Annotated in this window: 56 protein-coding genes and 1 riboswitch (1 of these 57 only partly in view); of the genes, 31 read left to right on the forward strand and 25 right to left on the reverse strand. The window is 57.4% G+C overall.

Going from position 1 to position 56,526, the window contains the following annotated elements; translation table 11 throughout:
• Positions 1–237 precede the first annotated feature (237 nt).
• From H6G07_RS09960 to H6G07_RS09985, 6 genes are read left to right on the forward strand one after another with little or no spacing between them, the layout of a single operon-like run.
• Entirely contained in the window at positions 238–1,089 is an 852-nt protein-coding gene (locus H6G07_RS09960) for an STAS domain-containing protein (protein ID WP_073608418.1), read from the forward strand.
• Between the two features lie 16 nt (positions 1,090–1,105).
• Positions 1,106–1,522 carry an STAS domain-containing protein gene (locus H6G07_RS09965; RefSeq protein ID WP_073608417.1) on the forward strand — a complete coding sequence of 139 codons (417 nt, stop codon included), beginning with the start codon at positions 1,106–1,108 and terminating at the stop codon, positions 1,520–1,522.
• Between the two features lie 4 nt (positions 1,523–1,526).
• Positions 1,527–1,907 (forward strand): anti-sigma regulatory factor, encoded by a 381-nt coding sequence (locus tag H6G07_RS09970; RefSeq protein WP_277882064.1) that lies wholly within the window; start codon positions 1,527–1,529, stop codon positions 1,905–1,907.
• A 26-nt stretch (positions 1,908–1,933) separates the two neighbouring features.
• Complete coding sequence (locus tag H6G07_RS09975) at positions 1,934–2,929, forward strand: ATP-binding SpoIIE family protein phosphatase (RefSeq protein WP_242026717.1); 996 nt, start codon at positions 1,934–1,936, stop codon at positions 2,927–2,929.
• Positions 2,926–5,055 (forward strand): ATP-binding protein, encoded by a 2,130-nt coding sequence (locus H6G07_RS09980; RefSeq protein WP_073608414.1) that lies wholly within the window; start codon positions 2,926–2,928, stop codon positions 5,053–5,055. The genes H6G07_RS09975 and H6G07_RS09980 overlap by 4 nt, the downstream gene beginning before the upstream one ends.
• Positions 5,056–5,064: 9 nt before the next feature.
• Positions 5,065–7,077, forward strand: coding sequence for a hybrid sensor histidine kinase/response regulator (locus tag H6G07_RS09985; protein ID WP_073608413.1), 2,013 nt, complete (start codon positions 5,065–5,067; stop codon positions 7,075–7,077).
• 171 nt (positions 7,078–7,248) lie between these two features.
• Here H6G07_RS09985 and H6G07_RS09990 read toward each other — a convergent pair whose 3' ends face one another.
• The 4 genes from H6G07_RS09990 to H6G07_RS10005 form a co-directional block, all read right to left on the reverse strand.
• Positions 7,249–7,698 (reverse strand): surface-adhesin E family protein, encoded by a 450-nt coding sequence (locus tag H6G07_RS09990; RefSeq protein WP_073608412.1) that lies wholly within the window; start codon positions 7,696–7,698, stop codon positions 7,249–7,251.
• A gap of 3 nt (positions 7,699–7,701) precedes the next feature.
• The gene (locus H6G07_RS26355; protein WP_242026718.1) at positions 7,702–8,418 is read right to left on the reverse strand and encodes a tetratricopeptide repeat protein; all 717 of its coding nucleotides are present in this window, start codon (positions 8,416–8,418) and stop codon (positions 7,702–7,704) included.
• A 471-nt stretch (positions 8,419–8,889) separates the two neighbouring features.
• On the reverse strand, positions 8,890–10,509 hold the full coding sequence (locus tag H6G07_RS10000) for a 2-isopropylmalate synthase (RefSeq protein ID WP_073608410.1): 1,620 nt from the start codon (positions 10,507–10,509) through the stop codon (positions 8,890–8,892).
• A 324-nt stretch (positions 10,510–10,833) separates the two neighbouring features.
• A complete protein-coding gene (locus H6G07_RS10005; RefSeq protein WP_073608409.1) occupies positions 10,834–11,511 on the reverse strand; it encodes a hypothetical protein in 678 nt (225 codons plus the stop codon).
• Positions 11,512–12,100: 589 nt separating this feature from the next.
• On the opposite strand from H6G07_RS10005, the gene H6G07_RS10010 reads away from it, so the two are divergent.
• The gene (locus H6G07_RS10010) at positions 12,101–12,892 is read left to right on the forward strand and encodes an IS5 family transposase (RefSeq protein ID WP_190740706.1); all 792 of its coding nucleotides are present in this window, start codon (positions 12,101–12,103) and stop codon (positions 12,890–12,892) included.
• A 320-nt stretch (positions 12,893–13,212) separates the two neighbouring features.
• Here H6G07_RS10010 and H6G07_RS10015 read toward each other — a convergent pair whose 3' ends face one another.
• The 6 genes from H6G07_RS10015 to H6G07_RS10040 all read right to left on the reverse strand — a co-directional run bounded on the left by H6G07_RS10015 (position 13,213) and on the right by H6G07_RS10040 (position 19,904).
• Positions 13,213–14,550, reverse strand: a complete 1,338-nt coding sequence (locus tag H6G07_RS10015) for an SLC13 family permease (RefSeq protein ID WP_073608406.1) — start codon at positions 14,548–14,550, stop codon at positions 13,213–13,215.
• A gap of 106 nt (positions 14,551–14,656) precedes the next feature.
• Positions 14,657–14,810, reverse strand: a riboswitch (cyclic di-AMP (ydaO/yuaA leader).
• 81 nt (positions 14,811–14,891) lie between these two features.
• Positions 14,892–15,896, reverse strand: coding sequence for a glycosyltransferase family 2 protein (locus H6G07_RS10020; protein WP_073608405.1), 1,005 nt, complete (start codon positions 15,894–15,896; stop codon positions 14,892–14,894).
• Positions 15,897–15,963: 67 nt separating this feature from the next.
• Complete coding sequence (locus tag H6G07_RS10025; protein WP_242026719.1) at positions 15,964–16,977, reverse strand: UPF0104 family protein; 1,014 nt, start codon at positions 16,975–16,977, stop codon at positions 15,964–15,966.
• A gap of 33 nt (positions 16,978–17,010) precedes the next feature.
• Positions 17,011–17,727, reverse strand: a complete 717-nt coding sequence (locus H6G07_RS10030; protein ID WP_073608404.1) for a C40 family peptidase — start codon at positions 17,725–17,727, stop codon at positions 17,011–17,013.
• Positions 17,728–17,758: 31 nt separating this feature from the next.
• Entirely contained in the window at positions 17,759–19,228 is a 1,470-nt protein-coding gene (locus tag H6G07_RS10035; protein ID WP_073608403.1) for a hypothetical protein, read from the reverse strand.
• 271 nt (positions 19,229–19,499) lie between these two features.
• A complete protein-coding gene (locus tag H6G07_RS10040; protein ID WP_073608402.1) occupies positions 19,500–19,904 on the reverse strand; it encodes an AbrB/MazE/SpoVT family DNA-binding domain-containing protein in 405 nt (134 codons plus the stop codon).
• A 235-nt stretch (positions 19,905–20,139) separates the two neighbouring features.
• On the opposite strand from H6G07_RS10040, the gene H6G07_RS10045 reads away from it, so the two are divergent.
• The 3 genes from H6G07_RS10045 (at position 20,140) to H6G07_RS10055 (ending at position 21,875) form a co-directional block, all read left to right on the forward strand.
• Complete coding sequence (locus H6G07_RS10045; RefSeq protein WP_073608401.1) at positions 20,140–20,583, forward strand: RrF2 family transcriptional regulator; 444 nt, start codon at positions 20,140–20,142, stop codon at positions 20,581–20,583.
• Positions 20,561–21,562 carry an adenosylcobinamide-phosphate synthase CbiB gene (cbiB, locus tag H6G07_RS10050; protein ID WP_073608400.1) on the forward strand — a complete coding sequence of 334 codons (1,002 nt, stop codon included), beginning with the start codon at positions 20,561–20,563 and terminating at the stop codon, positions 21,560–21,562. Before H6G07_RS10045 ends, cbiB begins: the two co-directional genes overlap by 23 nt.
• A gap of 175 nt (positions 21,563–21,737) precedes the next feature.
• Positions 21,738–21,875 (forward strand): hypothetical protein, encoded by a 138-nt coding sequence (locus H6G07_RS10055; protein ID WP_171973005.1) that lies wholly within the window; start codon positions 21,738–21,740, stop codon positions 21,873–21,875.
• Here the strand turns inward: H6G07_RS10055 and H6G07_RS10060 are convergent.
• Both H6G07_RS10060 and H6G07_RS10065 read right to left on the reverse strand, forming a co-directional pair.
• Entirely contained in the window at positions 21,830–22,912 is a 1,083-nt protein-coding gene (locus H6G07_RS10060; protein ID WP_073608399.1) for a D-alanine--D-alanine ligase family protein, read from the reverse strand. The two genes, H6G07_RS10055 and H6G07_RS10060, sit on opposite strands and share 46 nt — an antisense overlap.
• Positions 22,913–23,157: 245 nt before the next feature.
• Positions 23,158–23,547: a VOC family protein gene (locus H6G07_RS10065; protein ID WP_171973004.1), complete on the reverse strand. Its 390-nt coding sequence runs from the start codon at positions 23,545–23,547 to the stop codon at positions 23,158–23,160.
• Between the two features lie 111 nt (positions 23,548–23,658).
• On the opposite strand from H6G07_RS10065, the gene H6G07_RS10070 reads away from it, so the two are divergent.
• Both H6G07_RS10070 and plsY read left to right on the forward strand, forming a co-directional pair.
• Positions 23,659–23,940 (forward strand): hypothetical protein, encoded by a 282-nt coding sequence (locus tag H6G07_RS10070; RefSeq protein WP_073608398.1) that lies wholly within the window; start codon positions 23,659–23,661, stop codon positions 23,938–23,940.
• A gap of 219 nt (positions 23,941–24,159) precedes the next feature.
• A complete protein-coding gene (gene plsY / locus H6G07_RS10075) occupies positions 24,160–24,810 on the forward strand; it encodes a glycerol-3-phosphate 1-O-acyltransferase PlsY (protein ID WP_073608397.1) in 651 nt (216 codons plus the stop codon).
• Between the two features lie 122 nt (positions 24,811–24,932).
• Here plsY and H6G07_RS10080 read toward each other — a convergent pair whose 3' ends face one another.
• Positions 24,933–25,544 (reverse strand): fasciclin domain-containing protein, encoded by a 612-nt coding sequence (locus tag H6G07_RS10080; RefSeq protein WP_073608396.1) that lies wholly within the window; start codon positions 25,542–25,544, stop codon positions 24,933–24,935.
• A gap of 262 nt (positions 25,545–25,806) precedes the next feature.
• Positions 25,807–27,231, reverse strand: a complete 1,425-nt coding sequence (locus tag H6G07_RS10085; protein ID WP_171973003.1) for an MFS transporter — start codon at positions 27,229–27,231, stop codon at positions 25,807–25,809.
• A gap of 133 nt (positions 27,232–27,364) precedes the next feature.
• Here H6G07_RS10085 and H6G07_RS10090 point away from each other — a divergent pair, with 133 nt between their 5' ends.
• The 4 genes from H6G07_RS10090 (at position 27,365) to H6G07_RS10105 (ending at position 29,994) form a co-directional block, all read left to right on the forward strand.
• Positions 27,365–28,024, forward strand: coding sequence for a hypothetical protein (locus H6G07_RS10090; RefSeq protein WP_073608395.1), 660 nt, complete (start codon positions 27,365–27,367; stop codon positions 28,022–28,024).
• 274 nt (positions 28,025–28,298) lie between these two features.
• Complete coding sequence (gene psb28, locus H6G07_RS10095) at positions 28,299–28,634, forward strand: photosystem II reaction center protein Psb28 (RefSeq protein ID WP_073608394.1); 336 nt, start codon at positions 28,299–28,301, stop codon at positions 28,632–28,634.
• 14 nt (positions 28,635–28,648) lie between these two features.
• Positions 28,649–29,137, forward strand: coding sequence for a MogA/MoaB family molybdenum cofactor biosynthesis protein (locus tag H6G07_RS10100; RefSeq protein ID WP_073608393.1), 489 nt, complete (start codon positions 28,649–28,651; stop codon positions 29,135–29,137).
• A 23-nt stretch (positions 29,138–29,160) separates the two neighbouring features.
• Positions 29,161–29,994 carry a DUF3598 family protein gene (locus tag H6G07_RS10105; RefSeq protein WP_073608392.1) on the forward strand — a complete coding sequence of 278 codons (834 nt, stop codon included), beginning with the start codon at positions 29,161–29,163 and terminating at the stop codon, positions 29,992–29,994.
• A 35-nt stretch (positions 29,995–30,029) separates the two neighbouring features.
• Here the strand turns inward: H6G07_RS10105 and purD are convergent, their stop codons facing one another.
• The 7 genes from purD to H6G07_RS10140 form a co-directional block, all read right to left on the reverse strand.
• Complete coding sequence (gene purD, locus H6G07_RS10110) at positions 30,030–31,307, reverse strand: phosphoribosylamine--glycine ligase (protein ID WP_073608391.1); 1,278 nt, start codon at positions 31,305–31,307, stop codon at positions 30,030–30,032.
• Positions 31,308–31,480: 173 nt separating this feature from the next.
• Complete coding sequence (locus tag H6G07_RS10115; protein WP_073608390.1) at positions 31,481–32,737, reverse strand: hybrid sensor histidine kinase/response regulator; 1,257 nt, start codon at positions 32,735–32,737, stop codon at positions 31,481–31,483.
• A gap of 49 nt (positions 32,738–32,786) precedes the next feature.
• The gene (locus H6G07_RS10120; RefSeq protein ID WP_073608389.1) at positions 32,787–33,218 is read right to left on the reverse strand and encodes a response regulator; all 432 of its coding nucleotides are present in this window, start codon (positions 33,216–33,218) and stop codon (positions 32,787–32,789) included.
• 183 nt (positions 33,219–33,401) lie between these two features.
• Positions 33,402–34,508: a DUF3326 domain-containing protein gene (locus H6G07_RS10125; RefSeq protein WP_073608388.1), complete on the reverse strand. Its 1,107-nt coding sequence runs from the start codon at positions 34,506–34,508 to the stop codon at positions 33,402–33,404.
• Positions 34,505–34,702 carry a DUF8621 family protein gene (locus tag H6G07_RS10130; RefSeq protein ID WP_422393864.1) on the reverse strand — a complete coding sequence of 66 codons (198 nt, stop codon included), beginning with the start codon at positions 34,700–34,702 and terminating at the stop codon, positions 34,505–34,507. Before H6G07_RS10130 ends, H6G07_RS10125 begins: the two co-directional genes overlap by 4 nt.
• 176 nt (positions 34,703–34,878) lie before the next feature.
• Entirely contained in the window at positions 34,879–35,196 is a 318-nt protein-coding gene (locus H6G07_RS10135; protein ID WP_073608387.1) for a 2Fe-2S iron-sulfur cluster-binding protein, read from the reverse strand.
• A gap of 133 nt (positions 35,197–35,329) precedes the next feature.
• Positions 35,330–35,572 (reverse strand): hypothetical protein, encoded by a 243-nt coding sequence (locus tag H6G07_RS10140; RefSeq protein ID WP_171972993.1) that lies wholly within the window; start codon positions 35,570–35,572, stop codon positions 35,330–35,332.
• A 69-nt stretch (positions 35,573–35,641) separates the two neighbouring features.
• Between H6G07_RS10140 and H6G07_RS10145 the strand changes: the two genes are divergently transcribed.
• From H6G07_RS10145 to H6G07_RS10200, 12 genes are all read left to right on the forward strand, one after another.
• On the forward strand, positions 35,642–36,265 hold the full coding sequence (locus H6G07_RS10145) for a DUF2854 domain-containing protein (RefSeq protein WP_338420689.1): 624 nt from the start codon (positions 35,642–35,644) through the stop codon (positions 36,263–36,265).
• Positions 36,266–36,340: 75 nt separating this feature from the next.
• Positions 36,341–37,114 (forward strand): class I SAM-dependent methyltransferase, encoded by a 774-nt coding sequence (locus H6G07_RS10150; RefSeq protein WP_242026720.1) that lies wholly within the window; start codon positions 36,341–36,343, stop codon positions 37,112–37,114.
• A 59-nt stretch (positions 37,115–37,173) separates the two neighbouring features.
• Positions 37,174–37,716: a photosystem II reaction center PsbP gene (psbP, locus tag H6G07_RS10155; RefSeq protein WP_073608385.1), complete on the forward strand. Its 543-nt coding sequence runs from the start codon at positions 37,174–37,176 to the stop codon at positions 37,714–37,716.
• A 261-nt stretch (positions 37,717–37,977) separates the two neighbouring features.
• Positions 37,978–38,574 (forward strand): Maf family protein, encoded by a 597-nt coding sequence (locus H6G07_RS10160; protein WP_073608384.1) that lies wholly within the window; start codon positions 37,978–37,980, stop codon positions 38,572–38,574.
• Positions 38,575–38,814: 240 nt separating this feature from the next.
• A complete protein-coding gene (gene acpP, locus H6G07_RS10165) occupies positions 38,815–39,054 on the forward strand; it encodes an acyl carrier protein (RefSeq protein ID WP_073608383.1) in 240 nt (79 codons plus the stop codon).
• 148 nt (positions 39,055–39,202) lie between these two features.
• Positions 39,203–40,456 (forward strand): beta-ketoacyl-ACP synthase II, encoded by a 1,254-nt coding sequence (gene fabF, locus H6G07_RS10170; protein ID WP_073608382.1) that lies wholly within the window; start codon positions 39,203–39,205, stop codon positions 40,454–40,456.
• A gap of 237 nt (positions 40,457–40,693) precedes the next feature.
• Positions 40,694–42,700 (forward strand): transketolase, encoded by a 2,007-nt coding sequence (gene tkt / locus H6G07_RS10175; RefSeq protein WP_073608381.1) that lies wholly within the window; start codon positions 40,694–40,696, stop codon positions 42,698–42,700.
• Between the two features lie 375 nt (positions 42,701–43,075).
• Positions 43,076–46,732 (forward strand): response regulator, encoded by a 3,657-nt coding sequence (locus H6G07_RS10180; RefSeq protein ID WP_073608380.1) that lies wholly within the window; start codon positions 43,076–43,078, stop codon positions 46,730–46,732.
• A gap of 158 nt (positions 46,733–46,890) precedes the next feature.
• Complete coding sequence (locus H6G07_RS10185) at positions 46,891–47,715, forward strand: CheR family methyltransferase (protein WP_073608437.1); 825 nt, start codon at positions 46,891–46,893, stop codon at positions 47,713–47,715.
• Positions 47,715–48,287: a chemotaxis protein CheB gene (locus H6G07_RS10190; RefSeq protein ID WP_073608379.1), complete on the forward strand. Its 573-nt coding sequence runs from the start codon at positions 47,715–47,717 to the stop codon at positions 48,285–48,287. Before H6G07_RS10185 ends, H6G07_RS10190 begins: the two co-directional genes overlap by 1 nt.
• Positions 48,287–50,359 (forward strand): hybrid sensor histidine kinase/response regulator, encoded by a 2,073-nt coding sequence (locus H6G07_RS10195; protein WP_073608378.1) that lies wholly within the window; start codon positions 48,287–48,289, stop codon positions 50,357–50,359. The genes H6G07_RS10190 and H6G07_RS10195 overlap by 1 nt, the downstream gene beginning before the upstream one ends.
• A 58-nt stretch (positions 50,360–50,417) precedes the next feature.
• Entirely contained in the window at positions 50,418–50,939 is a 522-nt protein-coding gene (locus H6G07_RS10200) for a metal-binding protein (protein ID WP_073608377.1), read from the forward strand.
• 98 nt (positions 50,940–51,037) lie between these two features.
• On the opposite strand, the gene nadB is transcribed toward H6G07_RS10200, so the two are convergent.
• From nadB to H6G07_RS10215, 3 genes are all read right to left on the reverse strand, one after another.
• Positions 51,038–52,747 (reverse strand): L-aspartate oxidase, encoded by a 1,710-nt coding sequence (gene nadB / locus H6G07_RS10205; RefSeq protein ID WP_084173114.1) that lies wholly within the window; start codon positions 52,745–52,747, stop codon positions 51,038–51,040.
• A 130-nt stretch (positions 52,748–52,877) separates the two neighbouring features.
• Positions 52,878–53,306, reverse strand: a complete 429-nt coding sequence (gene psbU / locus H6G07_RS10210) for a photosystem II complex extrinsic protein PsbU (RefSeq protein WP_073608376.1) — start codon at positions 53,304–53,306, stop codon at positions 52,878–52,880.
• A gap of 117 nt (positions 53,307–53,423) precedes the next feature.
• Entirely contained in the window at positions 53,424–53,852 is a 429-nt protein-coding gene (locus H6G07_RS10215; protein ID WP_073608375.1) for a hypothetical protein, read from the reverse strand.
• A gap of 152 nt (positions 53,853–54,004) precedes the next feature.
• On the opposite strand from H6G07_RS10215, the gene folD reads away from it, so the two are divergent.
• From folD to H6G07_RS10230, 3 genes are read left to right on the forward strand one after another with little or no spacing between them, the layout of a single operon-like run.
• Positions 54,005–54,865, forward strand: a complete 861-nt coding sequence (gene folD / locus H6G07_RS10220; RefSeq protein ID WP_073608374.1) for a bifunctional methylenetetrahydrofolate dehydrogenase/methenyltetrahydrofolate cyclohydrolase FolD — start codon at positions 54,005–54,007, stop codon at positions 54,863–54,865.
• Positions 54,866–54,923: 58 nt separating this feature from the next.
• Complete coding sequence (crtE, locus tag H6G07_RS10225; protein WP_073608435.1) at positions 54,924–55,853, forward strand: geranylgeranyl diphosphate synthase CrtE; 930 nt, start codon at positions 54,924–54,926, stop codon at positions 55,851–55,853.
• A gap of 14 nt (positions 55,854–55,867) precedes the next feature.
• The gene (locus H6G07_RS10230; protein WP_073608373.1) at positions 55,868–56,323 is read left to right on the forward strand and encodes a divergent PAP2 family protein; all 456 of its coding nucleotides are present in this window, start codon (positions 55,868–55,870) and stop codon (positions 56,321–56,323) included.
• Positions 56,324–56,428: 105 nt separating this feature from the next.
• Here H6G07_RS10230 and H6G07_RS10235 read toward each other — a convergent pair whose 3' ends face one another.
• Positions 56,429–56,526, reverse strand: partial view of a superantigen-like protein SSL4 gene (locus H6G07_RS10235; RefSeq protein ID WP_073608372.1) — the final stretch only. 607 nt of this gene lie beyond the right edge of the window; only the last 98 of its 705 coding nucleotides appear in the window; its start codon lies beyond the right edge, outside the window — the gene reads right to left on this strand; its stop codon occupies positions 56,429–56,431.

The raw sequence follows: 56,526 nt of genomic DNA on the forward strand, positions 1-56,526 counted from the left end.
GTAGGCTTTACTCATCGCTCTCACGGGGCTGTAGTCTTAGTAATCTCAGCCTAGACCGTGTGAGCTTTTTTACTGCCCAATCAACTTTTCAAACGCCCTCTTAGAACTACTAGGCTGGAATAGTCATACACTGGGGATAATGTTTGAGATCTGACCATTAAGGCGCGTCAATTGCCCCTCAATGGCGGGTTTAGAACAGAACCCCCACTGGTCTGGACGGATGAAGGGAAATGCCCTATGGAAATGACTCGCAGCAGCAAAATACCCGAGATACTGAAAACTCATGAGGCAGAACTGCTGTCGGAGTGGAATCAAGAGCTTGTCGCGACAAACACCCGCAAAGGATTAATTAAAGAAGCAGAGCTACAGGTGGAGTGCCGAGAATTTCTCAAGCTGCTTCGCATCGCGGCTCAATCCGGCAATTTGAGCAACATTCAGGCATCCGAATGGCGAGAGGTGCGGGAAATGCTGACTAGCATTTCGCGATCGCGCTCCCACAAAGGCTTTACCCCCACTGAAACGGCTACCTTTATCTTTTCATTCAAGCGACCGCTGTTTGATCGCCTGCGGCAGCAGTTGCACGACCCCATTGAGATCGGCGACGAGATTTGGCAGGCCACCGACCTGCTCGATCGCCTAGGGCTGCTGGTGGTAGAAGCCTACCAGAAGTCGCGAGAAGAGGTGATCCTGCGACAGCAGGAAGAAATGATGGAACTGTCTACGCCAGTGGTCAAACTGTGGGACGGCATTTTGGCCTTGCCGATCATTGGCACCCTCGACAGTGCCCGTACCCAGGTCGTGATGGAGTCGCTGCTGCAAAAGATTGTTGAAACCGGCTCAGAAGTGGCCATTATTGACATCACCGGGGTGCCGACCGTCGATACGCTGACCGCTCAACATTTGCTCAAGACGGTGACAGCCGCTCGCCTCATGGGCGCGGACTGCATCATCAGCGGCATTCGACCTCAAATTGCCCAAACAATCGTCTATCTCGGCATCGATTTGACTGATGTGACGACAAAAGCAACCTTAGCCGATGCCTTTCTGATGGCATTGAAGCGAAAGGGAACCACCATCACCCGTAAGTAGGCTAGAGGAAAATCTGATGGAACGGATTCCCATCCTTCAAATGGGCGAGTTTCTGCTTGTCACCATTCAGGTCGACATGCACGATCGCCTAGCCATGACCCTGCAAGATGACCTGACCAATCGCATTAGTCAAACCAACGCAAGCGGGGTTTTAATTGACATTTCGGCACTAGATATTGTCGATTCTTTTATTGGCAGAATTTTAGGCAACATTGCCAAAATGTCGCAGGTCATGGATGCTGAAACGGTGGTGGTTGGCATGCAGCCTGCCGTCGCCATTACCCTCGTGGAGCTAGGGCTGTCCCTTACCGGCATTCGCACCGCATTGAATGTAGAAAAGGGCATGGCACTGTTACAGGCGACGGTTGGTAAAGCCGCCAACGCTCAGTTCATTGCTACGGAGTGGGATCTAGAGGACGATGCAGAAGATTGAGGAGATGGAAATTCAATCTTCTGCGGACGTAGTTTTAGTTCGGCAAGCTGTGCGCCAGTTTGCCGTTGAGCTTGGCTTTGGTTTAGTCGACCAAACCAAAATTGTCACCGCTGCCAGCGAGCTGGCTCGCAACACCCTAGATTATGGCGGCGGGGGAACCGTCACGTTAGAGACGCTTCAAAACGGCGGGCGGCGAGGTCTCAAACTCACCTTTGAAGACCGGGGGCCGGGCATTCCCGATATTGAAATGGCGCTTAAGGATGGCTTCACCTCTGGCGGCGGGCTGGGGATGGGGTTAGGGGGGGCAAAACGGCTGGCCAACGAGTTTGAAATTGAGTCTGTGGTGGGAGAGGGAACGCGAGTAATCATCGTACGCTGGAAGTAATACGAGGTTATCAATTGAATGAATCTATGGCGATCGCCATCACCGAGCAGAGTCAAACTGGGGAAGCGCGGCGAGCCTCTCTAGCCTTGGCCACTCGGCTTGGCTTTGAGGAAACCGAACGGGGTAAAGTTGGCCTTTTAGTCACAGAGGTGGCCAACAACCTGATTCGGCACGCCGGTCATGGAGTGGTTGTGCTGCGGGCGATCGCCCAAGACGACATCATTGGTATCGAAATTTTGGGGCTAGATCAGGGTTCTGGCATGGTAGATGTAGAGGAATGCCTGCAAGATGGCTTTTCTACCGCCGGCACCTCAGGCAATGGGCTGGGTGCCATTCGCCGCCTCTCTGACTTCTTTGAAATTTACTCGCAGCCCAACAAAGGAACGGCCCTGCTCGCCCATATCTGGGCAAAATCTTCCCCTCATGCGTCACCCAAAATCATTGAAATTGGCGTAGTCGCGCTACCCAAGCAGGGAGAAGAGGTGTCAGGGGATGCCTGGGCCTGGGAAGGGGATGCTCACCGTCGCCTGTTTATGGTGGTAGATGGGTTGGGGCATGGGCCTGCGGCGGCCAGTGCGGCCTCAGCCGCCATTCGAGTGTTTCACGATCAGCATCATCAGTCGCCCCAACGCATTGTCGAAGCGGCCCATGCGGCGTTGCGCAGCACCCGAGGGGCAGCCATGGCGATCGCTGAAATCAATTTTGAGCAGCAGACCGTTTGCTTTGCGGGCATTGGCAATATTGCAGCCAGCATTACGTCTGCGACCGAACATCACAACTTGATGTCCTACAACGGCACCGTGGGCCATGAAGTTCGCAAGATTAAGGAGTTTACCTACCCCTGGTACCTCAACGGGCTGCTGACGATGCACTCCGACGGCATCAGCACCCAGTGGAACCTCGATCGCTACCCGGGCCTCAGTCAAAAGCATCCCAGCTTAATTGCCGGTGTGCTGCACCGTGATTTTCATCGTGAGCGCGATGATGTCACCATGTTGGCGGCAAAAGGAACCGGCGCATGACCACCCTCTTCACCCTAGAAATTCACTACGAACAGGATGTGGTGCAGGCACGACAGCGCACCCGCGAGTTGGCAGAACAACTGGGGTTTGACGGGCAAGATCAGGTGCGGCTGGCCACGGCTGTCTCAGAGATTGCCCGCAATGCGTTTCAGTATGCCCAGGGTGGAACGGTGCAGTTTGACCTAGCGGAAAACCCCCAGACCTTTTTGATTCAGGTGCAGGATCAGGGCGGGGGCATTCCGCATTTGAGCGATGTTTTAGACGGGCGCTATCAGTCTTCTACCGGCATGGGGCTAGGCATTGTGGGCACGCGCCGACTGATGGATATCTTTGAGATTGCCTCGAGCGAGCAGGGAACCACCGTGAGCCTCGGCAAAGCCCTACCGAAGCGATCGCCCAGCTTCACCAACTCGCAGCTAGAGCAGATTCGGGAGACCGTCGTGGGGCGATCGCCCCAAAACCCCTACGACGAAATCCAGCGGCAAAACCAGGAACTGCTGCGGGCCATGGCCGAACTCCGCAAGCGAGAGGAAGAGCTCACCTACCTCAACCGCGAGTTAGAAGACACCAATCGCGGCGTCATTGCCCTCTACGCCGAACTAGACGAGAAAGCCAGCTCCCTGCAACAGGCCAACGAGCTAAAAACTCGCTTTCTCTCCAACATGAGCCACGAGTTTCGCACGCCGCTCAACTCAATTTTGTCCCTATCGCGCATGCTGCTGACTCGGCTGGATGGGGAGCTATCCCTAGAACAGGAAAAGCAGGTGACGTACATTCAAAAGGCGGCGGATGGGTTGTCAGAGTTGGTGAACGATCTGCTAGATCTGGCCAAGGTGGAAGCGGGCAAAACCGAGGTGAATCCCAGCTCCTTTGAAGTGAGCGACCTGTTTGCCACCCTGCGGGGCATGCTGCGTCCGCTGCTAGTGCAGGGTTCCTCGGTGTCGCTCGTATTTGACGAACCCGATGGCCTGCCCTCGCTCTATAGCGACGAAGGAAAAATTGCTCAAATCCTTAGAAACTTTATTTCGAACGCGCTCAAATTTACCGAGCAAGGAGAGGTGCGCGTCAGCGCCGAGCAAGTTGGTCAGATGATTCGGCTCTCGGTGTCTGACACCGGCATTGGCATTGCGCCCGCCGACCAAGAGCGCGTTTTTGAGGATTTTGTGCAAATTGAGTCTGACCTGCAAAAGCAAGTAAAAGGGACGGGGCTAGGCCTGCCGATATCGGCCAAGCTGGCAGAGCTGATGGAGGGCAGTGTTTCCGTTCACAGTGAACTGGGTCAAGGGTCTACCTTTTCAGTCTGTATTCCGATTGTCTACCCCAAAGTGACAGAACTGCCAGATTCCCTGCAACCGATCATCTCCCTAAACCCAGCTCGCTTGCCCATTCTGGCGATCGAAGATCATATTGAGACGCTGTTTATCTACGAGAAACACCTGCAAGCGTCTCGGTATCAGCTAATCGCTACCCGCACCCTGGCGCAAGCCAGACAGGCCTTAGAGCAGCTTCAGCCAGCGGCGATCGTGCTAGACATCTTGCTAGAAGGGCAAAACGGCTGGACATTCCTGCGAGAGCTGAAAAGCGATGAAGCAACTCGCAATATTCCCGTGCTGGTGATCACGGTGGTAGATAACGAAAAACAGGCCGTTGCCCTAGGAGCCAATGGATTCCTGATTAAGCCTGTGGATCAACTGACCTTGCTCACCAAGCTCAATACGCTAGTCGGCCAGGGCAAAACTCAGAAACTCTTACTTATTGATGATGACCCAGCTTACCAATATGTGGTTAAACAGTTGTTGACCAATCTGCCGTTACAGTTTTTGGAGGCTGCCAGTGGACGGGAAGGATTGACCGTGGCCGAGAGTGAACAGCCCTCAGCCATTTTGCTTGACCTTGAAATGCCTGGACTGAGCGGATTTGATGCGCTTGAGCAGCTTCAGCGCAACCCCGTTACCCAGTCCATCCCTGTGATTATCTACTCGTCGACCCAGTTAAGTTTAGAAACCCGGAGTCGTTTAGCCAAACAAGGTGTCGCCATCCTTTCTAAGGACAAAACATCTCAAGCAGAAGCCGCCTCTCACCTTCGAGAAGCTCTCGCTAAAGCCGGACTCGTTTTAGATGCTTGAGGATGTGTGATGTTTGAGCCCAGCGAAACCATTCTGCATATTGACGACAACGAAGCCAATCGCTACATCGTGAGGCGGATTTTGCAAAATGCAGGGTTCGCTGTCGTCGAAGCGGCAACGGGATCGGCGGGGTTAGAGGCGATCGCACTGCATCAACCAGAGCTGATCATTTTAGACGTAAAATTGCCCGATCTAAACGGTTTTGAAGTCTGCCGCCAGATCAAAGCCAACCCTCAAACACGCTTTGTGCCGGTACTGCACCTCTCCGCTAGCTTTGTTAAAAGTCAAGATAAGGCAGAGGGATTAGACAGCGGGGCTGACAGCTACCTAGCCCAACCGGTTGAACCGATTGAACTCCTGGCGACGGTGCGATCGCTCCTCCGAGTTCGACAGGCCGAGGAGCTAGCGCTGACCTCAGCGCGGGAGTGGCAAACTACATTTGATGCCATTAACGATAGTGTCTGCCTACTCGATCAGCAGGGTAAAATTTTGCGCTGTAACCAGGCAACGATGCGGCTTTTTGGTAAGCCTGCTGAAGATATTCTGGGGCAAATCCACCATGAGTTAATGAATGACACATTAGGGGTGGGAGACGGCACGTGCTTTCACCTCGCTAAAGAAACGCACCAGCGTCAACTATTAGAAGTGCGCAGTCAAGAGCGCTGGTTTGCCAAAACAATGGACCCGGTGCTAAATGAACTTGGCACCTTTACCGGTGCGGTGCTAATTTTGGTCGATATCACCAGCCGCAAGCAGATCGAGGATGAACGTAAGCAGGCAGAAATTACTCTGCAAGAGCGCAATCAACGCCTAGATGCGCTGTATGAAACGACTCGCAAGCAAGCCGATCAACTACGACAGGCCAATCGCATCAAAGATGAATTTTTAGCCGTGCTATCCCATGAGCTCAGGTCGCCCTTAAACCCCATTCTCGGCTGGGCAAAAATACTGCAAACCAAACAGCAAGACGCTGCAAAAACGCGGTACGCGCTGGAAACAATCGAGCGAAATGCTCGACTACAAGCGCAGCTCATTGAAGATTTGCTCGATGTTTCTCGTATCCTTCAGGGCAAGCTGAGCTTAAACACAGTTCCGGTTAGTCTACCCTTCACAATTAAATCTGCGCTTGAGACTGTACGGCTCGCGGCTGAAGCAAAATCCATTCAAATTGAGACCATCTTTGAACCCGAGGTTGGGCAAGTTTTAGGAGATTCTGGTCGCCTACAGCAGGTGATTTGGAATCTAATCTCTAACGCCGTCAAATTCACGCCCCAGGGCGGAAACGTGCAGGTGCGGCTAGAGCAGATCGAGGAAGTTGAAGAACATATATCTCCGCATCGCCCTGTTAGCTATGCTCAAATTACGGTCAGTGACACTGGCAAAGGCATCACCGCTAGCTTTTTGCCCTATGTCTTCGAGTATTTTCGGCAAGCCGACAGCACCACGACTCGAAGTTTTGGGGGGCTAGGGTTGGGGTTAGCGATCGTCAGCCACCTGGTTGAACTGCATGGCGGCACCGTTCAGGCTGCGAGTTTAGGAGAAGGGCAAGGCTCAACCTTTATCGTCAGGCTTCCCGTTATTGATGCCTCAAAATCGCATCCAGATCATCCCTCAGTTCACAATCGTTCAGGGTTTCATTTCGATGGTTTGCGAGTGCTTTTTGCGGATGATGAAAAAGATTCACGAGAGCTAGTTACTTTTTTGTTAGAGCAGCAGGGTGCAACGGTTACTCAGGTAGAGTCGGCCCACGAAGCTTTAAATCAGTTGCAGCAAGCAGAGTTTGATCTGCTCATCAGTGATATCGGCATGCCTGATATGGATGGTTACGGGTTGATTCGTCACATCAGGGAGCGATCGCCCAATCAGAGCAGAGATATTTTGGCGATCGCCATTACTGCCTATGCGGGAGAAAGTAATCAGCAAAAAGTGTTAGCAGCCGGATTTCAGCAGCACATTACCAAACCGATTGAGCCAGAAGCTCTGTTGAAAACGATTTGGACGCTAGTGCAGAAAGAGGGGTAATGTCGCAGAAATAGTGGTTGTACTGTAAGAATAGGTGAGGGGGGGGTGGCTGTCAGCCTATGTACACCGGCTGTTGGAGGAGTGATGGGTGCGATCGCTCCCCGTCAACCGCGTCAGACCATTAGGCTGTATAAGTCAAAGTTCTTTCAGCTTGGTCGCCCTATAGCGCCATTATGAGGATGCAGGTGGTGCAGCCTGGGGTTGGTCACAGACAAAGCGCAAGACGGCTGCTGCGCTACTGCCTGCCTGAGGTTGGGTCAACTGACCAGCATCCCCATAGTTAATGCGCTGAATCTCCTGCCCATCCTGGTCACGAGCAATGATTTGCCTAAGCCGAGACACACCGCCCGCACAATCGGCAGAGCGGTACAGCATGGCACTATGAACGGGTTGCTCCAGCTCAACCCCGACAAAGGCGTTGTTCGGTTCAGGAAAGTCGCGATGTTCCCAATACCAAACAGCTCCATCCCTAAATTGAATCGAGTTACGCTCTACCAAGAAGCGATCGCCCACAGCATTTTGCGTCACCTCAACCCAGTCTACTGGAGCAGACTGAGCCAGCGCACCAGAAGCACCGACGGCAGAAGCGATCGCGGCCAAACCAACAAGCAAAGTTTTCATAGGTTACTGGGGATTAGGCTCAGATTGACTATCAGACGCATCTTCAGAAGTGCGCGTGCGATACTGCTCGACATTTTGGATGGCTCGCTGAGCAAAGGAATTATTGGGGCGTTCGTCTAATGCCCGTTGAAAATAGAGCAGCGCAGTTTCATAATCGCCCTGCTCTGTGGCCTCGTATCCTGCCGCCATGTAGCGATCAAACTCGGATGACTGGGGCGGTCGTTGTGCCGCAGGCGGGGAAGATTGAGGCGCAGCGGCGGCGGCTGTCCCTTGCTGCCCCTCATAGGCCGTCACCACCTTCTGAACATACTCTGCGATTTCAGAACTGTTGTACTGGGATGGGTCACCTCGCATCCACCAGGCAGCAGATCGCCGCACCGCTAGCATTTCATCGTTACCGCTAGCGCCATACTGCTCTTTGAGGATATCCCGCATCACACAGGTCACCACCGAACGGGCAACGTCTGGGCTAGCCTCAAACTCAGTCGGTGAAAGCTCTCGACCAATACATGACCTTGACCACCGGGGGATGTTTCCTGGCATAATCTGCCAGTCACTATAGAGCCCGTCATCGGCACGTCCCGTTTGAGGGGCTGCTTGACGAAGCGCCTCGACCAATGCTGCAACTTGACGTTCTGAAACTTGCGCCTGGGCTGGTAGCGTTCCGACGGCCAGGATAACGCCAAGGCTGACGATTAGTTTGCCAATAGGTAGTCGCATAACTATCATCTATCCCAAACTGTTTCCCAGCTAGATCTTACATTTATTATTTGGGGCTTGTCATTTGTCGTTTGTTAGTTGTTTTTTATACAAGAATAGGCATACTCCTTGCTTGGATTAGCTCCGGTGTGGTTTTGAAAAAGAAAACATCATGATTTGAAAGAGTTTCGGTTGATGAGAGGCAAGCTTGCAGCAGCCTAACCAGGCGTTGCTGATCATCAGGATGATTTGCCCCCTTAGCCCCCCAATTCTGGGGGGAACCAGACGACTTCAAAGTCCCCCAATTTTGGGGGGTTGGGAGGCCGATGCAGTAACTGTTGCTTTTACAGATTCATTCCTCAATTCAGCAACGCCCCTAACCATTCGGCTGCTGCAAATTGACCAAAACCACTCGGGTAGAAGGCAAAGACTCTGGCAACCAGTGACCCAAACCGTTATCAAATCTGGATCACACTGCTTGCCCCATGGCTTTTACAGCGAAGCCGTCACCGTTTCTCGCTGGGGATGGATGGCTTGCCCGGTTTGCAACGCCGTGTACAGCCGATTGAGGGCGTGCAGATAAGCGTGGGCCGACGCCACCACAATGTCGGTATTGGCCGCATGACCCGAAAACACCCGGTCTTCGTGGCGAATGCGAATGGTCACTTCCCCAAGCGCGTCAATGCCCTCAGTCACCGACTGCACCGAAAACTCGATCAGCTGGTTGGGGATATCGACCACCCGGTTGATCGCCCTATAGACCGCATCCACCGGGCCAGTACCGATCGCCGCATCCATCAACTCTTGCCCGTCGGGGGTACGAAGGGTGACCGTGGCGGTGGGCTTGGCGCTGTCGCCGCAGGAAACCTGCACCAGATCGAGGTGAAAGTGCTCTAGAGCCTGCTGGGTTTCGTCGTTAACGATCGACTCAATATCCCAGTCGGTAATTTCTTTTTTCTTGTCGGCCAGCTCTTTGAACCGCAGAAAGGCACGGTTGAGGGCCTGGTCGTCCAATTCGTAGCCCAGCTCTTGCAGGCGGGTGCGAAAGGCGTTACGGCCTGAGTGCTTGCCCAGCACGATCTGGTTATCGGTCAGACCAATGGACTGGGCGTCCATAATTTCGTAGGTGAGCTTGTTTTTGAGCACACCGTCTTGGTGGATGCCGGATTCGTGGGCAAAGGCGTTGGCCCCCACGATCGCCTTATTGGGCTGCACAAACATGCCGGTCAAGTTCGACACTAGGCGCGAGGTTTTGTAGATCTGGCGGGTGTCGATGTTGGTCAGAGGTTCCTCCGACTCTGGCGGACGCCCCAGGAAGGGATTGTAGAAGGCGCGGCGCACGTGCATGGCCATCACCAGTTCTTCGAGGGCGGCATTGCCCGCCCGCTCGCCGATGCCGTTAATGGTGCATTCGAGCTGGCGCGCCCCAGCCTTCACGGCTTCCAAAAAGTTGGCCACCGCCAGGCCCAGGTCATTGTGGCCGTGGACGGAGATGACGGCCTGGTCAATATTCGGCACGTTGGCTTTAATGCCGCGAATCAGGTCGCCAAACTCGGTGGGGGTCAGATAGCCGACGGTGTCGGGGATGTTGACGGTGGTGGCTCCAGCGGCGATCGCCGCCTCCAGCACCTGATACAAAAACTCGGGGTCAGAGCGGCCCGCATCTTCGGGCGAAAACTCAACATCGTCGGTGAAGGTCTTGGCATAGGCCACCATCTCTGGGGCGATCGCCAGCACCTCCGCGCGGCTCTTGCGCAGCTTGTACTGCATGTGGATGTCAGAGGTGGCGAGAAACGTGTGAATACGCCCTTTAGCGGCAGGCTTAATGGCTTCCCCCGCTCGCTCAATGTCGCCCTTAGTGGCGCGGGCCAGGCCGCAAATGGTGGGGCCATTTTCGGTGCCGACTTCGCGGGCAATTTTCTGCACCGCCTCAAAGTCACCAGGGCTGGCAAAGGGGAACCCGGCTTCGATGATGTCAACCCCCAGTCGCGCCAGCTGCTTGGCGATCACTAGCTTCTCTTCGACATTGAGGGTGGCACCCGGAGACTGCTCACCGTCCCGCAGGGTGGTATCAAAGATGAGAATGCGATCGGGGCTGGGCGGGTTGCTCATGGTGACTCCCACGGATTAGACAATAGAGGATATTAGATCGACGGCAGATCGTTTTCCAGAAGCTAGCCACTACAAGGCGCTCCAGCTCTAGAGCAGATCAGACAAATGTATCGGTTCTAACTATTCTACCGGCACGAAGTCGGAATCGCTACGACTTAGCCCGAAACTTTTTGAGCGATCGGTGACACCGCCGCTGCCGCTGCCCCAAATTTCGGCCCAGGGAACCCTCACCCAGCCAAAACAGCTGACACCTGGGGAGCGATCGCTCCCCAGGTGTCAACTACAAAATGGCGAAGGATCACAACGCCCTACCCAAGGAAAAGACTAGCTTCTCCAGGTTTCAGACTGCATTCTCAAAATTTGGTTGACGCTGTCGATGTAGCCCTGGTCATCCATTAGACTGCTGCTGATATAGCCTTGATTGATGGCAGATTCAACGATGCTCCGACCTTCGGCATTACCGTGGCGCGCTTCGTACGCCGAGACACCTGCGTCGCTGCCTTCGTCTAGCTCACCCCGAACGGCCATGTAGGCCAGTTGGAATGGGCTCACGGTATCGCTAGAGAGATTGGCACCCATCCCCATGCTATTTAGCTCAGCGCTGGGCGCAGCGCTTTGCCCAGGGGTGCGCATCTGCCCAGAACTGGGAGCCTGTCTGGGGACTTGATTGCCCGGAGTTTGGTTGGGATAGGCCTCCGGATTTTGTCCAGGTACCCGCGCAGGTGCTTGGTTGGGAGCTTGGCCGGGAGTCCGATCCATTCCGGGGGTTTGCATTTGGCCAGACCTGGGAGCTTGGTTGCCCGGGGTTTCATTAGGATAGGCCTCTGGATTTTGTCCAGGCACTCGCTCAGGCGCTTGGTTAGGAGTTTGCATCTGCCCAGGAGTTTGATTTTGGCTGGGGGTTTGAGATTGCAAAGTTCCGTGGGTATCGGCAAAGGCAGCAGGAGCAACTGCGCCTGCTAGAAAGAGTGCTGAAATTGTTCCTAAGGATAGTCGTTTCATTTCAAACCTCAAAATTGGATCTTGTACAAGATTCGCCATGGCTTTTTGCCGAAAAAAGAATCTTGGCTTGTGACCCGGGAATCTGTGTTTCTCGTTTTTTGGATGGTTTTCCCTAGGCTAAGAAGGTTCGAGCCGAAGAGAACCAAATCAAAAATGTGAAAAATCAAACTCTAAGCTTCACAAGCTCTCGATACAACTTAAGGATAATTTTCGAAAGTGAAGTCGACCGCAGGGAGGAGATGATCCCCCTGAATTTGGCAGATCTACATTCAGGCTAGAAACCAAAATAAAATTGCTTGTTTACTAAAAAATAGTGATGGCCAATTTTGAATTTTGCGATCGCCCCCAAAAATATCTATCCCTCGACAGTACCTTTGAATTATGTTCGTCCGCAGGGTTTATTCAGGTTCCCCTGTTGCTGACCGTTACCTGAATAGAGAGGCGCGCGCAAGCTTTTCTCAGCAGAAATCTATCCTTTGATGCTGCCTAAAGCTCCCAGATTAAGAGGGCGTTTGAAAAGTTGATTGGGCAGTAAAAAAGCTCACACGGTCTAGGCTGAGATTACTAACACTACAGCCCCGTGAGAGCGATGAGTAAAGCCTACACCAGCAATTTGACCCGTGACCAGTTTGAGTTGATTGAGCCGCTGCTGCCAGCGGCGAAGCCGGGAGGACGCCCCCGGACAGTCTGTCTGTGGGCGGTGCTCAATGCGATTTTCTATCTGGTGGCTCAAGGGTGTAGTTGGCGAGATTTGCCGGGTGACTTCCCGGCGTGGCAAACGGTGTACACCTACTACCGTAACTGGGTCAAAGACGGTACCTGGGACAGTCTCCATGAGCGGTTGCGAGGTTGGACACGCGCGACCCATGACCGCCCCGAGAGTCCGTCGGAAGTCATTTTGGACAGTCAAAGCGTGGCCACCGCACCGATGGTGCATCGCTCAGTGGGCTATGACGTGGCCAAGGCGACCAAAGGGCGAAAGCGGCATCTGGTGGTCGACACCCTGGGCTTGATGATGGCCGTTGTGGTCACCGCCGCCAGCGTTCCCGAGCGAGCCGGAGGCCAACAGGCCCTGCAAAAGCTCCATCAGCTGGGTGAACGGGTAGCGCAGGTCTATTTGGTCTGGGTTGACGGCGGCTACAGTGGCCCTAACTTTCTGCAATGGGTCATGGATACCTTGGGTTGGATTGTCCACGTCGTCTTGCGACCTGAGGAATCGAAGGGCTTCGTTTTGCTCAAAAAACGCTGGGTGGTCGAGCGTACCTTTGGCTGGTGGCGTTGGTCGCGTCGCCTCGTTCAGGATTATGAGCAGTTGCCTGAAAACGCCGAAGCGATGCTCCAAATCGCCATGATTCGCATCATGCTTAGGCGCTTGGCCTAATTCGCTACACCCCTACCCCTTTTCAAACGCCCTCTAAATCAGGGTGTGTTACCCAACGGAGTGACGCACCCTGAATATCGTTGATGATTGATAGAAAATTGGGCGTTGCTGAATTGAGGAATGAATTTGCAAAAGCAACAGTTGCTGCATCGGCCCCCCAACCCCCCAATCTGGGGGACTTTGAAGCCGTCTGGTTCTCCCCAAAATTGGGGGGCTAGGGGGGCAAATCATCCTGCTGATCAGCAACGCCGAAAATTGCCTCAACTGGATCTAGCTATTGGCAGGGATTGCAACTGAGTCGCGATCGTTTTGATCGACATTCACAGCAGAAATCGAATGCCTACGTAGGCGCTGATAGTGATTAACTGTAACGCCATGATCGGCAGGCCGTAGCTCAAAAACTGCCGGAACGAAATTGGTTTGCCGTGCTGCTCAGCAATTCCCGCCGCCACAATGTTTGATGAGGCACCGACCAGGGTGCCGTTGCCGCCCAGGGTGGCCCCAAACATCATCGCTGCAAACAAGGGCAAAATCTCGGGCGGAATCTGCCCCGCAAAGTCAGGTGACAGCAGCTCTGGCCCGGCTAAATCCACGTTGACCAGGTATTCCTTCAGCAGGGGCACCATCGCCACCACCAGGGGAATATTGGGTATCAGGCTGGAGAGAATGCCGGTCACAAACAGCAGCAGCATAGCTCCCAGGGCGATATTCTGGCCGATCACGACCCCCAATAGACCCGATGCCGAGCTAATCACCCCGGTTTCTTGCAGTCCGCCAATCAGCACGAATACGCTCATAAAGAAGATCAGCGTGCTCCAATCGACATCGCGCAAAATATTGTGCACGGTATCGATGCCGCTGTGGTGGGTGAGCAGCAGGCAGAGGGCGGCCCCCAGCAGGGCAATCGCCGCCGGAGAAATTGGCACTGGCAGGCTTTCGCCCACCACAAATAGCACCAGCACTAGCCCAACAATCAGCCCGCCCAGGGCCAGCATGCGGGGATGGTTGACCACCGGATGGGGCAGATGGTCGAGGTCAGCCAGCTTTTTGTTCCAGGTGCTGGAGAAGAGGATGGGCAGCACGGCGACAATGGTGGCGATCGCCACCACACCGCCCAGACTGAGCTTGGTGAGATACTCCAAAAAGCTCATGTTGATCGCGTCACCCACAATAAAGGTAGCCGGGTCGCCTACCAGGGTCAGCAGACCAGCACTGTTGGCCACAAACACCATCAAAATTAGCAGGGGCACAAAGTTGATGTTGAGCTCTGCCGCCATGGGCGGAATCAGCGGAGCCAGCAGCATGACCGTGGTAGCATTGGGCAGCATGGCGCAGACTGGGGTGGTAATGGCCACAATGCCCAGCAGCAGCCGCTTACCCTCGCCCCGCGCCATAATCACCATCTGGGTGGCTAGATATTCAAAAATTTTGGTGGGTTCAAAGGCGCGCACCATCACCATCACCCCAAAGAACAGCGCCAGGGTAGCGTGGCTGTTGCCGATGTAGCCAATCGCTTGATCGAGCGTCAGCACATGGAGAAATATCAGCAGCATGGCACCTAAAAAGGCCGCCACGGTAAGGTGCATGCGCTCGGTAGCGATCAGGGCCAAGACCCCAAAAAAGACCACCGATGCGGTGATCTCAGACCAGGTTTCCATAGCCTGTCTCCTGTTGTGGTGCTAGGCAAAACCCGCCGATGACAACTGTCATCGAGGGGTCAACTGTCGTAGGAGAACTACGGAGAGCATTAAAAAAGCTTCCAGTACGTTCTCTCCCAAGGCCGACGGAGTTAGCTGACGGGCGAGGGGTGAGAGATCCCCTTCTCTGGCGATGCGTTTCGCCCTGAGATAAGCCCCAAAAGTTGGTTCCTCCGCATCAGGTCGCTTGTAATAAGCGCTGAATTAGGCCGCGTAACTATCGAATTGCATGCGAATTTAACACATTTGCCCAGAATCAACAATCCGCCCATGCCCACGGGCTGCTGAAGGCCGCAGCATGGCTAGTGGGATGACGCGTTGCTCACCACCTCACGCACCCGGTAAATCGGACGCTGCTGCGATTCGTGGTAGGTGCGCATGAGCAGCTCGGCTAGCAGGCCAAAGCTAAACAACTGAATGCCCGCCAGCACCAGCACGACGACCAGCACCAGCAGGGGGCGATCGCCAATGTCCTGATCGGCCAAAATCTTCAGCAGGGTGAGATAAACCCCTAGGGCAAGGCCCGCCGCCATCGACGCCAGCCCCAGGCTGCCAAAGACATGCATGGGCCGGGTGAGAAACTTCTTCATAAAGTAGACGGTGAGCATATCCATCACCACGCGCAGGGTGCGGCCCAGACCATACTTGCTGGTGCCAAAGCGGCGGGGGTGGTGGGTGACGGGCATTTCGGTAATGCGCGCCCCTTCGATAAAGGCCAGGGCGGGCAAAAAGCGGTGCAGCTCGCCGTAGAGGTTGAGGTCGCGAATCACCTCGGCCCGGTAGGCCTTGAGGGAGCAGCCGTAGTCGTGCAGCTCAACGCCCGTGACTCCGGCAATCAGCCAGTTGGCGATTTTGGAGGGAATTAGCCGAGTGAGGGTGTTGTCTTGGCGGTGTTTGCGCCAGCCGCTGACCAGGTCGTAGCCCTCATTGAGGCGATCGAGCAGGCGGGGAATGTCGGCGGGATCGTTTTGCAGATCGCCATCCATCGTGATCACAATCTGGCCCCGGGCATGGTCAAACCCGGCGGCCATGGCGGCGGTTTGGCCGTAGTTGCGGCGCAAGATCACGGCCCGCAGCTGGGGATATTGCTGGGCCAGCTCGCGCAGGCGATCGCTCGATCCGTCGGTAGAGCCATCGTCTACTCCCAAAATTTCGTAGCTGTAGCCCAAGCCGTCGAGCGCTGCGGCGATCGCCGCGATCAGGGCGGGCAGGCTCTCATACTCGTTGTACACCGGCACCACCACCGAAATATCGATGGGAGCCGTCAGGGCGGGCAGTGCAGAAACCGAGGGAGAATGGGTAGTCATGACAGCTTCAGCACAACAAATGAGACCGGCAAAGACGATAATCTATGCCGCCTGGGCAGACAACAATTTATTCGAGTGTACTGGAAAGGCCCTGCTCAAACGTGGCCAATGCCGCACCCAGAGCCTCGGCCAGGGTGCTGACCACCCGGTAGAGCACCACGGCGCTGAGCACCACAGCAGCAGAGAACTGGCCCTGGAGCAGACTGAGGGCGATCGCCTCAAACACACCCAGCCCGCCCGGTGCGCCCGGCACTACCAGCCCCCCCAGCCAGGCCAGGCTAAAGGCACTGATAGTGCTGGGCCAATCGCCCGCCGCCAGCGGTGTTAGGGCGCTGAGCACCAGGCAAAAACCGACGCCGCGCAGAGCGATGTAGCCGAGCTGGCCGAGGAGGGGTTTGAGGGGGTAGTGGGGGAGGCCGGGAGCGAGGTTTGGGGGAGAGGGGGAGGTTTGTTCGCGTAGCGTCTCCAGAGGAGAAATTTCGAATTTCGAATTTTGAATTGAGGTAGGTGGGAAAGAGTCTTCGGTGGGTTGTTGGGTGGTTTTGGAGCGGCTGAGGCGATTGACTAGGGGGTTGAGCCAGCGGGGAGAAAGGGTAACGAGGACGATGCCCAGACCCACAAGCTGAAGGGGCCAGTAGTGGGTGGGGGTGGCAATACCGACAACTAGGGCGGCGGCGGCCATGAGGAGGGGTTCTAGGGCGGTGCCGATGATGGCGGAGCCGTTGTCAATCCCCATATTACGTAGGGCGCGCACTCGGCCAAAAAAGTGCCAAACGTTGCCGGGCAGGTATTTCAGCAGGTTGGTTTGTAGATAAATAGGGGTGCTCCAGCTGCCGGTGATGGGCTGTTGCAGGGCTTGCAAGGCCCAGCTCCACACCCAGCCAGCCCAGGTGTGGGCCAGCAGCGTCACGCCGAGGGCCACTAGCAACAGGCTCCAGCCCGGGGTACCCATGCGCAGGGCGCTAATCTCAGGCCAGTGACGCACCAGGGCGTGCAGTAAGAAGGCGATCGCCGCACCCAGCACCACCCAGCGAGCCAGGGGCTTCAGGCGCTTGAGCCAGACAGCATTCAAAAACGACAAGGGTAACCCTCAAACCGGCAAACGCTGCTTGGACTATAGCGTGCCCCCCGGGCAGTAGCTGGACATTACTCGCCCCGCCCGGCGCAGCTGCCGGTGGTAGGCCGCGCTTACGGGGTGTGACAAATCGGTTAACGAGTCAATGCCAATGCCATTGCGGCCCTGGTCAACCCCTGAACTGTGAATGTAGTCGCCCTGGCCCAGGTAGAGGGCCACATGCTTAGTGCGTTCTGGGGTGCCAAAAAAGATGAGGTCACCCGGCAGCAGCTCATCCCAGCCGATGGGCTGGGTAAAGGCTTCCTGCTGGTAGGAGTCGCGGGGCAGGCGAATGCCCACCGAGGCAAAGGCCGCCTGCATCAGCCCCGAGCAGTCGTAGTTGGGGCCAACGGTGCCGCCCCAGAGGTAGGTGTTCGGTACTGCCATGGCCCGCTGCGTGAAGACAATGACTTCAGACAGGCGAGGCTCAATGGCGCTGCGATCGAGAGAGACAGGCTGATAGGGCCGCTCAGCAAGCTCGAGCGCATCCCCATCGGCAGCGCTGATCCAGCCAGGATAGTCGTCTTCGCAAAGGATCAAAGCGTAGCCCTGGGGGGACGCCTCTACCACCCGCCCATGTCTCCCCACCGTCGCCTGGGTCACTAACCCCTCCAACGCATCAGTTTTATAGAGGTTCAGCGCCCGACCACAAACATATTCCTGCCCCAGCGATACCAGGCCTGTGTCCTGATCAGAGGATGCTGCACCTAAATTCATAGCGACCCTTCATCTCCCTTATCTGCCTCACCTACTCCGCCCTATCCCCCGTATTCCGCACATTCACCACCTTCTTCAGCACACTAAACCAGAAGGTCGATCCCATAGAAATGGCAAACCCGCTGACCAGCCAGCCCAGCAGACGGCGCGGCACAAAGGGCACTGGCCAGGTCGCCTCAGCCTCCTGCTGCTGCTTCACCACCACCTCGTTGTAGCCCAGCGGGAAGGGAATTTCGTCGAGAGCCCGGTTGACGGCGGTCTGCACCTGTTCAATGTCTTGGTTAAAATTGCCGGTCGATTCAGCTGCTAGCTGGTCGGCGGTCTGGGTAATTGAGTTGCGCAGAATCGGGTCTACGGCCAGGCGAGTGGCAATGTGAAACGAGTCGGCGTTGATGGAAACTGCCGTGGCAATGCCGATCAGTAGTGCGACCGCCTTGGCGTTGCGCTTGTAGACACCGGTAGCCCGCTCCATGCCGCGATCGAACCACTTTTCGAGTTCGAGGCCAAAGAGTTTGACATCGTCGCGGGCGGTATCGGCAGTGACTTCGACCTTGCGAGCGATCGCCGCCAAACTGCTGCGCAACGCTGGGGTAATGGGAGCCTGGGCTAAGCGATCAATCAGCGCCTGGGCATCGAGATTGCCGCTCTGGGCCAGGCGTCTCAGATCGCTGTAGGCAGGGCTGCTGTTATCAAAAATGTCGAGCAGTTGGGCCACGTTGGGGCGCAGCTTGCTGAGCATCGCCGCCCGCTCGGTGGGGGTGCTGGCCAGCCCGCGCTTGATGTACTCTAGGCGACGCAAAAAGGTTTCGGTGAGGGGATGGCCGTCAGGTAATACATCCGCCGCCATCAGCCCAAACTCATCTAGGCGGTTGACGACGCGATCGAGGCTTTCGGGCAGCGAGACAATGCCCGACTGAAAGTCATCAATGATGGTGTGAATGCTCTGCTCTAGCTGCTGAAGCTCGCTGTTGAGCAAAAACTCGTTGCCGGTGCTGGCCTTGAGGTCGCTGAGAATATTGGTGACGGGGCCAAGCACGCGATCGCGGGCAAAACCGTAGATGCGATCGTTGGCCAGCACCTGCCACAGATTGCCCAACTGCATGCGCTCTAGCAAACTGTTGGCAAACGCCTCAGACGGAATGTAGGACGGGCCGCTGGTTTTGCCTACCCCAAACACATTGCGCTGGCCGGTGAGGGTGCGGTAGAGGCGGCCAACAAGGTGAGAAATGTGCCGAAACGATCGCGCGATCGACCCCTTTGCCTCTTGGTCTAAACTGCGAATCCAAGGGCTTTCGTAGAGGGCATCGGCCAAGGCCTGGGCCGACGCTTCTCTATCTTTGTCATTACCCGCTAGCAATACCTCAATTGACTGCTTTAGATGCTCAGCCCGCCACTGCAAAAGCGTGCCAATAATTTCTTGAACCTCGCTGGCCAGCAGACTCAGCACAAAAAAGATAAAGACTAGCCCTAGGGCAATGTCTAAAACTATAGGAAAGTTCATAGACTAACCAGACAATTCTGCATTTCTAAACCCCATCCTACCCAATGCTGGCAATCTAACCCATGTCTTAGACCTCAACCACAAAAAATAGCCGCCCAGGCCATTTAGACTCTACAAAAGAGCGCAAATAGTAAACCGGTCGGTGGCTAGAGAGCACTAAAAAAAGAGCGAACCAACCCATCACAGACTTGATTCGCCCATTGTACTCAAGCGACCTAAAAACGGATCACAATTGTTTTAAAGTCGAGACGAGTACTTATCACCAGCACTTTTATTCATCTTCGTCGTCCAGCAAAGCGCCGTTTTCTCCCAACTGCTTGAGGCGAATATGCTTGCGCCCCAAGGTGATTTCAAACTCATCGCCGGGCCGGAGCCCCATTTGCTTGGTATAAGTTGAGCCAATTAGCAGGTTGCCGTTAGACTGCACCGTGATGCGAAAACTGGCGCTCCGTCCGCCGCGCCCGTTGCCATTCTGGGCGCTATCTAGCTGAATGCCCTCCGCCTCAATCAAGGCGTTGAGAAATTTCATCATATTGACCCGGGGGTTGCCCGCCTTGGTCAATGTGTAATAACCGCAGGCTTTAGCCTTCTCTTCTTTGCTGAGTTCGTCAAGATTTTTGACCTTTTGCAGTAGTTCTTGACCGACTAGTGGTTCTACCTGAGTTGCGTTAGCCATTAACTCTATTCTCGTTCACAACGGTTTGCTCCAGACACTTGAGGCAGAAACAGCAAAACTGTTCTACCTGGATCTACTTTAATGACAACACGCAAAATGATACTACAGCGAAATAGTTTTTTGCACTCTCTTTTTTTAACCCCCTAATTGTGTATCCGAAAGGCACAAAAAGCGGCCTTTTTGTCCTCCATGAACACCGTAGAATAGTGACAACCGACGGGATGATTTAAACCAGATGAAATTAACAACTCGCGGACATTACAGTGTTAAAGCACTGCTCGACCTGACCCTGCATCGCTCCCGCCATCCTGTCTCGGTGCACACCATTGCGGCGCGTCAGGGACTGCCGCCACCCTACTTAGAAAAGTTATTGATTGAACTGCGGCGGGCGGGCATTGTGGAATCGGTGCGCGGCCCCCAGGGTGGCTATCGGTTGGCCAAGCCCGCTGACCAGATTTTCTTGGGCCAAATTTTAGAGGCGGTTGGCGAACAGGTTGACCCTTTGCCGCGCCACAGTCCCCAGGCCGACCAGGCTGAAGACTGGGTTACCTTTGCCGTGTGGAACCGGCTCTCGCAAAAACTCAAAGAAGCCCTCTATAGTATTTCCCTGGAAGATTTGTATTTTGATGCCCGCAGTTGGCAGGCGGCCCAGGGGGATGATGTCAGTTTTATGGTTTAGCTGGGCTGAACGGGCAGCAGTGGTGGGGCTGGCGGCGGCGCTCGATCGCATCGTTGGCGACCCCTGGGGCTGGCCCCATCCGGTGCAGGCGATCGGCCAGGTAATCACCTGGGGGTCACAGCGCATTTTTCGCCTGAAGCTGTCGCCGGGGGGGGAGCGATCGCTGGGCATCATACTGGGACTGGGCGTCATTCTCGGCAGTGGAGCCGTCGGGTGGGGCATGGTGCGCCTGGCTAGGATGGTTCACCCTGTAGTCGGGCTCGGCTGCGAAGTTGTGCTCTTGGCTAGCTGCTTTGCCGGGCGCAGCCTGCGGCGAGCCGCAGAAGATGTGCTGGCTCCGCTAGAATCGGGCGATATCCCCTTAGCGCGAGAGCGTCTGGCCCTCTACGTAGGCCGCGACACTGAGAGCTTGGACAAACCCGAAATATTGCGAGCGGTGTTGGAAACCGTGAGCGAGAACGCCACAGACGGGGTGATGGCCCCGCTGTTTTATGCTCTGCTGGGGGCCTTGCTGCCCGTGGGCAGCGTGCCGGTGGCCCTGGCTTACAAAGCCGCCAGCACCCTCGACTCGATGATTGGCTACCGAGAAATGCCCTACACTCACCTGGGCTGGTTTAGCGCCCGCTTTGAGGACGCTTTGACCTGGCTGCCCTGCCGCCTGACGGTGTTCACCATCGCCCTGCTGTCGGGTCGGCCCCGGCAAGTTTGGCACCTCTGCCGCCGCGATGCCCCAGCAGACCCCAGCCCCAATGCGGGGTGGAGCGAGTGCGCCTACGCCGCCGCCCTCGGGGTGCAGCTAGGCGGATGGAATGTATATCGAGGGCAGGTAAAGGAAAAGCCGTTGCTGGGCGATGCGGTAGTACCGATTACGGGCGATCGCATCCTCGCAGCCCTTGCCCTCACCCGTCGTGCCTTCCTGCTGTGGATTGGCCTGGGTGTAGCCGTCATAGCAGGTCTAGGGAGGCTACACCCAGGATAATGGGCCTTACTCTGCGGTTGAGTACGGTCTTGAAAGAGGTTTTGACTAAGACTTCGCGGCACTGCTCAGCGGCCTGAACCTGGCGATCGTTCACACGGCAGTAACGCTGCACCGTGAGTAAATCCAAAAAAAAGGCCAGGATTGCCCTGGCCCCCCATCAAAGGAACATCTTTCCATGCCAACGCTAGTATCCCCAGATGAACCTGCTGGTAAACACTGGCGGCGATCGCAGGCTAACCCGCTGACAGAACCCGGCGAAATCGATGGCTATGCCTTTGGGGCTGCGGTGCTGCTGCGCTCAAACCCGAGCTGAATCAGGGTATCGACTAGCTCCTCGAAGCTGACGCCGCTGGCCTCCCACATCATCGGGTACATGCTGGTGGCGGTGAACCCCGGCAGGGTATTGATCTCATTGATCAGCACCTCTCCGGTCGCTTCCACATAGAAAAAATCGACCCGCGAAATGCCGGCGGCATCCACCGCCTGAAACGCCGTGATCGCCATCTCTTGAATGCGGCGAGCCACATCATCGGGCACCTGGGCTGGAATGGTGTGCTGCGACTGGCCGCTGGTGTATTTGGTTTCGTAGTCGTAAAAATCGCTTTGGAAGGTGATTTCGCCCAGCACCGAGGCCCTGGGATTGTCGTTGCCCAGCACGGCACACTCGACCTCGCGGGCGACCACTCCGGTTTCGACGATGATCCGGCGATCGTAGCTGGCGGCATTGTCGAGGGCGGCCTCTAGCTCTTTGCGGCTGGTGGCCTTGGCAATGCCTACCGACGAGCCCAGGTTGGCAGGTTTGACAAAGCAGGGATAGCCCAGCTCAGTTTCGATGCGATCGCACAGCTTCGGAAACACACAAGGATTAGACCACACCTCCGCCCGGCTCACCGCCAGGTACTTGACCTGGGGCAGCCCGGCCTGGGCAAAGGTCATTTTCATGGCAATTTTATCCATGCCCACCGCCGAGCCCAGGACACCAGCGCCGACGTAGGGCTGCTGCATCAGGGTCAAAAGGCCCTGCACCGTGCCATCTTCCCCGTTGGGGCCGTGGAGCACCGGGAACCAAATATCAATATCAGCGATCTGATCAAACTGAGGCAGGCGATCGCGGGCAGTAACCGCCGGAGCATTCGGTATCTCCTGGTGTGGAACGCCAGCGGTCAAGACCGACTCAGCGGTGGGGCCAGCTAGCCAAACGCCGTCTTTGCGAATGTAGACCGGCAGCACGGTGTATTTTTGGGCATTGCCGCCGCTGGCCAGGGCGCGGGCGATCGCCTGAGCCGAGCGAATCGATACCTCATGCTCCCCTGAGCAACCGCCAAACAATAGCCCTACCGTTATTGCCATGTGAACCTCACCATCGCGCCAATTGCGGATAGGGTATCACAGCCGCGAGGCTCCCTAACTCGTCCATAATTTCAGGCAAAAAAAAGCCCCAGGATCCCTCCAGGTATCCTAGGGCTAACAATCAGGGTGCATCTACCTTTCTCTAATACGAATGGGATAGCCTCCATCCGGAAAATTGCCAAAAAGTTTGGGCCAGTTGGACGAGCTGGCCCCCGTCGCCTATGCCGCTGACCCAGGCGACGGGTTTAGGTAGCAGCCAGCACGCTCAGCTCAATTAAGTTGCCGTCGGGGTCACGAATGTAGATCGACCTCAGCTTGCCTGTGGCTCCGGTACGCGGCACTGGCCCTGCCACAACCGGCACCCCGCAGGTTTGGAGGTGATCCAGTGCAGCCTCTAGAGAGCCAGTGATGAGAAAACACAGATCGGCTGAGCCGGGCGTGGGTCGCTGGGCGTGGGGGGCAAAGGGTGCGCTAGCCTGGTGGAGGTTGATCTTTTGCTGGCCGTAGCGCAGCGCCTGGCGATCGTCGCCAAAGGTCACCGCTGCCATGCCCAGCACCGTCTGATAAAATTCGCAGGTGCGAGAAACATCGGCCACGGTGAGCACCAGGTGGTCGATCGCAGCAATCTGAATCATGGGCTAACCCCGGCTGATTTAACTATCTTGGCGTTTAAATCGGTGCGGCCTGCGGCCAGTGGGTCGTCACGGTGCATAATGCCATTGATATATGGTGTGGCAGAGTGAGCGGTGAAATACTTTTTTCTTTCAGATGGTTGGGTGACGGGCCGGGTATGGGAGTTTGGCGGCCTGTGGAATGAGTTGGGTTGGCAGCGCAAGCCCCATATCCGCCGCCTCAATTTGTCAATTCAAGAACAGGGGGAAACCCTGTGGCTGTACCAAGTTGAAGAGACCGTACTGATGATCGAGGTCAAGCCCGAGGGTGTGACTAGCGAGCCGATTGGGCAGGTGGTGCTGAAGCGATTGATTACGGCTGAGCAGGTGATTGAGCGCCTGTGCACCGTCAGTTAAGCACCGGACGGTTCCGAGTGCTGAGTCCTGCTGGTGTGGTCAAAGCCCAATGGGCCTGGCTCATCCTTAGATTTCTTGCCATCCCCCAACGTAGCGCCCCAATCCTCATAGACTGGAATTGGTGAGCGGCATCTACGGCCCTTTAGGGGCAAACGGAGTGGGGGATGCTCTAAGTCGCACCATGTTTTGGGTTACACCACGTTTTAAGGACATAGAGCGTTGGCGGTTCTAGCAATTGTGCTGCTGTTGGCAGCGGCGTATCTCTTAGGCTCGATTCCCACGGGCTACCTAGTGGCCAAGGGAGTCAAGGGCATTGATATTCGGCAGCATGGCTCGGGAGGGACTGGGGCCACCAACGTGCTGCGAACCGTGGGCAAAGGGGCAGCGATCGCCGTCCTCCTCATCGACCTGCTCAAGGGGCTGCTGGCGGTGCTGCTGGTGGCGCTGGTCTGGCCCCAGGTGACGGCGCTGACCGCCCTCGCTGCGCTCTGGCAGCCGTGGGTGGCGGTGGGGGCCGGGCTGCTGGCCCTGGTGGGCCACAGCAAATCGGTGTGGATTAATTTTACCGGCGGCAAATCGGTGGCCTCGGGACTGGGGGTGCTGATTGGCCTGGCCTGGCCGGTGGCCCTGGGGGCAGCGATCGCCTTTGGCCTGGCCCTGGCCCTGAGCCGCATTGTGTCGCTGAGTTCGATAGTGGCGGCGATCGCGGCGAGCCTGCTCATGGTCATCACGGGTCAGCCCTTGCCCTACGCCGTGCTAGGCGCGTTGGGAGCGCTCTACGTGATATTGCGCCACCGCAGCAATATCGATCGCCTACTGGCTGGTACCGAACCGCGTTTAGGGCAGCAATCCTCTGACCAAGGCGGTTAGTTCAGCAAAAAAATCCCCAGGAGCTAACTTTAAGAGCTAATCCTGGGGATTCTTTACAGGGAGTCAGAGAGTTGACGAGGTTGGGTCGTAAGCTGCATCAGCATCTGACCCATTAACTGAGCCTAGAGAGTCAGGCCGGGGGGCAGAATGACCGCGTCAATGGCGTGGATGACGCCGTTGCTAGCCTGAATGTCGGGGGTAACCACCATGGCCTCATTCACCATAACTTCACCCGTGGCATCGTCCACCTGAATGGAAACCGGAGTGCCAGCGGCAGTGGGCACTTCGCCAGTGGTGACTTCAGCGGCGGGCACTTCATCTTGCAGCACGTGGTAGGTCAAAACTTGACGCAGCAGATCCTGGTTTTCAGGCAGCAGCAGCTCGTCTAGGGTGCCTTCGGGCAGAGCCTCAAAGGCTTCATTGGTGGGGGCGAACACGGTCACAGGGCCAGAGGCGCTGAGGGTTTCGGTCAGATCGGCGGCCTCAATAGCCTCGACCAAAATGCTGAAATCTTCGTCGCTAGCGGCCACATCGACGACGGTGTCACCCTCGGCCATAGTGTCACCTCCAGCCATGGGGTCGGTAGCGGACTCTTCGGTGGTCGTGGGGGCTTGCCCAGCTTCTGTCTCAACCGTGGGCTCAGACGCACCGCAGGCCGCTAGCAGCGCCGCAGCACCCACGCTGGCAAAACCGACCATCCACTGTTTTGTTTTAGAAGAACGCATAATAGCCATTGAAACAATCCTTACGCTCGATACTGCATGCACATAAGTGCGAAATCGGGGGCGAACAATCGCGCCTCAGGGGTACGCCTCAAGAGGACGAAATTATTAAAGCGCTTTGTCAAAACACTTAACGTACCTTAACGATCGTTACTGACTGCTTCCTCTACCGCAGGGTAGAACTCTATGTTGCCGAGCGCCGCCAAAAAAACTTCGGCAGAGGCCCAGAGTTGGAGCTAGAACTCGGTTCAGGAGCTGGGTTGAGCCTCAAAATCTACCCTCCTGGGACGGCGTCTGAGCCAAGGTTGGCTTCTTTGTCAAATCGCTGCTGGCGCTGCTGCTGTAGGGCCAATAGGATCTGCTGATGGCGATCGCGGCTAATCGGGTAGCGGTAGCAAAACCACAGCCCCCCGGCTAGCAGCAGCGCCGGGAGTGGGCCAATCAGCAGGCGAATGGCGGTGAGTGCGGCAGCGGGCTGAGCGGTGGCGCTGGCGGCATAGCCAGTCCAGCTCAATAGCTGACCCGAGACAAACAGCGCCAGGGCCAACCCCAGCTTTTGCAAAAACACCAGGGCGCTGAAGTACAGTCCTTCCCGACGCAGGCCGGTGTTGAGTTCATCGAGATCGATCACATCGGGCAGCATGGCAAAGGGCACCATATAAAGGGTGGCCACCCCCATGCCCGCGATTACCCCCAGGGTATACATCCACACCACTTGGCCGGGTTGCACCGTGGCTAGGCACCCCAGGGCGATCGCCGCCAAGGGCGCTCCCAGCAAAAATACCGTGCGCTTGTCCGTGCGTTTGGCCACCCAGTCCCACCCCCAGAGCATGGCGATCGCGGTGCCCTGCACTGCCAGGGCCATCTGGGCAAAGTGGGTGGCGGGCAACCCCATCCAGGCACCGACAAAGTAGGGCAGCATAGCGGCGGTCACCTGCACGCTCATCCAGCCGCAGAGGTAGAGACCCAAAACCTGACGAAACGCATCGTTGCGAAAGACGGTACGCAACTGGTTGAGCAGCGCTGGAGGAGCCACACCACCCGTCAGTGAGGGGCGGCCCCGCTGCACCTGCCAGTAGCGTCGGTAGGTGCCCGCCACGCAGATGCCAATTACCACCAGAGCCAGGCTGGCCGACAGCATTCCCAGCAGCGCATACTGACGAGCTGGGTCAGCCACCCGCGCAAACACGATCTGGGCCATTACCAGGGCCAAAATGCTGGCCCCAATGCTGAAGGCTGACTTCATGCCGATCAGGTCGGTGCGCTCGTCGTAGTCGTCGGCTAGCTCCGCCGCCAGGGCGGTGTAGGGTAGCTGCACCGCTGTAAAGGCCGCAAAAGCAAAAATCGACAGCACAATGTAGTAGGCAAACACCCCCATCTGGGTGGAGAAGGGCGGCACCACCCACAACAGCACCGAGCAGATCGCCAGGGGGATTACGCCTCCCAGCATCCAGGGAAAGCGGCGGCCCAGGGGCGACTGGGTGCGATCGCTCAGCCAGCCAATGATCGGGTCGTTGATGGCATCCCACACGCGACCAAACAGCAGCACCGAGCCGGCCAGAGCGGGGCTGAGCCCCGCCACGGTGGTAAAGAAATACAGCACAAAAAACGCTGACAGGCTGGCGGGCACCGCTGCCGCTAGCTCACCCACGCCATAGAACACTTTGACCGAAAAAGGCAAGGGCGATAGCTTAGCCAACGATACAGAACTCCAGATCAATAGGGGATCATCATGCCATAGGTTCACCTGGGATGGCGGTTTTTAGGTAGTCGGGGCGATCGGGCAACGCGATAAGATAGCGGCACATTGTTTAGCGGGTGAGAGAGCCACCATGACGACCCAGACAAAGGTTGCTATGGCACTGCTGCTGGTCGTGGGGCTGGCCAGTGCCTGCGATCGCCCATCTCCAACCGCCACCTCGGCTCCCCTCACCACCCCCGTCGCCGAAGGCCCCCCGCCACCCCCCGAAGGCGCTTTTTTAGCTCAAATGTCGCCCACCCAAACCAGCCAGCTCACCAGTCTAGGGGTTGAGGTAGTGGTGCCGGGGCAGGTGCCGCCGTCCTTTGCGATCGCAGAAATACGGGTTGACTCCAGCGATATAGGCCCCGGCTACCTGGTGGTTTATCAAAACGAGCGCAGCCAGTGCTTTGCCGTCGAGTTTGCCGCCGAGGGCATTGGCGACTCCCCCGCCACCGAAAGCCGCCTTCCCATTCAGCCGCCGCTGTTTGGCGACCAGGGCTACGGCCTCAACTACGGCCCCTTTACCGATGCCAATCTGCGGGCCGAGTTCCCTGACTCCAACCTGTTCACCGACTGGATGCTGGGGGCGTCTGGCGCTTATCGGCTGGTGGGGGCAACCTACATTGGTGGCCTGTTTGAGTCGCTCCAGGCCTGCGAAGACGTCAGCCCCGAAGAAGCCGTAGCCCTGGCCGAATCCTTCACGGTGCTGACCGCCGAGCCCATGGGCGATCCCCTCGGCGGCACGCCTTAGAGAGGTTTGAAAAGTCCTAGTTTCTTGTAGCAAAAGTGGAGATCCCCCTGCCTCCCTTAAAAGAGGGACTTTACCCCCTTTTTAAGGGGGGCAGTGAGGGTCGGCAAATCACTAAAGCTACAGCACATCATTTTTCAAACGTCCTCTTAAAGATACTGAGTAGAGAGGCGCAATCCCGCGACGTCGGCAGAGTTGCTGTCCGCGTCAGATCCAGTTCCGGTATCGTGCGAGAATGAATTTTTATAAATGGCAATCTTAGATTAGGACGTTTGGCATGGCCGAGATTCAATTTGCCCGTGGCGTTGCAGAACCGGTAATTCCCGATGTGCGGCTCACCCGCGCTAAGGATGGCTCCGACGGTACGGCCACCTTTTACTTTGACCATCCCCAGGCCCTCTCTCAGCAGGCAGGGGTGGAAATCACTGGTATGTACCTGGTCGATGAAGAGGGCGAACTGATGAGCCGCGAGGTCAATGGCCGGTTTGTCAACGGCGAACCAGCGGGCATTGAAGCCACCTACATCATGAAAAGCGAAGCCGAGTGGGATCGCTTTATGCGGTTTATGAACCGCTACGCTGAGCAAAACGGGCTGGGCTTTACCAAGAGCTAGGTGCCACCCCAACCATGGCCCATCCCCCGGCGTTAGGCAGACCGGTGCGCTGTGCGGTCGTGACCGTGAGCGACACCCGCACCGTCGAGAGCGACCTGAGCGGGCAACTCCTGCAAACCCTGCTGGCCGAGGCGGGCCACCAGGTAAGCGACTACCGCATCGTCCCCGACGAGCCGCAGCAGATTCGCCCGCTGTGCCAAACTCTGGCAGCCCAGGTTGACTGCATCATTCTCACTGGGGGAACGGGGATTGCCCCCCGCGACACTACTTATGATGCGATCGCCGCCCTGCTGGAGAAGACCCTGCCGGGGTTTGGGGAAATCTTTCGCCAGCTCAGCTTTCAAGAGGTTGGCTCCCGCGCCATGGCCTCCCGCGCTGTAGCTGGGGTTTATCAATCTACCCTGATTTTTTCGCTGCCGGGGTCTAGCAAAGCGGTGACTCTGGCCATGGAGGCGCTGATTTTGCCGGAGTTGCCCCACCTAATTAGCCTGATGCAAGCCTAACGCTACCGTTTATTCACCGCACTATGACCTCGGCGACTTCGACTCAGTGGGCGCGTTTACTCAAAAATCAGGGCACCTGGGTCGGGTCGTTTACTCAGGTGTCGCCAACTGGAGAAATTTTGCAGGATACGCCCTCGGAGGTAGCGCTGATTCCGCTTAACGAGGGCAATACGATACGTCAGGAGATTCGCAAGCGTCCTCCTGGCCAGCCTCCTAGCGAAACGGTGTTGGAATACAGTTCCCTGGGGAAGGGAGTGCTGTTTTGCGAAACGGGAGCTTTTTCTCAAGGGTCGATTCAGCGTAGCCCGGTAAGCGAGTTTGGGGCCGAACTGGGCCTGATCCATGGCAGCGATCGCTTACGCTTGGCTCAGGTGTATCCTCGGCAGCCCACCCTCGGCAGCCTGACGCTCATTCGAGAGCATTTGGCCGGTACCGAACCCACCCCGCGCCCCGCGCCCACGGTGGATCAGCTAATTGGCACCTGGGTGGGAGAGGCAACCACGGTATTTCCTGACTGGCAGCCCCAGCGATCGCTGGCGACTCGGCTGGAGATTCAGCGGGAGGGCGATCGCGCCATTACTCAAACCCTCACTTTCGGTGACAGCCCCGTGATCCAGTCCCAAGGCCAGCTGATCGGCTCGACCCTGAGGTTTGAGCAGGGCAGCCAGCCCGTAACCGTCTTACTGTTGCCAGGGGGAGCATCGGCTACCTTTCCCACCGAGATTCAGTCGGGGCAGCCGCTGTTTTTAGAGGCAGGTTGGCTGATTACGCCTACTCTGCGGCAGCGGCTAATTCGCACCTACAATGCCCAGGGCACTTGGGAAAGCCTAACCCTAGTAACTGAGCAAAAACTATAGTCTTCAGTCTTCCTCGGCGGGGCTGTCCTGGTGACTCAAGAGAGCCCCTTCACCCGGTAGCCGATGTCGCGGCGGTAATACATGCCCTCAAAGCAAATTTTGTCGATCGCTGCGTAGGCATTGGCGATCGCCGCCTCAAAGGTTTCGCCCAGACCCGTCACCCCCAGCACGCGACCGCCATCGGCCACGATGCTGTTGCCCCGGCGGCGAGTGCCCGCGTGAAACACCAGCGCTCCAGTGGCGGCAGCTTCTTCAAAGCCAACAATTTCCATGCCCTTAGGATATTTGTCGGGGTAGCCCTCGGCGGCCACCACCACGCAGGCGGCGGCTTCCGACTTCCACTGTAGTTCTAGGGTGTCGAGCTGCCCTTCGATGCAGGCGAGCATCACTTGCTCCAGCGGGGTTTCGAGCAGGGGCAGCACAGCCTGGGTCTCGGGGTCGCCCAGGCGGCAGTTAAACTCCACCACTTTGGGCTCGCCCTCGGGGGTAATCATCAGCCCGGCGTAGAGAATGCCGCGATAGTCGATGCCTCGGCGGCGCAGGGTGGCGATCGCTGGCTCTAGCACCTCTTTTTGCACCCGCTCCATAATGGCTGAAGTCACTACCGGGGTGGGGGCATAGGCTCCCATACCGCCGGTGTTGGGGCCGGTGTCGCCCTCGCCAATGGCCTTGTGGTCTTGGGCAGGCACCAGGGGGCGAATGGTTTGCCCATCGGTGATGGCCAGCACCGAGGCCTCCTGGCCAGTCATAAATTCTTCGATCACTACCTGGTGGCCCGCCGCGCCAAACTTGCCGCTAAAGGCATCCTTGACGGCTTGCGTAGCCTCCTCTAGGGTGTGAGCTACGGTGACGCCCTTGCCCGCCGCTAGCCCGTCAGCCTTCACCACGATGGGAGCACCCTGCTGCTCCAGGTAGGCTAAGGCAGCCGCTTCTGCTTCAAAAACCTCGGCTTTGGCGGTGGGAATGCCCGCCTCAACCATGAGCGCCTTGGCCCAGGCTTTGCTGGCCTCGATCTGTGCCCCCGCCCGACAAGGGCCGAATACCTTGATCCCCTGCTCTTGCAGATAGTCGGTAATGCCCTCGGCCAGGGGCTGCTCGGGGCCAACCACGACCAGCTCTAAATTGTTGACTAGCGCAAAGCGAGCGATGCCCTCAAAATCGGTGGGGGCCAGGGCCAGGTTGCGGCAGTGGGGCAGGGTAGCGGTGCCACCATTGCCCGGCACGCAGACCACCTCGGTGATTTTGGGCGATCGCAGCAGCGACCAGGCTAGGGTATGTTCACGGCCACCGCTGCCGACCACAAGAGCTTTCACAGGCAATTTTCCAAAAATGCGAACCTTATTTTCCCACGTTGCCACCGTAAATGGACGGCGGCTTTACTCAGGGTTGGTAGAGGGTGCTGAAATGACCAGATTCTAGACCATTGGGGTGTTTGTCCGTTCTCTAAATGCCACTGGGCCACCCGGCCCCTAATCGGTGTTAAGGCTTAGGTCGGCGGCTGAGCGGTTAGATGAGCCTCTTGGCTGAAGGTCTCTGGCGGCGGCGAAATCTGCCGAGGCAGCGTGACCACAAAGGTTGTCCCCTGGCCCTGCTGGCTGTTGACGACAATGGTGCCGCCCATAATGCTGATCAGCGACTGAACAATGGCTAGCCCCAGCCCAGTGCCGGGGCGCGGGCGACGAATGGTTTGATCAGCCTGACGAAAGGCCTCAAAAATGTGGGGTAGCTGCTCTTTGGCAATGCCAATGCCGGTGTCGGCCACGGTGAGCGAAATCTGGTCAGAGGGAGTCTCGGTGAGGGTGATGTGTACCTGGCCGCGATCGGTAAACTTGATGGCGTTGGATACCAGGTTGGTGAGCACCTGGCGTAGCCGGTGTTCGTCATTCACCACCACTGGGTTGCTGAGCTGAAAGGTGCTTTTCAGGGTGAGGGCTTTGCCGTCAGCCAGCGATCGCAAATCTAACAACGTAGACTGCACCAGACTGTGGAGGTTGACCTGGGCCAGGTTCAGCGTCAGCCGCTGGGCCTCTAGTTTAGACAGATCAAGGATGTCGTTCACCAGGTTGAGTAGGTTCTTACCGTTGGTGAAAATGCGCTTGATCATCTCAGCCTGGTGGGAGGTCAGCGGCCCCTTCGACTGGCTGTCGAGAATCTGCGAAAACCCCAAAATGGCGTTTAGCGGCGTGCGCAGCTCGTGGGACATGGTGGCCAAAAACTCAGACTTAACCCGATAGGCCTCTAGCAGCTTGAGGTTTTGGTCTTCGATATAGCGACGCTGGCGCTCTAGCTCTTCATTTTGCTGGGTAAGCAGCTTGTTGGTCTGCTGAAGCTGGGCCATGACTTTGGCCTCTCGTCGCTCCACTTCGTACATACGTAGGGCATTGCGCAGCAGCAGCGCCAGGCGATCGGGCGACACGCGGGTTTTGACGAGGTAGTCACTAGCGCCCGCCTTCATTAAGTCGACGGCGATTTGCTCGTCGCCCTGGCCGGTGAGTACGACCAGCGGAATGCTCACGCCCTCAGCCCGCCACTGACGGATCAGCGACAGGCCGTCTTGCTCGGGCAGACGATAGTCTAGAAAAACGCAGTCGTAGGTGCGGCTTTTGAGGTTAGCGATCGCCTGCTCAGCACTGGTCACCTCAGTGACCTCAACCAATAAATCAGCGCGAGCTAGAGCCCGGCAGACGGCCATGCGATCGACGGCATCGTCATCCACCAACAAGATTTCTAGCGCTTCACCCATCCGCTCAGTACCTGCTTCTGCGACCCACGGCGGATTCCAGTGGGTCTGGTTATGGAATCTCACACAGCGCCCAATACTGGTTGAGAGCCGCCACTACATCTGCAAAGGTAGCAAAGGTGACTGGCTTTAAGATATAGCCTGCCACGTTTAACCGGTAGGCCTCAAGCCGATCTTGGTCAGCATCGGAGGTGGTCAACACGACGACTGGCGTAGACTTCAGCGATTCATCCTGACGCAGCTCTTGAAGGAACTCTAGCCCGTTCATCTTGGGCATGTTGATATCGAGCAGCACCAGACGGCGATGCTCTGGCACCGACGGTGGGTCGGAGTCGTTGCCACGCAGCATATCGAGCGCTGCCAACCCGTTGCTGGCGATATACAGAGGATTTTCGATGCGGTTGCGCTTAAAGGCCCGCTGAACGTTCATGACATCCACCTCATCGTCTTCGACGAGTAGAACGTTGACGGTACGCTTTGTCATAACATGCTCCTGTGACGACAGCAGAGGCTCGATCGCATCAGCAATGACACCAGGATGTGTCTCCAAAAGATTGATGCAGCCATGGGCAACCTACGGCCTTGCTCTTCTCCAACAGGTTAACAGTAGGATGTTGGCCCCATCAGCCTCCTCCAGATGCAATTGTAGGAACCGGCGAGGTGTTTTCTATCTGCCCAAGGGAAGAACCCGCCTGGGCTCTCCCCAAGCCTGAATCTGCGGCACCTGGGCCGTCAGCGCCTGGGGATGTACCCCCGCCCGGTGGGCTGCCAGTAGCCCCACCGCTTCCAGGTAAGACGACACCCGCACCGCCGGGATGCCGAGGGCTTCGGGGCTGACATCGAGGGCGGTGGAGTTGGCTTCGACGGCGATCGCCAGCGATCGCCGCCCCAGGCTCAGCAGGGCACTGCCCCCGCAAGCGCTGGCGGGCACCACAATAGCGTCAACCTGGTCGGCCCAGAGGGTGGGGCCAGACTGTCCCCCAAGGTAGCCCAGCACTGGCCCGGTCACGAACTGTGGTGCCCGGCTCAACCCCGCCAGCACGCAGGGCAAAAAGGTGTGGCCCAATTCCTCGGCAGCAGACTTGGGCGAAATCGACGGGTCGAGCGGCAGCGGGCTCAGGGCTGGGGCATGGGCGCAGGGCACATGCAAAGTGCGCACCACCAAGTGGCTGATTACCGCCTCGGCCCCAGCCAGTGGGTCTACGCCGTGGCCCTGGCGATAGTCTTGCAGAGTTTCAGCATCGGTGTCTTCGGGAAAACGGGCCACCACGGCGATCGCATTGGCTCCGGCGGCGATCGCCCGCTCAGCGGCCCGCAGCAAACTATCAGGCCGCTCAATCGTGCCCCAGGTTGCCCCCGAGGCCGCCCGCCGCAGTTCTACCCCGAGGGGTGCATCGGTCACAATATAATCAGTCAAATCTAAGCCCAGGGTGGCCCGAGCCGCATCCGCCGCTTGCAGATGCCGCCAGCGCAGGTCATCCTCGATCGCCGCATCCAGCACCAGACCAATGCGGTTGCGGTGCACCGGGCGCAGCCCCCAGCGCCCGGCAGCGAACTGATCTAGCCCATAGCCTTCGACATAGCAGGCGTTGGGCAGGGGCCAGTAGAGCTGCGCCCCATTCATCACGTTGGGGTGAGTAATTAGGGTATCGACCACCGAGGCGATCGCCCGCGCCACCGGCAGCGCATCCCCCGCATAGCCGCCCACCGCGGCCCCAATGCCGGTGGGCACCACCAGCACCGCCGTATAGGGACGACTCAAATTAGCAGTCATGGTAGTTCAGCGTTGGTGTGGGTCGTCACCACGGCTTCGACCGTAGCGGTTTGGTTGTCAGAGTTCACCTGGGTAATCGCCCAACGCAAGGGTTCACCCTGCTCAGCCAGGGCCGATTCGATCGCCCCAACCAAATCCCCCTGGGCATCTCCCAGATTGATCTCCAGAGTAATAAAGTGAGTGGCCAACGCCATCATCTACCCACTAAAAAGAGCAATTTCTGTGCGGTGTCATCTGCCACACTTTGAAGAAGATACAAGGGCCGGCATCGCCTACCGTTAGAGCATCACGGAGACAGGACGACTCCAGGTGAGAGGGGATGCCTGTCTGCCCAAAATTATTCAAGGGTGGGCAATGCCCACCCTACGGTTTAGCCCTGGCCAAACTGCTTTTGGTAAACGATGTCTTCCTTCTCGGTCTCTAGCTTGATGTCTGAGCGCGGGAAGGCTACGCACAGTAGCGCGTAGCCCTCGGCCTGAAGCTCGGTGCTCACCCCCATGCCCTCACTCTGGTCGACCTCGCCCTCTAGCACCAGGGCAGCGCAGGTCGTACACACCCCTGCCCCACAGGAAGTCGGCAGGTCTAGCCCCACCGCATGGGCCGCCGCCAGAATAGTTTGGTCTTCCGGAACGGTAATGGTTTGAGTGGTGCCCTGGTGGTGAATTTCGACGGAGTAGCTAGTGGCCATAGCAAATTGACGGAAGTTTAGGTGAGCGGTTAAAAGAACAGCCGCCAGTCCAGATCAGACCCTTGAGCTTTCCCACTGGCAAAACTCAGTCTCTAACCAGGATTGGGCGAATTGCGATCCAAATCTCAACCTATCATCCCACCGGAAACGTGCGGTCAAATTCTTCCAGCAGATCGTCCATTTCTTCGATCGCCTGGTTGACATCAATGCGCAGGGTGCCCAGATCAGGCTGCTCCAATAGCTGAATCAGCGCCTCTCGCTTAGAGCGAATGGTGGCAATGCGATCGCGAATCATTTGCAGTTCCATAGCGTCCCCCTGGAGAGTCTTGCCTAGAGTATCCTTCGACAGCATAAACAACTTTGTAGCGAGGTGCATCGGGCGAGGTAGGGGTTGCGTCAAGTACTTGACGCAACCCCTACCTACCTTTCTCACCCACAAGGCGGCATGATAGTCAGAAGTAATCTTTCCACCGAGGGTCGTATGCTGGGGCGAATTAAGTTAGGGCGAATCAACCTGAGTCTGGTGCTGCTGGCAGTGGGTGGGGTGCTCACTATTGTCGGATTCGTGGCCTACTTTCAAGATAATTCCACCCTCAATCTGGTCGGTTTCTTTTACGGCATTCCTGTGCTGCTGGGCGGGTTAGCGCTGCGGGCCGCTGAGCTAGAGCCAGTGCCCTACACCCAGCCCACCTCGCCTGAGGTGCTCAAGCTGCGTGAAGAGCAGGCCACCTCCACCCAAAACCAGGTGCGCCTCGACGTCACCCGCTACCGCTACGGCCAAGAAGCCCACCTCGATGTTGCGCTCCAAAAGCTGGGGCTGAGCCCCTCGGGTCAAGAGTGCCCCGAACTCAGTGGCCTCCATGAGGCCGAAATCGACGGTAACTATGCCCTAGTGCTGGAGTTTGACTCGTCTATGATGCCCTTTTCTACCTGGGTAGAGAAGAAAGCCAAGATCGAGTCTTTCTTTGGCCCTAACGTGCGGGCCGAACTCAGCCAGCCCACCGAAGACCAGGTAAATTTGGCGCTGGTGACCCTGCTAGAGCCTGCTCCCGCCCCGGTAGAGGCGTAGTAGTCCGCCAAGCGCTAGGCTTTTATCGGTGGATGTTCGGCTGGATAGGTTTTGTTGTTTAGTCGCTGTTTTACGATGGGTCGCCCTTCTCTAGCTCAGCCCACCGGGCGCAAGCTTCTCAGCCAAATGACATTCACTCTGCGCCGCCTGGTGTTGGTCACTGTGCTGTGGGGGCTAACCGCCTGCGGCACGACAACGCTCCAGGTCAGCAGTGAGTATCAAACGGTGCCCCCCAGTGCCGACGGCATTGGCCGAATTTACCTAGGCCGAGAAATTGCCCAGACCATGGGCCATCAGGGGGCTGGCTGGCTCGATCGCCCCAGTCGAGCGCTACAAGAACGACCCCAGATGGCGATCGCCGCCCTCGACCTTTCCCCCACCGATATCGTCGCCGATGTGGGCGCAGGCACCGGCTATTTTGCCCGTCGCATTGCGCCCCTGGTTCCCCAGGGTAAAGTGCTGGCCGTGGATATTCAGCCCGAGATGCTGGCCATGCTCCAGGCCGAGCTAGAGGCCAAGGGCATCGAGAACGTAGAGCCGGTGCTGGGACAGCCCGACAACCCCAATCTGCCGCAGGGTTCTATTGACCTGGCGCTAATGGTCGATGCCTACCACGAGTTTGCCCATCCCCGCGAGGTGATGGAGGGCGTTGTGACTGCCCTCAAGCCCGGCGGGCGAGTCGTGCTGGCCGAGTACAAAGCCGAAAACCCCAGGGTCATGATCAAGCGGCTGCACAAGATGAGCGTGGCCCAGGTGCGCCGCGAAATGGCCGTCGTTGGCCTGGACTGGATTAAGACCGACGATCGCCTACCCGAGCAGCATCTGCTGTTTTTTCAGAAGCCGGCTTAAGCAGCCCGTGTGAGACAATTAATTATTATTGATAATTAGAGATCCAAGGATATTGACCCATGCTGAAGCGGCTGGCCACGGTGCTTTTGATTGTTTTTGCTGTCACCCTCCAGGGCTGTGTGGGTGGCGGTGGTGGTCTTCAGGCCTACGCCGACCAATATTCGGGCTACGAGTTTATGTACCCCACCGGCTGGGTTGAGGTCAAAGTGCCCGGCGCTGCCGACATCGTGTTTCACGACATCATCCACGAGACTGAGAACATCAGCGTGGTGATTAGCGAAGTGCCCGAGGGCAAAGACCTCGATGCCCTCGGTACCCCCACCGAAGTCGGCTACAAACTCTCTAAAAGCTTTAGCGCTCTAGCGGGGGATGACAGCAGCGTCGATTTGCTCAGCGCCCAGCGCATCAATACCGTTGATGACAAGACCTACTACATTCTGGAATACTTAGCCGACCTGCCCGCTGGGCCGCGCCACAACCTGGCCAGCGCCATTGTGCGCCGAGGCAAGCTCTACACCTTCAACGCCTCCACTGACGAAGGCCGATGGGACAAAGTCCGCGACCTGATGAAGCAGTCGGTAGCCTCGTTTAAGGTGTCCTAGGTCTCAAGCATCTAGGTGCTGGGTTTCGGGGATAGCCCTCGGGTCTTCTGAGTCGAGACCTTGAGACTCAGTGCCTGGAGGCAAGGAACTTTTCAATTGAGCAGATGCCGCCTAGCTGCAACGAAGTTCCACCCCATGGCTGTAGAGGTTTCACGCTGAGTCCATCCCTTAGCTAGGAAAGCACAGGGATTTTGACGGCAAACCGCTTAGCATAAAAATCTCTGTGCCAAGCAATTCTTCTCACCCGCCTCAACTTCAGCTATGCCGACTTCTCCTCGACCCCAGTTTGTTCTCGCTTCGGCTTCAAAGGCCCGTCGCGTTCTGTTAGTGGGCGCGGGCATTCATCCTTTCGTGTACCCCAGCAATTTTGACGAAGACCAGGTGCAAGTCACCGATCCGCCCACCTATGTGGCCACCTTGGCCCGTTGCAAGGCTGAGGTAGTTGCGCCCCAGTTTCCCAGCGCCCTGGTAATGGGGTGCGATTCGGTCATGGCCTTTGGCGGTCAGATCTATGGCAAACCGGCGAATAAGAACGATGCGATCGCCCGCTGGCAGGCCATGCGGGGTCAGATGGGCGAAATTCACACCGGCCATGCCCTGATCGCCCCCGGTGGCCGCATGCTTGTGCATAGTGCAGTTACTCGGGTCTACTTTGCCAATATTGACGACGCTACCATCGCTGCCTACGTCAACACCGGCGAACCGCTAGACTGCGCCGGAGCTTTTTCTAGCGATGGCAAAGGGGCGTTGATGATTGAAAAAATTGAGGGATGCCACAGCAACGTCATTGGACTGAGTCTGCCGCTGCTGCGCTCTATGCTGGAGGAACTCGGCTATCGGGCGACAGAGTTTTGGTAGGGTTCTTTTTCCGATATCATGAAGGAATGCTCAAAATTGGCGACTGTAGCTGGCCAAGCGCTATCGAAGTCAAAAATTCTGTAACATTTTCCCCTCCGACTTTGATCGGGGGACAATGGCCAAAATTGAGCGACCTTATGCTGGGGCTTGACGTCAGATATTCGTCTCGATGGGGTCGCAGGGTGATAAGGTTTTGTGTTGTCGATTAATTAATCCGTACTAAAGAGGCGTTGGAGAACCATGAGCGCAGAGACTTTTGAAAAGGTCAAAAAGATTGTCAGCGAACAGCTAGGGGTTGAAGAGGCTGACGTTAAGCCCGAAGCTAGCTTCGCCAACGACCTGGGCGCCGATTCTCTCGATACTGTAGAGCTGGTGATGGCTCTGGAAGAAGAATTTGGCATCGAAATTCCTGACGAAGCGGCAGAGGGCATTGCCACCGTACAGGATGCTGTTAACTTCATCGAAGACAAAGCCGCTTAGGCCATTCCCCATCCCAGCCATCGGCCTGGGAGTAGGGCAACGCCTGTACTGACAAACATGGGGGAAACCGCTAGGTGTCCCCCGTGCTCTTAGTTTTATAGCTGGCTGGCCCCCCTTAACCTCGACCTGGTTCACCTGAAATTTGGCTATGGCAAACTCTGACTCAAAGCGCGTTGTGGTAACTGGCATGGATGCCATTACCCCCATTGGTAACAACCTGGAGGAGTACTGGGCTGGGCTAGTGGCTGGGCGCAGCGGTACGGCTCGCATTACCCACTTCGACCCTTCCCAGCACGCGTCGCAGATTGCTGCGGAAGTCAAAGGGTTTGATCCAGGCGACTTTCTTGACAAGAAAGAAGTCAAACGCATGGATCGCTTCTCCCAGTTTGCGGTGGTTGCGAGTCAGCGTGCCCTCAAGCATTCGGGCCTGACCATTACCGATCTCAACGCCGAGCAAATCGGCACCTGCATTGGTTCTGGCATCGGCGGCCTGAAGGTCTTAGAAGACCAGCAGGAGATCTACCTCAACCGGGGGCCAAGCCGTTGTAGCCCCTTTATGATTCCGATGATGATCGCCAATATGGCGGCGGGGTTAACCGCCATCCATACGGGGGCTAAGGGGCCAAGCACCTGTGCCGTCACCGCCTGTGCCGCCGGGTCTAACGCCATTGGCGACGCCTTTCGGCTGATTCAGCACGGTTACGCCCAGGCGATGATCTGCGGTGGCACCGAGGCAGCGGTGACGCCCCTGTCGGTGGCGGGCTTTGCCTCGGCCCGCGCCCTCTCCACTCGCAATGACGACCCCACCACCGCTAGCCGCCCCTTTGACAAAACCCGCGACGGCTTTGTGATTGGTGAGGGCTCCGGCATTCTCATTCTCGAAGAGCTAGAGCACGCCCTGAGTCGGGGGGCGACAATCTATGGTGAGATCGTTGGCTACGGCATGACCTGCGACGCTTACCACATGACCTCGCCAGTGCCCGGTGGGGTTGGTGCGGCTCGCTGCATCCAACTGGCGCTCAAGGATGCGGGTCTGACGCCGAGCGACATTAGCTATATCAACGCCCACGGCACCAGCACGGGGGCCAATGACCCCACCGAAACCCAGGCGATCAAAACTGCCCTGGGGGATGTGGCCTATAAGGTGGCGGTGAGTTCGACCAAGTCAATGACCGGGCATTTGCTGGGCGGCTCTGGGGGGATTGAGGCGGTGGCCACCTGTCTGGCGATCGCCAACGACATTGCCCCGCCCACCATCAACCTCCACGACCCCGACCCCGACTGCGACCTCGACTATATTCCCAATCAGAGTCGCCCCATGCCGATTGAAGTGGCAATTTCCAACTCCTTTGGCTTTGGAGGCCACAACGTTACCCTAGTGTTTAAGAAATACCGTAGCTAGAGCTACAGGTTGAATCAATTGATAGGTATAATGACCTAAAAATGTGCCGTTTGGCACTTGAGCTTTGTGCCTTGCCTAGCCAGAGGGTATTGACAATCGTCTGGTTGCGGGGTCTGCTGAAGGGCAAGGCTGTGTGTGGGGTCTTGATCGATTTAGGCCAAAACTTTGTTAGCCCCTGGGCTAGTCCTAGTGCTGTGTGCTGCTGCTCTAAAAAACCGTCGTTAAGCTGTTGAACCTATGGCTGTTGCAACCCAATCCCTGGAAGAACTCTGTATTAATTCCATTCGCTTTTTAGCGATTGATGCGGTGGAAAAGGCCAAATCTGGCCACCCCGGTCTGCCCATGGGGGCCGCACCCATGGCCTACGTACTGTGGGATAAGTTTCTGCGGGTTAACCCCAAGAACCCCCAGTGGTTCAACCGCGATCGCTTCGTGCTGTCGGCGGGCCATGGCTGCATGCTGCAATACGCCCTGCTCTACCTGAGCGGCTTTGACAGTGTGACGCTGGATGACATCAAGCAGTTCCGCCAGTGGGGCGCTCGCACCCCCGGCCACCCCGAGAACTTTGAGACCCCCGGTATTGAAGTCACCACCGGCCCTCTGGGTCAGGGCATTGCCAACGCCGTCGGTCTGGCCATGGCCGAGGCTCATTTGGCCGCTAAGTTCAACAAGCCCGACGCCACCCTGGTAGATCACTACACCTACGTGATTTTGGGCGACGGCTGCAACATGGAAGGGGTTTCTGGCGAAGCCTGCTCGTTGGCGGGTCACCTGGGTCTGGGCAAGCTAATCGCCCTCTACGATGACAACCACATCTCCATCGACGGCTCTACCGATATCTCCTTCACCGAAGATGTGAGCAAGCGGTTTGAGGCCTACGGCTGGCACGTGGTGCATGTGGAGAATGGCAATACGGATTTGGATGCGATCGCCAAGGCGATCGAAGAGGCTAAATCGGTCAGCGATCGCCCCTCAATGATCAAGGTCACCACCACCATCGGCTACGGTTCCCCCAACAAGCAAAACACCGCTGGCGTCCACGGTGCGGCCCTGGGCGGCGACGAGATCAAGCTCACCCGCGAAAACCTGGGCTGGAGCTACGGCGAATTTGAAATTCCTGAAGACGCCCTCAGCCACATGCGCAAAGCGGTGGAACGTGGGGCCAGCCTCCAGGCCGAGTGGGAAGAAACCCTTGCCACCTACCGCACCAAATACGCCACCGAGGCCGCCGAGTTTGAGCGCATGCTCTCCGGTCAGTTGCCCGAGGGCTGGGCCGATGCCCTGCCCACCTATACCCCCGCAGACAAGGCTCTGGCCACTCGGAAAAATTCTGAGGTCACCCTCAACGCCCTAGCTCCGGCCATCCCTGAGCTGATCGGTGGCTCCGCTGACCTCACCCACTCGAACCTGACCGAGCTGAAGATCTCCGGCAGTTTCCAGAAAGGGGCCTACGAAAACCGCAACCTGCGCTTTGGCGTGCGCGAGCACGGCATGGGCGCGATTTGCAACGGCATTGCCCTGCACAACTCAGGGCTGATTCCCTACTGCGCCACCTTCCTGGTGTTTGCCGACTACATGCGGGCGGCGATTCGCCTGTCGGCTCTCTCCCAGGCGGGCGTCATCTACGTCATGACCCACGACTCCATCGGTCTGGGCGAAGACGGCCCCACCCACCAGCCGGTGGAGACCATCGCCTCCCTGCGGGCGATCCCTAACCTGATCGTGATTCGCCCCGCCGACGGCACCGAAACCTCTGGGGCCTACAAGATCGCCGTGGAGCATCGCAAGACCCCCACGCTGATGGCCTTTAGCCGTCAAAACCTGCCCAACCTGCCCGGTTCTTCGATTGAGGGCGTCGCTAAGGGAGCCTACACCGTCGATGACTGCGACGGCACCCCCGACCTAATCTTGATCGGCACTGGTAGTGAGGTTAGCCTCTGCGTAGAGGCCGCCAAGGAACTGCGGGCCGCAGGTACTAAGGTGCGCGTCGTGTCTATGCCTTCTTGGGAACTGTTTGACGCCCAGGATGCCGCTTACCAGGAGTCGGTGCTGCCTAAGGCAGTGACCAAGCGCCTGGCAGTAGAAGCGGGCATCACCATGGGCTGGTGCCGCTACGTCGGGGGCGAAGGTGATGTGATTGGCGTCGATCGCTTTGGGGCCTCTGCCCCTGGTGACCTGGTGATGGAGAAGTTTGGCTTCACCGTCGAGAACGTAGTCAGCCGGGCCAAGGCGCTGCTGGGCTAAGGATGCTCGATCGCCTCTGCTATTGAGGAAATTGACTAGCTAAAGGCTCTAGGGTTTAGCCAAAACCCTGGGGCCTTTGTTTATCTATTCGCTCAGTTTGCGATAGCAAAAGAACGAAAATAAAAGAGCGAGCAATTAAAAGAACGACTGATAGGCTTGATTTCTGGCATTTTAGACTGTTCTAACCCAGACTTTATCTGCTGTGGGCAAAACGTTGGTCCACTCGACCGGCGCTGAGGCTGCTAGGTGAGGTCAGACAGAGTCTACAGTATGAATTGGTGACACTAAACTCTGGGTGGTTTTGACCTAGCCCCAGAGAGCAACGCACCCTCTAGTGACTCCTGAAATAATGCATTCGCTCGGTGATGGCAGGCTATGGTCAACCGCTTTAAAATTGGCACGCGCATTGGGGCCGGATTTGCCTTGGGGCTGACCGTTTTAGCCGTACTCGGTGCGGTTGCCTACCGAACTACCACTGATCTGATCCGCAATGCTAAGCAGGAGAAGGCTACTTATCAGGTTTTGGGATATCTCAACGACCTCGAAACCGACATAGTCAACGCTGAAACGGGACAGCGCGGCTATTTAATTACGGGGCAGCCGCGATACCTAGAGCCCTATGAAAAGGCCTTGACGGAAATCGCCGACAATTACGAGGTGCTGCGTCAACTTTCCGTAGATGATCCAGTTCTCCAAAGCCGGTTAGTGACTCTAAAGCCGGTGATAGACGCCCGGCTCAGCCGGCTGCGCGAAGGTATTCGACTGCGAGATACAGGTGGGTTTACGGCAGCTCAAAACTTTCTTTTAACTGATACTGGTCGCCAGCTGATGGAGCAGCTCCGCAACCTGATTGCTGAATTGGAAGAGCAAGAGAGGCAGCTGCTAGAGGAGCGTGCGGCCCAGTCTCAACTGGCGGCCCAACGAACGCTTGATACCGTTTCTTTTGGGGTGCCAGCGTCGTTCGTGATTTTGACGCTGGTGGGTTGGGGGCTGTCGCGCAATATTTCTAGACCGCTGCGCAACCTCTCCGATACCGCAGAACAGCTCGCTGCCGGCAACCTGGCCGTTACCCTGCCAGACAGCGCCGATCAGGATGAAACCGGCATTCTGACCCGCACGTTTAACCAGATGGTGACTAACCTGAGGGAGACGATTCGCGCCAACGAAGAGCAGCGCTGGCTGAAGTCTAACCTGGCGGATTTGTCTCAGCAGTTGCAGGGGCAGCGCAGTCTCGAAACTTTGGCAGAGCTGATGTTGACCTACGTGGCTCCCCTGGTGGACGCCCAGCAGGGGGTGCTGTATTTGCTCGACCCTACCAGCGACCCCCCTCGATTAAAGCTGTTAAGCAGCTATGCCTATCAGGCGCGCAAACACCTGTCGAACGAATTTAAGCTGGGAGAAGGGCTGGTGGGTCAGTGCGCTCTAGAGAAGCAGCGCATTGTGCTGACCGAGGTACCGCAGGACTATATTCAAATTCGCTCTGGGCTCGGCTCGGCACCGCCCCTGACCATTGTGGTGCTGCCCCTGATGTTTGAGAACGCGGTGAAGGGGGTGCTAGAATTGGCGTCTTTTCACCGCTTTGATGACCTACAGCTCACCTTTTTGGATGAAGCTAGTGAGCTGGCGGGGGTGATGATCAACGCGATCGCCGCCTACATGCAAACTCAAAGACTGCTGGAGCGATCGCAGGTGCTAACCGAAGAACTGCGCCAGCAGCAGGAAGAGCTGTTGCAGAGCAATCAACTGCTCGAAGAGCGCACCCAGTCGCTGCAAGAGTCAGAGATCGAGCTACAGCAGCAGCAGGAAGAATTACAGCAGTCGAATGAAGAGCTGCAACAACTCAACGAGGAGTTAGAAGAGAAGGCCGAGCTGCTAGAAACCCAGAAGCAGCAGGTGGAGCGCAAAAACCACGAAATTGAGCTGGCTCGCCAGGAGCTGGAGGATCAGGCCAGTCAGCTAGCCCAGTCGTCGCGCTATAAGTCAGAATTTCTGGCCAACATGTCCCACGAGCTGCGAACGCCCCTGAACAGCCTGCTGATTTTAGCCAAGATGCTCAGCGACAACGGCGACGGCAATTTGACGGAAAAACAGGTTGACTACAGCCGCACAATCCATTCTGCGGGGGTAGACCTGCTCTCGCTGATCAACGACATTCTCGACATGGCCAAAATTGAGTCGGGCACCATGGAGGTGGCGATCGAAGCGCTGGCCTTTACGGCAATTCAGTTTGAGCTAGAGCGCACGTTTCAGCCGACCGCCGCCAGCAAGGGGCTGCGGTTTGAGGTCGTCGTGGATGAAGGCTTGCCCACCACCCTGGCCACTGACCCTCGGCGGCTACAGCAGGTGCTCAAAAACCTGATCGCCAACGCCATCAAGTTTACCGAGCAGGGCCGGGTCACGGTGGATATCTTTCCGGCTGCCGAGGGCCAGGTAGCCTTTGCGGTCACCGATACCGGCATTGGCATTCTGCCAGAAAAGCAACACACCGTTTTTGGGGCGTTTCAGCAGGCCGATGGCACCACTAGCCGCCGCTACGGCGGGACGGGGCTGGGGCTGTCGATCAGCCTACAGTTGGCCCAGTTGCTAGGGGGTACCCTGGAGCTGCAAAGTGAGCCTGACCAGGGCAGCACCTTCACCCTATACCTGCCCTTGCGCTACGTCGCTCCCTCGACCGAGGAGGAGGTGCTTCAGATCAGGGCAAAGGGGGCAAGAAATCTACCTCCTCAAGACCGCCGCCCGGCTGCCGCTGAGCTAGCTCCGGCTGCGGCCCCTTGCCCCAGTGAGGATGCGCTGCCCCCTCTGCCTACCAACTTGGAGGACGATCGATCGCGGCTGTCGCCAGGGCAGCAAGACTCAGCCGAGCGGGTGCTGCTGGTGATTGAGGATGACCCCAACTTTGCCCGTATTTTGTTGGATATGGCGCGGGGGCAAGGGTTTAAGGTGCTGATTGCGCTCCAGGGGCAGACCGGCCTGGCCCTGGCCCAGCGGTTTGTGCCCAACGCCATCACCCTCGACCTACACCTGCCCGATATGGACGGTCTGACGGTGCTTGAACAGCTCAAGCATAGCCCCACCACTCGCCACATTCCGGTTCACATTTTGACGGTCAATGACGAGCAGCAGCAGGAATTTCAGATGGGGGCGATCGCCCACATTCAAAAGCCCGTCGCGCCGGAAATTTTGACCCAGACCCTGATCGACATCAAACAGTTTGTGGAGCGCCGGGTGCGCTACCTGCTGGTGATTGAAGATGACCCGGTGCAGGCCCAGAGCATTATTGAGCTGATTGGCGGCGGCGATGTCACCAGCACGGCGGTATATACGGGGGCAGACGCCCTGAAAGCTCTGCGATCGCAGCCCTGTGACTGCATCGTGCTTGACCTGGGCCTACCCGATATGAACGGCTTTGATCTGCTGGAGCAGATCAAGCATGATCCGGCCCTGGTGCGGCTGCCGATTATTGTCTACACCGGCAAAGACCTGAGTGAGGCCGAGGAAACTCAGCTGCGTCGCCTGGCCGAAACCATCATCGTTAAGGATGTGCGATCGCCTGAGCGACTGCTGGATGAAACGGCCCTGTTCTTGCACCGGGTGCAGGCCAACCTGCCACCAACCCAGCAGCAAATGCTAGAGCGATTGCAGCACAGCGACCCAGCCTTGGCAGGCAAAAAAGTGCTAATCATCGACGATGACGTGCGCAACATCTTTGCCCTTACCAGCCTGCTAGAGCAGTACGACATGACCGTAGTATTTGCCGAAAACGGGCGCGAAGGCATCGAAACTCTGCGGGCCAACGCCGATGTCGGCCTCGTGCTCATGGACGTGATGATGCCCGAGCTAGACGGGTACGAAACCACCCGACTGATTCGCAAACAGGAGCAGTTTCGATCGCTGCCGATCATTGCTCTGACCGCCAAGGCTATGCAGGGCGATCGCGAAAAGTGCATTGAAGCCGGAGCCTCAGACTACATCACTAAGCCCGTCGATACCGAGCAGCTGTTGACGCTGCTGCGCCTGTGGCTGTACCAGTAGCCGCGACCAAGATCCTCCCTTTGACGTACCCCCTAAGAGAAAAATTACGTGACAATGGATCAGGCTTTTAGCCAGCCGAGAAGACTAATTGGGGTTCAGATTGGCGTACGGTTGACAATAGCTGTTGACCAGTGGTTTGAACGGGCTATAGGGTGCTGGTGACGATTTTGAAACCAGACGATTTGGACGTTCATTTACTCATTGAAGGGCTATATCATCGGTATGGCTACGATTTTCGTAACTATGCCCCCGCCTCCCTCAAGCGCCGCATTCAAAGCTTTCTCAGAACCGAAGGCATCGCCACCGTAGCCGAGTTGCAGGCCCAAGTTTTGACCGATCGCGCCTGTGCCGAGCGGCTGCTGTTGGGGCTAACGGTCAACACCACAGCCATGTTTCGCGACCCAAGTTTCTACGTGGCCTTCCGACAGCAGGTGGTGCCGCTGTTGCGCACCTATCCCTTTTTACGCATTTGGCATGCGGGCTGCTCCACTGGGCAGGAGGTCTACTCGATGGCAATTCTGCTGCAGGAGGAAGGGCTTTACCACCGCTGCCGCATCTATGCCACCGATGCCAACGACCGGGTTTTGCAAATTGCTCGGCAGGGCATCTATCCCGCTAAGCAAATGCAGGACTATACTCAGCTGTACTTAAAAGCTGGTGGCCAGCGCACCTTTTCAGAATACTATACGGCCAAGTATAGCAATGTGATTTTGCGGCCTGCCCTGCGGGAGCGGGTGGTTTTTGGCGAGCACAATTTGGTCACCGATGGCTCGTTCAATGAGTTCAATGTGATCCTTTGTCGCAATGTGTTGATCTACTTCAACCCAATCCTGCAAAACCAGGTTCACGGGCTGTTTTATAACAGCCTGTGCAAGTTTGGCATTCTTGGTTTGGGCAAGCAGGAAACCATTCGGTTTACGAAGTATGAAACGGCCTATGACGATTTAGCAAAAGCTGAAAAGCTGTATAGGAGGCGCAATTAGTGACCTATGAACTGATTGTCATTGGCACTTCCCTCGGTGGCTTGTCGGCCCTAAAAACTGTGCTTGGCGCTCTTCCCCAAAATTTTTCTGCGGCGCTAGCTGTTGTGCAACATCGTCACCGTGAGTCTGATCAAGGTTTAGGCAATTTTTTACAACAGTTTACGGTTCTCCCAGTGCATGAAGTTGAAGATAAAGAACGCATCCAGCCGGGGCACGTTTATCTTGCCCCGGCTGACTATCATTTGCTGGTAGAATATGGGTATTTTTCTCTGTCTGTTGATGAGCCGGTTTCCTACGCGCGCCCGTCGATTGATGTGCTGCTAGAGTCGGCTGCTGACAGCTATAACGAGCGTGTGATTGGTGTGATTTTGACCGGAGCCAACCAAGATGGAGTGAAGGGGCTATCAACCCTAAAGGCGCGGGGCGGGGTCGCAATTGTGCAAGACCCAAACACGGCGGAGAGCCCAGTGCTGCCAAGGGCCGCGATCGCGGCGATCGCCGTCGATGCCATACTGCCCCTCCCGCAGATTGCTGCGCGCCTAATTCACCTCTGCGCCGCGAGAGGTGAGTGATGCAAACCGAGTCAACCGTCAACATTCTTCTCGTCGATGATCAGCCCGAAAACTTGGTGGCCCTAGAGGCTATCTTGGGCGAACTAGGGGCTAATTTAGTCAAATCAACCTCGGGAGAGGAGGCGCTGCGCTGTCTGCTGCAAGACGATTTTGCGGTGATTTTGCTAGATGTGCAAATGCCTCAGATGGATGGCTTTGAGGTGGCGACGCTCATTCGCCACCGCCAGCGATCGCGCGATACCCCAATTATTTTTCTAACCGCCTTTAGCAGCAACGAACAGTTTATGTTTAAGGGCTATGCCCTGGGAGCCGTAGATTATTTAATCAAGCCAATTGCGCCCAATATTCTGCTGTCAAAGGTGGCCATTTTTATTGACCTATTTAGAAAGACCGAAGCCCTACGACAAAAAACAGAAATCTTACAGCGACAGGCCACTCAATTAGAAGCGATTAATACTGAGTTGCAAATGAGTGAAGAGCGGTTTCGCCTACTCAGCACCTGTTCGCCGCTGGGGGTGTTTGTCACCGATACTGAAGGTCGCTGCCTCTACACCAATCCCCGTTATCAATCGATCTGTGGCTCAGCTGGGGCTGTCCCTGAGCAGAGCTGGCTGGGCTCCGTGCATCCCGACGACTCGGCGATCGCCCAATCGACCTGGCACGCCTTCATGGCCGACGGGCAGGAATATTCCCAGGAGTTTCGGGTGCAGGCAGGGGATGCTGACTCTCGCTGGGTTTCGGTGCGCTCGGCGCGTCTGGTGTCGGAGCAAAAGCAGTTTCTCGGCTACGTGGGCACCGTTGAAGACATTACCGAGCGCAAGCAGGCCGAGGCCGCTAACGCCCACGTCATTCGGGAGCAGGCGGCCCGCCAGGAGGCAGAGACCGCCAACCGGATGAAGGACGAGTTTATTGCGGTGTTGTCCCACGAGCTGCGGACGCCGCTGAATTCAATTTTGGGCTGGTCGCACCTGCTGCGATCGCGCAATTTAGACCCGCAAAAGACGGAGTATGCGATCGCCACCATTGAGCGCAACGCCGTTGCCCAAAAACAGCTCATCGAAGACATTCTCGACGTGTCTCAGATTGTGCGGGGCAAGCTCCAGCTCCACTGCCAGCCGCTGGATCTGGCGGCGATCGCCCAATCGGCATTAGAGACGGTGCGGCCAGCGGCAGAGGCCAAGGCGATCGCCCTGGTGGACAACGTGCAAGACACCGTCCGCCTAGAGATTGTGGGAGACGCCCTGCGGTTGCAGCAGGTGATTTGGAACCTGCTCACCAACGCCATCAAATTTACCCCCCAGCAGGGGCGAGTGGATCTGCATCTCTCAGTGGTGACCGACCTGCCCCAGACCTTAACCCCTCCCCCCGCCGCCTATGAACCAGGCTATGCCCAGTTACGCATCAGCGATACGGGCATGGGCATTGACGTTAACTTTTTGCCCCACATTTTTGATCGGTTTCGCCAGGCCGATAGCAGCACCACCCGCGCCCAGGGAGGGCTGGGCCTGGGGCTAGCGATCGTTTACTACCTAGTCGAGCAGCACCAGGGCTACGTCTGGGCCGAAAGCCCTGGCGTCAGCCAGGGCACCACCTTTACCGTGGCCCTGCCGCTGGTGCCCTCTCCCTTTGACCCGGTGCCTTCCCCCTTTGCCGACCATCAACCCGCCGAGATCGGGCCTCGTGCCCTGGTGAATCTACCGATCTTGATCGTTGACGATGACGACGACACCCGCGACTATTTGACGTTTTTGCTAGAGTCCCAGGGGGCGATTGTGACAGCGGCGGCCACGGCGAGGGAAGGTTTTGAGCTGCTCAGCTCAACCCAGCCAGCGCTGCTGCTGTGCGATATCAGCATGCCCGACATGGATGGCTATACCCTGATGCAAAAAATTAGAACACAGCTGCCCGCACCCCAGGCTCAGATTCCGGCGATCGCGATTACCGCCCACGCCCGTATTTCTGACCAGGCCCAGGCCCTAGCCACCGGGTTTCAGCACCATCTGCCCAAGCCGGTAGAGGCAGAAGCGCTCATTCAAACCATTCTTCAGGTGACCGGGGCAATAGCGTCCTAGCTAAATAGCTGAGCCCTTACCCCTTGCCAGAAGGGCTAAATCTTGGTACATCTGTGCCATGTCCTCAGGCCGCACTCACGATCGCATTACTCTCTGGGCCTTACCCCTGGTGGTGTTGGCTGCCTTTCGCGTCACCCTCAGCGGTCAGCTAACCGCAGTTGTCTGTCTAGGGTTTTTGCTGGGCGGCTGGATGCTCGGCCCCGATCTCGACATTCACTCAGTGCAGTACAAACGCTGGGGCTGGCTCCGGTGGATCTGGCTCCCCTACCGGAACCGCATTCGCCACCGATCGCACTGGTCCCACGGCCCGATCATTGGCACCGTGGTGCGGGTGCTCTATCTGTCGCTCTGGCTAAGCCTTATTGGGCTGCTGCTTGTTAACCTGCTCAACAGCGCCCAGCGCACCGCCCTGTCCTGGGGAGACCTGCTCGACGGGCTGGGCTGGGGGTTGGTCACCTACTGGCCCTGGTGGCTGGCCCTGGTGGTGGGGCTAGAACTCGGTGCCCTCAGCCACTACGTTACCGACTGGATATCCTCAGCCTCCAAGGGCAAGCGACGAACAAAGAAACGGCGACGGTAATCGAGGTGAAGTGGGAAGAGAATAGGCGACTAGCTTTAAATTTTGAATTTTGAATGCTTTCCCTGCACTAAAAACTCAAAACTGATTATCCCCATCCCCTACTCCTCCACTGGCGGCGACTTCTCCCAGCGATCGCCCTCCACCACCGTATGCACCTGCCATTGGGGGCTGGGTTGGGGGTAGTCTTGGCGAAAGTGGCCACCCCGGCTCTCGGTGCGAAAGGCGGCGCTGTTGAGAATCAGCCAGGCGATGTCGTAGAGGTTGCCCAGTTCGCCCCAGGCCCGCACCAGCGGCCAGTCGAGGGTGTCGGGTAGGGAGTAGGTCTGGCCGGGCAACAGACGGTGGAGGGCCTGCCAGGGGTGCTGCTGCCATTCGGTGCGCCACTGGCTGAGGGCCGCGATCGCCCCCTCTAGCCGAGTCTGATCGCGGCTGATGGCCGCAGCATCCCACATCAGCTGGGTCAGCCGCTCTCGCTGCTGGTGTAGGGCCGCTAGGGCACCCTCCGCGCTGTCTTGGAGCCAGCGCAGGGCTACCTCATCCAGGGCTAAAACTTCTAGTGCTGAGGCCTGTTTAGCGTCGCCGTCGCTTGTTTGTAGAGGCAGATTTGCCAATTCAGCACCGTAGACCAGGCATTCCAGCAGGGAGTTGCTGGCCAAACGGTTAGCCCCGTGCACCCCGGTGCTGGCGTTTTCGCCCACGGCATAGAGGCCTGGAATTGTGGTTTGGCTGCTGAGATCTGTCGTGATGCCGCCCATCCAGTAGTGGGCAGCGGGAGAAACCGGCACGGGGGCGATGAGGGGATCGATGCCCCAGGTGCGGCACACCTGCAAGATGTTGGGAAAGCGATACTGCAAGCGATCGCGTGGAATTGTTCGCATGTCAAGCCACACGCGGCTGTCGCCGGTCTTTTGCAGGTGGTGAAAAATGGCGCGGCTGACGACGTCACGCGGGGCCAGCTCACCGTCAGGATGGTATTCAAAGGCGAAGCGGTAGCCCTGGCGATCGACTAAATGCGCCCCCTCTCCCCGCACCGCTTCACTGATTAAGAAGGGTGGTGCCCCCGGTTCCGCTAGGGAGGTGGGGTGAAACTGGACAAATTCTAAATCGCGCAGTTGGGCTCCGGCCCGCCAGGCCATGGCCACGCCATCGCCCGTGCTGGCGGCGGGGTTAGTGGTCTGGGCATAGACCTGGCCGCCGCCGCCCGTAGCCAGCACCGTGGCCTGGGCTGACAGCCACTGAAGCTGATGATTGTGGGCCACCAGTGCCCCCCGGCAGCGGCCCTCAACCATCCACAGGTCGAGGGCAAAAGCGCTTTCAAACACGGTAATGTTGGGCCGCTGGAGCACGGCCTCGGCCAAAATCGAGACGATCGCCCGTCCGGTCGTGTCAGCGGCGTGGAGCACGCGTCGGCGCGAGTGGGCGGCCTCTAAGGTCATAGCTAGCTGGCCTTCGGTGCGATCGAAGGCGACCCCTAGATCAACTAGGCGCTGGATGCACGGGGCAGCCTTACTGGCCAGATGCTCTACCGCTGGGGCATCGCACAGCCCGGCTCCAGCCACTAGGGTGTCGGCCACGTGAAGCGAGACGGCATCGTCTACGCCAATAGCGGCGGCAATGCCCCCCTGGGCCCAATCGCTGGCGGAAATTGACAGGGTGTCTTTGGTCACCAGGCCAATGCGCCACTGGGGCGGAATCGAGAGCGCCGAGTAAAGCCCGGCGGCACCTCCCCCAATCACCAGCACGTCGAAGTCGTAACTGTTGGGGGGATAGGGTGATGGCGCAAGCGGCGACAAATCAGGCTGGGTCAAAGACGACTCCCAAGAATGATTCAAACAGTAGGGTGCTAAAAACCCTGGCTAATCAGCGTTGACCTTGGGCCAACCTGACCAACCAGGGCTACTAAGAACGGTTAAACCGAACAGTGGGATGGCCCACTGTCTACTTGTAAACGCCGTTGTTAAAGCGATCGCCGCCTTCCACAAACGCGGAGTCGGGCACAGTAACGGTGAAGTTATCCAGGTTCTTGCGCAGAATCTCAAGCTGCGGCTCGCTTAGACCCGGCAGATCGAGAACGTCATCAACGCTCTCGTAGGGAGCATTGAGCAGAATCTTGCGCGCCAGGGTGGGGTACAGTCCAGGAAACTTTCTAAAGCCCTGTACGTTGGCGTTGTTGAGGTCCAATTTAGCCCCGTACTCTGTCTTAAGCTTGGCGTCTACCGCATTCTGCGGCGATTCTGCCAGCCAGGCCGTGGCCTCAAAGGGGGCGCTCAGAAGGTCTGCCCCAGAGATGGGCTGCGCTACAGCGGGGCTGCTTACCCAACCAAACAGCACTGCCAGCGCAACGAGTAGGCCAACCAGTTGTTTCATTTACCCTAATCCTCTCCTACCAGTGTGAATGTCTATACACAGCATTTCTAAGAGACTACCATTTCCCCGGCCCCTACATACCGAGAAGAAAGCTATCGGGGCCGTTTGCCGTTATTTTCACAGGGATTCCTGGGGCAGGCGCTCTAGCTCTTCAGCGTAATACTCGCCAATGTCTTGCCCGCGCAGCAAAACTTGCTCGTAGCGAATTGCGGCCCGCAGGGTGACTTGCTCATCCACCGGCGGCGGCGCGGCGGCGCTGAGCACCCAGATGGAGCCTGAGTCATCCACCAGCTCGTACAGTCCCTGGCCCACTAGGGGTAGATGGCGGCCTACGGTGCCCTCCAGATAAACCGTATCGCTCTGGCTCTGGCTCGCTTCACCGATGGGGGTGACGGGGTCAAGCCAGGCGAGGCCGGGCCAGGTGCTGAGGCGATCGCGCAACGAATAGCCCACCCCGGCATCCACACTGGCCCCGCAGCTGGTGACCGCCACTAGGGCCAAGCCAACCGCTCCATAGTAGGTAAACTGACGCTTTAGATAGTTCATAGCAGCTTTTTCAGGCGCTGAGCGGCGATCGTAGGCGTTTAGAGGATCAAAATCTGAGACACTGAGAAAGCGTCAAATCCTTGCTCTGGGCAAAGCTTGCCTAGAAAGGCTGACTGCGATCGTTTCCGAGATACAGGTTAGCGCACCCGGCCATGACCCAACTGCTCGACGGCAAAGCCCTCGCGGCCAAAATTCAAACCGATCTGGCCACCGCTGTTCAGTCCTTCACCGCCCAGGGGCATCGTCCGCCTGGGCTGGCGGTGATCATGGTGGGCGACAACCCCGCCAGTGCGGCCTACGTGCGCAACAAAGAGCGGGCCTGTAGTCGGGTGGGCATTGCCTCCTACGGTAAGCACCTACCCGCCACTGTCTCCCAGCAGGAGGTGGCCGACCTAATTCAGCAGCTCAACGCCGACCCCAACGTAGACGGCATTTTAGTGCAGTTGCCCCTGCCCGACCACCTTGATGCCGTGGCGCTGCTGCTCACCATCGACCCTGACAAAGATGCCGACGGACTACACCCGATCAACTTGGGCCGACTGGTGCGCGGCGAACCGGGCCTGCGCAGCTGCACCCCCTACGGCGTCATGCGGCTGCTAGAGGCCGCTAAAATTGACCCCGCCGGGGCCACTGCCGTGGTGGTGGGGCGCAGCATTCTTGTCGGTAAGCCCATGGCCCTGATGCTGCTAGAGGCCAACGCCACCGTAACGATGGCCCATTCGCGCACCCCCGATTTAGCTACGGTGATGCGGCAAGCTGATATTCTAGTGGCGGCGGTAGGCCGCCCCGGTATGATTACGGCTGCCGACGTTAAGCCCGGCAGCATTGTCATTGATGTGGGCATTAACCGAGTCGAGCAGCCCGATGGCTCAGCTCGGCTGGTAGGGGATGTCGATTTTGCCTCGGTGGAGCCGGTGGCGGCGGCGATTACCCCAGTGCCGGGAGGCGTTGGCCCGATGACCGTAGCCATGCTGCTTGAGAACACCGTCACCAGCTACCGCAACCGCCTATAAACGCGGGATCTATCCAGTCTCAAACTTGTTTTTGTCGCCTTTCAACCTGCCTGCCGCCATGGTGCCAACCAACTCCCTCGACTCTAGACCCGCTGCTGCTGGCCCCTTTGACCTCGAAGCCTACCTGAAAGAGCGCCGCCCTCTGGTAGAAGCGGCCCTCGACCAGGCTTTAGCCCTGCGCTATCCCGAAACCCTCTACGAATCCATGCGCTATTCGCTGCTGGCGGGCGGCAAGCGCCTGCGCCCGATTCTTTGCCTGGCCACCTGTGAGCTGGCGGGCGGCAGTCTAGCGGTGGCGATGCCCACGGCCTGCGCCCTGGAGATGATCCACACGATGTCGCTGATCCACGACGACCTACCGTCGATGGATAACGATGACTACCGTCGGGGCCGCTTGACAAACCACAAGGTTTACGGCGACGACGTGGCGATTCTGGCAGGCGATGCGCTGCTGACCTATGCCTTTGAGCATGTGGCGACCCAAACCCATGGGGCCGATCCCGTGCGGGTGCTGCGGGTGGTGGCCGGTCTGGGTAAAGCGGTGGGCGGCGAAGGTCTGGTAGGCGGTCAAGTGGTGGATCTGGCCAGCGAGGGCAACCCCAATGTGACCCTAGAAACCCTCAACTACATTCATAACCACAAGACGGCGGCCCTGCTTGAGATTTCGGTAACCTCCGGAGCCATATTGGCGGGGGCTGATGAAGAAGCAATTGAAAGCCTACGTCAGTACGCCCAGCGCATTGGCCTGGCCTTTCAAATTGTGGACGATATTCTCGATATCACCTCAACGTCTGAAACCCTAGGCAAATCAGTCGGCAAAGACATTACGGCCCAGAAGGTGACCTACCCCAGCCTTTGGGGCATTGAAGAATCGCGTCGCCAGGCCAACCAGCTAATTGAAGAGGCGAAGGAAAGTTTGGCCGGGTTTGGGGAGCTGAACCGACCTCTGCTGGCGATCGCCGATTATATTGTTGCCCGTACCTATTAGGTTTGCCTGCGCCGATGGACAGTTTCAGCGACATCTTCAACAACCATGTGCTCGTGGTAGCCTTAATTGCCTGCTTTACAGCCCAGGGGCTCAAGGCTGTCATTGAGCTGGTGCGCCACCGTAAACTCAATCTGCGGGTGATGGTAGAAACCGGCGGTATGCCCAGCGCCCACTCGGCTCTAGTCACGGCCCTAGCTGGTGGCATTGGCCAAACCCTAGGCTGGGCCAGCCCCATGTTTGCGGCCACCGCTGTGTTTTCGGTAATCGTCATGTACGACGCGGCGGGAGTGCGCCAGGCGGCGGGCAAGCAGGCCAAGGTGCTCAACCAAATCATTGACGAACTGTTTCAAGAAAAGCCCGAAATTAGAGAAGATCGGCTGAAGGAACTGCTGGGCCACACGCCTTTCCAGGTGATTGCCGGGTCGATTTTAGGAGCGATGATCTCTTGTCTGGCTGCGCCTGCCTACTGAGCTAATGCTCTACTGAACTATTGACAAAAAGATAGCCGGTTAGCTGCGACTTCGCTTAGCTACCGGCTGTTTTGTTAAATTCGATTGTCGTTGAAGAGGGAAACTCTAGGGGGCGGTAAGAGCCACCGCTGGAGTCAGCATAACTACTTCCTGACTATCAACGATAAAACCGGCGATGTTAAGACTGGTGAGCACTGCCAGGG

Origin of the sequence: Phormidium tenue FACHB-1052, from assembly GCF_014696675.1 — a bacterium.
Lineage (GTDB): Bacteria > Cyanobacteriota > Cyanobacteriia > Phormidesmidales > Phormidesmidaceae > Nodosilinea > Nodosilinea tenuis_A.

Excerpts from the sequence above, each read along its gene's own strand:
- crtE (WP_073608435.1), top strand. The coding sequence starts at position 54,924 with ATGGTGCCAACCAACTCCCTCGACTCTAGACCCGCTGCTGCTGGCCCC.
- H6G07_RS10180 (WP_073608380.1), top strand. The coding sequence starts at position 43,076 with ATGGTCAACCGCTTTAAAATTGGCACGCGCATTGGGGCCGGATTTGCC.
- H6G07_RS10150 (WP_242026720.1), top strand. The coding sequence starts at position 36,341 with ATGGGTCGCCCTTCTCTAGCTCAGCCCACCGGGCGCAAGCTTCTCAGC.
- tkt (WP_073608381.1), top strand. The coding sequence starts at position 40,694 with ATGGCTGTTGCAACCCAATCCCTGGAAGAACTCTGTATTAATTCCATT.
- H6G07_RS10005 (WP_073608409.1), bottom strand. The coding sequence starts at position 11,511 with ATGAAACGACTATCCTTAGGAACAATTTCAGCACTCTTTCTAGCAGGC.
- H6G07_RS10020 (WP_073608405.1), bottom strand. The coding sequence starts at position 15,896 with ATGACTACCCATTCTCCCTCGGTTTCTGCACTGCCCGCCCTGACGGCT.
- cbiB (WP_073608400.1), top strand. The coding sequence starts at position 20,561 with ATGATGTCAGTTTTATGGTTTAGCTGGGCTGAACGGGCAGCAGTGGTG.
- H6G07_RS10035 (WP_073608403.1), bottom strand. The coding sequence starts at position 19,228 with ATGAACTTTCCTATAGTTTTAGACATTGCCCTAGGGCTAGTCTTTATC.
- H6G07_RS10080 (WP_073608396.1), bottom strand. The coding sequence starts at position 25,544 with ATGGCTATTATGCGTTCTTCTAAAACAAAACAGTGGATGGTCGGTTTT.
- H6G07_RS10060 (WP_073608399.1), bottom strand. The coding sequence starts at position 22,912 with ATGGCAATAACGGTAGGGCTATTGTTTGGCGGTTGCTCAGGGGAGCAT.
- H6G07_RS10135 (WP_073608387.1), bottom strand. The coding sequence starts at position 35,196 with ATGGCCACTAGCTACTCCGTCGAAATTCACCACCAGGGCACCACTCAA.
- H6G07_RS10105 (WP_073608392.1), top strand. The coding sequence starts at position 29,161 with ATGACCTCGGCGACTTCGACTCAGTGGGCGCGTTTACTCAAAAATCAG.
- H6G07_RS26355 (WP_242026718.1), bottom strand. The coding sequence starts at position 8,418 with ATGCGACTACCTATTGGCAAACTAATCGTCAGCCTTGGCGTTATCCTG.
- H6G07_RS10160 (WP_073608384.1), top strand. The coding sequence starts at position 37,978 with ATGCCGACTTCTCCTCGACCCCAGTTTGTTCTCGCTTCGGCTTCAAAG.
- H6G07_RS10230 (WP_073608373.1), top strand. The coding sequence starts at position 55,868 with ATGGACAGTTTCAGCGACATCTTCAACAACCATGTGCTCGTGGTAGCC.
- H6G07_RS10055 (WP_171973005.1), top strand. The coding sequence starts at position 21,738 with ATGCCAACGCTAGTATCCCCAGATGAACCTGCTGGTAAACACTGGCGG.
- H6G07_RS09975 (WP_242026717.1), top strand. The coding sequence starts at position 1,934 with ATGGCGATCGCCATCACCGAGCAGAGTCAAACTGGGGAAGCGCGGCGA.
- folD (WP_073608374.1), top strand. The coding sequence starts at position 54,005 with ATGACCCAACTGCTCGACGGCAAAGCCCTCGCGGCCAAAATTCAAACC.
- H6G07_RS09985 (WP_073608413.1), top strand. The coding sequence starts at position 5,065 with ATGTTTGAGCCCAGCGAAACCATTCTGCATATTGACGACAACGAAGCC.
- acpP (WP_073608383.1), top strand. The coding sequence starts at position 38,815 with ATGAGCGCAGAGACTTTTGAAAAGGTCAAAAAGATTGTCAGCGAACAG.
- H6G07_RS10045 (WP_073608401.1), top strand. The coding sequence starts at position 20,140 with ATGAAATTAACAACTCGCGGACATTACAGTGTTAAAGCACTGCTCGAC.
- psbP (WP_073608385.1), top strand. The coding sequence starts at position 37,174 with ATGCTGAAGCGGCTGGCCACGGTGCTTTTGATTGTTTTTGCTGTCACC.
- H6G07_RS10145 (WP_338420689.1), top strand. The coding sequence starts at position 35,642 with ATGATAGTCAGAAGTAATCTTTCCACCGAGGGTCGTATGCTGGGGCGA.
- H6G07_RS10115 (WP_073608390.1), bottom strand. The coding sequence starts at position 32,737 with ATGGGTGAAGCGCTAGAAATCTTGTTGGTGGATGACGATGCCGTCGAT.
- H6G07_RS10000 (WP_073608410.1), bottom strand. The coding sequence starts at position 10,509 with ATGAGCAACCCGCCCAGCCCCGATCGCATTCTCATCTTTGATACCACC.
- H6G07_RS10130 (WP_422393864.1), bottom strand. The coding sequence starts at position 34,702 with ATGGCGTTGGCCACTCACTTTATTACTCTGGAGATCAATCTGGGAGAT.
- H6G07_RS10015 (WP_073608406.1), bottom strand. The coding sequence starts at position 14,550 with ATGGAAACCTGGTCTGAGATCACCGCATCGGTGGTCTTTTTTGGGGTC.
- fabF (WP_073608382.1), top strand. The coding sequence starts at position 39,203 with ATGGCAAACTCTGACTCAAAGCGCGTTGTGGTAACTGGCATGGATGCC.
- H6G07_RS10040 (WP_073608402.1), bottom strand. The coding sequence starts at position 19,904 with ATGGCTAACGCAACTCAGGTAGAACCACTAGTCGGTCAAGAACTACTG.
- H6G07_RS10200 (WP_073608377.1), top strand. The coding sequence starts at position 50,418 with ATGTCCTCAGGCCGCACTCACGATCGCATTACTCTCTGGGCCTTACCC.
- H6G07_RS10195 (WP_073608378.1), top strand. The coding sequence starts at position 48,287 with ATGCAAACCGAGTCAACCGTCAACATTCTTCTCGTCGATGATCAGCCC.
- H6G07_RS09990 (WP_073608412.1), bottom strand. The coding sequence starts at position 7,698 with ATGAAAACTTTGCTTGTTGGTTTGGCCGCGATCGCTTCTGCCGTCGGT.
- H6G07_RS09980 (WP_073608414.1), top strand. The coding sequence starts at position 2,926 with ATGACCACCCTCTTCACCCTAGAAATTCACTACGAACAGGATGTGGTG.
- H6G07_RS09965 (WP_073608417.1), top strand. The coding sequence starts at position 1,106 with ATGGAACGGATTCCCATCCTTCAAATGGGCGAGTTTCTGCTTGTCACC.
- H6G07_RS10090 (WP_073608395.1), top strand. The coding sequence starts at position 27,365 with ATGACGACCCAGACAAAGGTTGCTATGGCACTGCTGCTGGTCGTGGGG.
- H6G07_RS10120 (WP_073608389.1), bottom strand. The coding sequence starts at position 33,218 with ATGACAAAGCGTACCGTCAACGTTCTACTCGTCGAAGACGATGAGGTG.
- H6G07_RS10215 (WP_073608375.1), bottom strand. The coding sequence starts at position 53,852 with ATGAACTATCTAAAGCGTCAGTTTACCTACTATGGAGCGGTTGGCTTG.
- H6G07_RS10140 (WP_171972993.1), bottom strand. The coding sequence starts at position 35,572 with ATGCACCTCGCTACAAAGTTGTTTATGCTGTCGAAGGATACTCTAGGC.
- psbU (WP_073608376.1), bottom strand. The coding sequence starts at position 53,306 with ATGAAACAACTGGTTGGCCTACTCGTTGCGCTGGCAGTGCTGTTTGGT.
- H6G07_RS10125 (WP_073608388.1), bottom strand. The coding sequence starts at position 34,508 with ATGACTGCTAATTTGAGTCGTCCCTATACGGCGGTGCTGGTGGTGCCC.
- H6G07_RS10030 (WP_073608404.1), bottom strand. The coding sequence starts at position 17,727 with ATGAATTTAGGTGCAGCATCCTCTGATCAGGACACAGGCCTGGTATCG.
- psb28 (WP_073608394.1), top strand. The coding sequence starts at position 28,299 with ATGGCCGAGATTCAATTTGCCCGTGGCGTTGCAGAACCGGTAATTCCC.
- H6G07_RS09970 (WP_277882064.1), top strand. The coding sequence starts at position 1,527 with ATGGAAATTCAATCTTCTGCGGACGTAGTTTTAGTTCGGCAAGCTGTG.
- H6G07_RS09960 (WP_073608418.1), top strand. The coding sequence starts at position 238 with ATGGAAATGACTCGCAGCAGCAAAATACCCGAGATACTGAAAACTCAT.
- H6G07_RS10065 (WP_171973004.1), bottom strand. The coding sequence starts at position 23,547 with ATGATTCAGATTGCTGCGATCGACCACCTGGTGCTCACCGTGGCCGAT.
- H6G07_RS10100 (WP_073608393.1), top strand. The coding sequence starts at position 28,649 with ATGGCCCATCCCCCGGCGTTAGGCAGACCGGTGCGCTGTGCGGTCGTG.
- H6G07_RS10010 (WP_190740706.1), top strand. The coding sequence starts at position 12,101 with ATGAGTAAAGCCTACACCAGCAATTTGACCCGTGACCAGTTTGAGTTG.